The 45,909-nt window shown below is 41.1% G+C and carries 43 protein-coding genes, 1 tRNA gene and 2 pseudogenes; 16 read left to right on the top strand and 30 right to left on the bottom strand.

The genetic code is table 11. The features are described 5' to 3' along the window. Positions 1-95: 95 nt before the first annotated feature. The gene (locus HMPREF2794_RS27435; protein WP_081030748.1) at positions 96-353 is read left to right on the top strand and encodes an Arm DNA-binding domain-containing protein; all 258 of its coding nucleotides are present in this window, start codon (positions 96-98) and stop codon (positions 351-353) included. A gap of 9 nt (positions 354-362) precedes the next feature. Continuing rightward, positions 363-1,115, top strand: a complete 753-nt coding sequence (locus HMPREF2794_RS01340; RefSeq protein WP_055268825.1) for a class I SAM-dependent methyltransferase — start codon at positions 363-365, stop codon at positions 1,113-1,115. A 41-nt stretch (positions 1,116-1,156) separates the two neighbouring features. Here HMPREF2794_RS01340 and HMPREF2794_RS01335 read toward each other — a convergent pair whose 3' ends face one another. Next, positions 1,157-1,870 carry a tRNA1(Val) (adenine(37)-N6)-methyltransferase gene (locus tag HMPREF2794_RS01335; RefSeq protein ID WP_055268907.1) on the bottom strand — a complete coding sequence of 238 codons (714 nt, stop codon included), beginning with the start codon at positions 1,868-1,870 and terminating at the stop codon, positions 1,157-1,159. Positions 1,871-2,084: 214 nt separating this feature from the next. On the opposite strand from HMPREF2794_RS01335, the gene lon reads away from it, so the two are divergent. The 3 genes from lon to HMPREF2794_RS01320 are packed head-to-tail and all read left to right on the top strand — an operon-like array spanning position 2,085 to position 6,778. After that, positions 2,085-4,550, top strand: a complete 2,466-nt coding sequence (lon, locus tag HMPREF2794_RS01330; RefSeq protein ID WP_010538054.1) for an endopeptidase La — start codon at positions 2,085-2,087, stop codon at positions 4,548-4,550. After that, complete coding sequence (gene tgt / locus HMPREF2794_RS01325; protein ID WP_022300734.1) at positions 4,547-5,677, top strand: tRNA guanosine(34) transglycosylase Tgt; 1,131 nt, start codon at positions 4,547-4,549, stop codon at positions 5,675-5,677. The genes lon and tgt overlap by 4 nt, the downstream gene beginning before the upstream one ends. A gap of 3 nt (positions 5,678-5,680) precedes the next feature. Continuing rightward, positions 5,681-6,778 carry an LptF/LptG family permease gene (locus HMPREF2794_RS01320; protein ID WP_010538056.1) on the top strand — a complete coding sequence of 366 codons (1,098 nt, stop codon included), beginning with the start codon at positions 5,681-5,683 and terminating at the stop codon, positions 6,776-6,778. Between the two features lie 180 nt (positions 6,779-6,958). Here the strand turns inward: HMPREF2794_RS01320 and HMPREF2794_RS01315 are convergent, their stop codons facing one another. Beyond that, positions 6,959-7,465, bottom strand: a complete 507-nt coding sequence (locus HMPREF2794_RS01315) for a redoxin domain-containing protein (RefSeq protein ID WP_055268824.1) — start codon at positions 7,463-7,465, stop codon at positions 6,959-6,961. 268 nt (positions 7,466-7,733) lie between these two features. Between HMPREF2794_RS01315 and serB the strand changes: the two genes are divergently transcribed. After that, complete coding sequence (gene serB / locus HMPREF2794_RS01310; protein ID WP_010538058.1) at positions 7,734-8,963, top strand: phosphoserine phosphatase SerB; 1,230 nt, start codon at positions 7,734-7,736, stop codon at positions 8,961-8,963. A 47-nt stretch (positions 8,964-9,010) separates the two neighbouring features. Further along, a complete protein-coding gene (locus tag HMPREF2794_RS01305) occupies positions 9,011-10,279 on the top strand; it encodes a DEAD/DEAH box helicase (RefSeq protein ID WP_010538059.1) in 1,269 nt (422 codons plus the stop codon). Positions 10,280-10,291: 12 nt separating this feature from the next. Here HMPREF2794_RS01305 and HMPREF2794_RS01300 read toward each other — a convergent pair whose 3' ends face one another. From HMPREF2794_RS01300 to rfbC, 3 genes are read right to left on the bottom strand one after another with little or no spacing between them, the layout of a single operon-like run. Next, positions 10,292-11,089, bottom strand: coding sequence for a DUF4738 domain-containing protein (locus HMPREF2794_RS01300; RefSeq protein ID WP_022300906.1), 798 nt, complete (start codon positions 11,087-11,089; stop codon positions 10,292-10,294). A gap of 37 nt (positions 11,090-11,126) precedes the next feature. Continuing rightward, complete coding sequence (locus HMPREF2794_RS01295) at positions 11,127-12,440, bottom strand: UDP-glucose dehydrogenase family protein (RefSeq protein WP_010538061.1); 1,314 nt, start codon at positions 12,438-12,440, stop codon at positions 11,127-11,129. A gap of 19 nt (positions 12,441-12,459) precedes the next feature. Beyond that, a complete protein-coding gene (gene rfbC, locus HMPREF2794_RS01290) occupies positions 12,460-13,008 on the bottom strand; it encodes a dTDP-4-dehydrorhamnose 3,5-epimerase (protein ID WP_010538062.1) in 549 nt (182 codons plus the stop codon). Positions 13,009-13,097: 89 nt separating this feature from the next. On the opposite strand from rfbC, the gene HMPREF2794_RS01285 reads away from it, so the two are divergent. Together HMPREF2794_RS01285 and HMPREF2794_RS01280 are read left to right on the top strand one after the other, a co-directional pair. Further along, positions 13,098-14,174 (top strand): HU domain-containing protein, encoded by a 1,077-nt coding sequence (locus tag HMPREF2794_RS01285; RefSeq protein ID WP_010538063.1) that lies wholly within the window; start codon positions 13,098-13,100, stop codon positions 14,172-14,174. A gap of 15 nt (positions 14,175-14,189) precedes the next feature. Then, positions 14,190-14,723, top strand: a complete 534-nt coding sequence (locus tag HMPREF2794_RS01280; protein ID WP_008765683.1) for an FHA domain-containing protein — start codon at positions 14,190-14,192, stop codon at positions 14,721-14,723. 80 nt (positions 14,724-14,803) lie between these two features. Here HMPREF2794_RS01280 and HMPREF2794_RS01275 read toward each other — a convergent pair whose 3' ends face one another. Continuing rightward, positions 14,804-16,243: a tagaturonate reductase gene (locus tag HMPREF2794_RS01275; RefSeq protein WP_055268823.1), complete on the bottom strand. Its 1,440-nt coding sequence runs from the start codon at positions 16,241-16,243 to the stop codon at positions 14,804-14,806. A 26-nt stretch (positions 16,244-16,269) separates the two neighbouring features. Then, positions 16,270-17,337, bottom strand: coding sequence for a LacI family DNA-binding transcriptional regulator (locus HMPREF2794_RS01270; RefSeq protein ID WP_055268822.1), 1,068 nt, complete (start codon positions 17,335-17,337; stop codon positions 16,270-16,272). Positions 17,338-17,536: 199 nt separating this feature from the next. Here HMPREF2794_RS01270 and uxaC point away from each other — a divergent pair, with 199 nt between their 5' ends. Continuing rightward, on the top strand, positions 17,537-18,943 hold the full coding sequence (gene uxaC, locus HMPREF2794_RS01265; RefSeq protein ID WP_010538066.1) for a glucuronate isomerase: 1,407 nt from the start codon (positions 17,537-17,539) through the stop codon (positions 18,941-18,943). A gap of 1,029 nt (positions 18,944-19,972) precedes the next feature. Here the strand turns inward: uxaC and HMPREF2794_RS01260 are convergent. The 3 genes from HMPREF2794_RS01260 to HMPREF2794_RS01250 form a co-directional block, all read right to left on the bottom strand. Next, positions 19,973-20,045, bottom strand: a tRNA-Lys gene (locus HMPREF2794_RS01260). An 89-nt stretch (positions 20,046-20,134) separates the two neighbouring features. Continuing rightward, positions 20,135-20,938, bottom strand: a complete 804-nt coding sequence (locus tag HMPREF2794_RS01255) for an MBL fold metallo-hydrolase (protein ID WP_010538067.1) — start codon at positions 20,936-20,938, stop codon at positions 20,135-20,137. A gap of 83 nt (positions 20,939-21,021) precedes the next feature. After that, entirely contained in the window at positions 21,022-22,410 is a 1,389-nt protein-coding gene (locus HMPREF2794_RS01250; RefSeq protein WP_010538068.1) for a peptide MFS transporter, read from the bottom strand. A gap of 103 nt (positions 22,411-22,513) precedes the next feature. Here HMPREF2794_RS01250 and HMPREF2794_RS01245 point away from each other — a divergent pair, with 103 nt between their 5' ends. After that, positions 22,514-22,933 (top strand): BT0820 family HAD-type phosphatase, encoded by a 420-nt coding sequence (locus HMPREF2794_RS01245; protein WP_010538069.1) that lies wholly within the window; start codon positions 22,514-22,516, stop codon positions 22,931-22,933. 114 nt (positions 22,934-23,047) lie between these two features. Here the strand turns inward: HMPREF2794_RS01245 and HMPREF2794_RS01240 are convergent, their stop codons facing one another. After that, complete coding sequence (locus HMPREF2794_RS01240) at positions 23,048-23,296, bottom strand: DUF6965 family protein (protein WP_070750675.1); 249 nt, start codon at positions 23,294-23,296, stop codon at positions 23,048-23,050. A 239-nt stretch (positions 23,297-23,535) separates the two neighbouring features. Here HMPREF2794_RS01240 and HMPREF2794_RS01235 point away from each other — a divergent pair, with 239 nt between their 5' ends. The 3 genes from HMPREF2794_RS01235 (at position 23,536) to HMPREF2794_RS01225 (ending at position 25,232) form a co-directional block, all read left to right on the top strand. Next, positions 23,536-23,970: a copper resistance protein NlpE gene (locus HMPREF2794_RS01235; protein ID WP_010538071.1), complete on the top strand. Its 435-nt coding sequence runs from the start codon at positions 23,536-23,538 to the stop codon at positions 23,968-23,970. A 166-nt stretch (positions 23,971-24,136) separates the two neighbouring features. After that, positions 24,137-24,574: a DoxX family protein gene (locus tag HMPREF2794_RS01230; RefSeq protein ID WP_010538072.1), complete on the top strand. Its 438-nt coding sequence runs from the start codon at positions 24,137-24,139 to the stop codon at positions 24,572-24,574. 106 nt (positions 24,575-24,680) lie between these two features. After that, a complete protein-coding gene (locus HMPREF2794_RS01225; RefSeq protein ID WP_010538073.1) occupies positions 24,681-25,232 on the top strand; it encodes a DUF3332 domain-containing protein in 552 nt (183 codons plus the stop codon). Positions 25,233-25,313: 81 nt separating this feature from the next. Here HMPREF2794_RS01225 and HMPREF2794_RS01220 read toward each other — a convergent pair whose 3' ends face one another. The 3 genes from HMPREF2794_RS01220 to HMPREF2794_RS01210 form a co-directional block, all read right to left on the bottom strand. Further along, a complete protein-coding gene (locus HMPREF2794_RS01220; protein WP_070750673.1) occupies positions 25,314-27,632 on the bottom strand; it encodes a translocation and assembly module lipoprotein TamL in 2,319 nt (772 codons plus the stop codon). 213 nt (positions 27,633-27,845) lie between these two features. Next, complete coding sequence (locus HMPREF2794_RS01215) at positions 27,846-29,171, bottom strand: M56 family metallopeptidase (RefSeq protein WP_070750671.1); 1,326 nt, start codon at positions 29,169-29,171, stop codon at positions 27,846-27,848. A gap of 12 nt (positions 29,172-29,183) precedes the next feature. Then, entirely contained in the window at positions 29,184-29,546 is a 363-nt protein-coding gene (locus tag HMPREF2794_RS01210) for a BlaI/MecI/CopY family transcriptional regulator (RefSeq protein ID WP_010538077.1), read from the bottom strand. A 191-nt stretch (positions 29,547-29,737) separates the two neighbouring features. Here HMPREF2794_RS01210 and HMPREF2794_RS01205 point away from each other — a divergent pair, with 191 nt between their 5' ends. Continuing rightward, the gene (locus HMPREF2794_RS01205) at positions 29,738-30,496 is read left to right on the top strand and encodes a TrmH family RNA methyltransferase (protein WP_010538078.1); all 759 of its coding nucleotides are present in this window, start codon (positions 29,738-29,740) and stop codon (positions 30,494-30,496) included. On the opposite strand, the gene HMPREF2794_RS01200 is transcribed toward HMPREF2794_RS01205, so the two are convergent. From HMPREF2794_RS01200 to ileS, 5 genes are all read right to left on the bottom strand, one after another. Then, entirely contained in the window at positions 30,447-30,824 is a 378-nt protein-coding gene (locus HMPREF2794_RS01200; protein WP_022300774.1) for a hypothetical protein, read from the bottom strand. The two genes, HMPREF2794_RS01205 and HMPREF2794_RS01200, sit on opposite strands and share 50 nt — an antisense overlap. A 4-nt stretch (positions 30,825-30,828) precedes the next feature. After that, positions 30,829-31,908 (bottom strand): DUF4296 domain-containing protein, encoded by a 1,080-nt coding sequence (locus tag HMPREF2794_RS01195; protein ID WP_070750669.1) that lies wholly within the window; start codon positions 31,906-31,908, stop codon positions 30,829-30,831. Beyond that, positions 31,898-32,554: a lipoprotein signal peptidase gene (locus HMPREF2794_RS01190; protein WP_022300772.1), complete on the bottom strand. Its 657-nt coding sequence runs from the start codon at positions 32,552-32,554 to the stop codon at positions 31,898-31,900. The genes HMPREF2794_RS01195 and HMPREF2794_RS01190 overlap by 11 nt, the downstream gene beginning before the upstream one ends. A 97-nt stretch (positions 32,555-32,651) precedes the next feature. Beyond that, positions 32,652-33,032, bottom strand: coding sequence for a TraR/DksA family transcriptional regulator (locus tag HMPREF2794_RS01185; RefSeq protein WP_010538081.1), 381 nt, complete (start codon positions 33,030-33,032; stop codon positions 32,652-32,654). A gap of 36 nt (positions 33,033-33,068) precedes the next feature. Continuing rightward, positions 33,069-36,557 carry an isoleucine--tRNA ligase gene (ileS, locus tag HMPREF2794_RS01180; RefSeq protein ID WP_055268762.1) on the bottom strand — a complete coding sequence of 1,163 codons (3,489 nt, stop codon included), beginning with the start codon at positions 36,555-36,557 and terminating at the stop codon, positions 33,069-33,071. 211 nt (positions 36,558-36,768) lie between these two features. Here ileS and HMPREF2794_RS01175 point away from each other — a divergent pair, with 211 nt between their 5' ends. Continuing rightward, positions 36,769-37,821 carry a DUF2776 domain-containing protein gene (locus tag HMPREF2794_RS01175; protein ID WP_010538083.1) on the top strand — a complete coding sequence of 351 codons (1,053 nt, stop codon included), beginning with the start codon at positions 36,769-36,771 and terminating at the stop codon, positions 37,819-37,821. A gap of 111 nt (positions 37,822-37,932) precedes the next feature. Here the strand turns inward: HMPREF2794_RS01175 and HMPREF2794_RS01170 are convergent, their stop codons facing one another. From HMPREF2794_RS01170 to HMPREF2794_RS29780, 11 genes and pseudogenes are all read right to left on the bottom strand, one after another. Further along, positions 37,933-39,471 carry a carbon-nitrogen hydrolase family protein gene (locus HMPREF2794_RS01170; RefSeq protein WP_010538084.1) on the bottom strand — a complete coding sequence of 513 codons (1,539 nt, stop codon included), beginning with the start codon at positions 39,469-39,471 and terminating at the stop codon, positions 37,933-37,935. Positions 39,472-39,614: 143 nt separating this feature from the next. Further along, positions 39,615-40,672, bottom strand: a pseudogene (gene arsB / locus HMPREF2794_RS01165) (ACR3 family arsenite efflux transporter). Positions 40,673-40,684: 12 nt separating this feature from the next. Further along, a complete protein-coding gene (locus tag HMPREF2794_RS01160) occupies positions 40,685-41,113 on the bottom strand; it encodes an arsenate reductase ArsC (RefSeq protein ID WP_010538086.1) in 429 nt (142 codons plus the stop codon). 4 nt (positions 41,114-41,117) lie between these two features. Continuing rightward, a complete protein-coding gene (gene arsA / locus HMPREF2794_RS01155; RefSeq protein ID WP_010538087.1) occupies positions 41,118-42,830 on the bottom strand; it encodes an arsenical pump-driving ATPase in 1,713 nt (570 codons plus the stop codon). Positions 42,831-42,859: 29 nt separating this feature from the next. Continuing rightward, on the bottom strand, positions 42,860-43,186 hold the full coding sequence (gene arsD / locus HMPREF2794_RS01150) for an arsenite efflux transporter metallochaperone ArsD (protein WP_010538088.1): 327 nt from the start codon (positions 43,184-43,186) through the stop codon (positions 42,860-42,862). Positions 43,187-43,212: 26 nt separating this feature from the next. Further along, positions 43,213-43,920 (bottom strand): aromatic aminobenezylarsenical efflux permease ArsG family transporter, encoded by a 708-nt coding sequence (locus HMPREF2794_RS01145; protein WP_010538089.1) that lies wholly within the window; start codon positions 43,918-43,920, stop codon positions 43,213-43,215. 1 nt (position 43,921) lies between these two features. Next, positions 43,922-44,365: a nitrophenyl compound nitroreductase subunit ArsF family protein gene (locus tag HMPREF2794_RS01140; RefSeq protein ID WP_010538090.1), complete on the bottom strand. Its 444-nt coding sequence runs from the start codon at positions 44,363-44,365 to the stop codon at positions 43,922-43,924. A gap of 10 nt (positions 44,366-44,375) precedes the next feature. Next, complete coding sequence (locus HMPREF2794_RS01135; RefSeq protein ID WP_010538091.1) at positions 44,376-44,609, bottom strand: thioredoxin family protein; 234 nt, start codon at positions 44,607-44,609, stop codon at positions 44,376-44,378. A 77-nt stretch (positions 44,610-44,686) separates the two neighbouring features. Continuing rightward, a complete protein-coding gene (locus HMPREF2794_RS01130; RefSeq protein WP_010538092.1) occupies positions 44,687-45,013 on the bottom strand; it encodes an ArsR/SmtB family transcription factor in 327 nt (108 codons plus the stop codon). A 148-nt stretch (positions 45,014-45,161) separates the two neighbouring features. Beyond that, positions 45,162-45,443 (bottom strand): DUF3874 domain-containing protein, encoded by a 282-nt coding sequence (locus HMPREF2794_RS29785; RefSeq protein WP_256375827.1) that lies wholly within the window; start codon positions 45,441-45,443, stop codon positions 45,162-45,164. Next, positions 45,432-45,866: pseudogene (locus tag HMPREF2794_RS29780) on the bottom strand (VapE domain-containing protein); the annotation flags it as partial. The pseudogene HMPREF2794_RS29780 and the gene HMPREF2794_RS29785, both read right to left, overlap by 12 nt. Positions 45,867-45,909: the final 43 nt, after the last annotated feature.

The raw sequence follows: 45,909 nt of genomic DNA, 5'->3' as shown, positions 1-45,909 counted from the left end.
AAGACAATTTTCTATCAATTCAGACCGATTCAAGTTGTTTAATGCGATTTTAAACCTTTAAAAAACATCAAAACAGTACGACAACATTTAAAGCGATCGTTTTCCAAACTGGAAGACATATAAAACAAGATGGAACATCCAATATAAAAATTAGAATCTATCATAATAGAGAATCCCAGTATATAGCCACCAGCTACTATATCCAGCCCGAAAACATGGATGACTCCAAACGGATCCCGCCAAACGTAACAAACGGCGAAATGATAGAGTACGAAATAAATGCGTATATCCAAATGAATGACTATCTTTGCAAGATTAAGAGAATATTAATAATCAACCCGGTACGTAATTAAAATAATAAAATGAACAGCAATTATAAAGTTGGGGATCTAATTTATGATGCGAATATTTATGATGGAATGAATACTCACATAGATGATTTGCAATTTTACAAGCGGTGGATGCCCCAAAATAAAGATGCCCGTATACTTGAGCTTTGCTGTGGTACAGGCAGACTTACTATTCCAATAGCAGAAGACGGATATAATATTAGTGGAGTAGATTACACTTTTTCTATGCTTGAACAAGCGAAAGCGAAAGCTTCCGAAGCAGGATTAAAGATTGAGTTTATTGAAGCTGATATCAGAACTTTGGATTTGCAGAATAAATATGATCTCATATTTATTCCCTTTAACTCAATCCATCATTTATATCTAAATGAAGATCTGTTTAAGGCATTTAATACCGTTAAAAAACATCTCAAAACAGGAGGCCGGTTTCTACTAGATTGCTTTAATCCCAACATTCAATATATCGTTGAACATGAAAAAAAGCAAATAGAAGTTGCTGCATATACAACTAAGGACGGAAGGGAGATATTGATAAAGCAGCTAATGCGATATGAAAGAAAAACTCAGATCAATCGAATAGAATGGCATTATTTTATTAATGGTAAATTTGATTCAATTCAAAATCTGGATATGAGACTATTCTTCCCTCAAGAATTAGATACATACTTAGATTGGAATGGTTTTAAAATTATTCATAAGTTTGGAAGTTTTGAAGAAGAAGCATTTTATGACAGTTCGGAAAAGCAGATATTTGTGTGTCAATAAACTATTAATTAATATGGAATAGCACTTCCTATTTGAAGATTTCATTTCATATTTAAATAGTATTCCCGAGTCAGTGCTATATACTCTTCACTATATTGATGACGAGCAACTTCCGTTAATAATTCTTCAACAACGCACTCTTGATCATGAAAAGAAAAAGTAATTAGCGTTCGTTTGGGAGCACCTCCCGGTTTAGTTATCACATTAAGCGAACGAACTGCATGCAAACTATGTGCAGACGCTATCGTTCTTACTCTATCAGCTACATCTGTGGGTATTACAACTGTAAAAAGACCTTCTTCCGCCAACAAATCAGCTACTCTTTCCAATAACTTCTCATAGGTTAAGGAATTATTATGCCTCGCCATATTTCGTTGCTGATCCGGACAACTGAGAGAATCCACAAAGTAAGGAGGATTGGAAACTACAACATCAAACTTGTCCAAAGATTGATAGGACAAAAAATCTTGCTTCACCACCTCTATCCTATCCTTCCAAAGAGAGCGGGTCACATTTTCTTTAGCCTGTCGGGCAGCGGCTTCATCTATTTCCAGCGCAATAACTTTCGCATCCGGCAAACTACGTTGCGCTAGCATCAAAGCAACCAATCCTGTTCCAGTACCGATATCCAGAATTCGATGTGCATCCTGAACAGAAGCCCATGCACCTAAAAGCACCCCATCCGTACCGACCTTCATGGCACATTTGTCATGCCACACTGTAAACTGCTTAAACTGAAAGAAAGGATTCGCCATTTTATTAGCCATCTAAAACCTATTTTTTACTGATCTTTGCTGAAAACCGTCAAAAATAAATAATTATTATGGAATAAATCCATTACTGCCCGAAAATTTGGCATTGTTTTTGTGTTTTTATTCCACACTGTGCTTTATTATTAGAGAGAATCAATTAACTTTGCAAACGATTTATGCATATTATGTATGACATAAACTAAATTAAAACGAAAAGATGAAAGAAAGATACTTATTGGAGGAAGAAGTTGGTGAGAACGGCTTCTCGCTAATTACTGACTATGATGGCAATGACGAACATGCGTTTGATGTGAATATAAAATCCGGTGATATCCTTCCGGTTCTCCCCCTTCGTAATATGGTGTTGTTTCCCGGAGTATTCTTACCTATCACGGTAGGTAGAAAAGCCTCATTGAAGCTCGTTCGCGAAGCTGAAAAGAAACACAAAGATATTGCAGTGATTTGCCAAAGATCGGCACACACAGAAGACCCTAAACTGGAAGATTTACACAACATCGGAACTGTTGGACGAATTGTACGGGTATTGGAAATGCCTGATCAAACGACAACAGTCATCCTTCAGGGAATGAAACGTCTGCGCTTGAAAGAGATCGTAGATACACATCCTTATCTGAAGGGTGAGGTAGAACTTCTGGAAGAAGATATTCCAAACAAAGACGACAAAGAGTTTCAAGCCCTGGTAGAAACATGCAAGGACTTGACGATGCGCTATATCAAATCATCAGAAATGCATCAGGACTCGTCATTTGCCATAAAGAACATCAGCAATCCGATGTTCCTCATTAATTTTATTTGCGCCAACCTGCCATTCAAGAAAGACGAAAAAATGGATTTATTAAGTATCAACTCACTCAGAGAACGTACTTATCATCTATTGGAAATCTTGAATCGTGAAGTACAGTTGGCAGAAATTAAGGCATCTATCCAAATGCGTGCCCGTGAGGATATCGATCAGCAACAGCGCGAATATTTCCTCCAGCAACAGATTAAAACGATTCAGGACGAACTGGGCGGCAGCGGTCAGGAACAGGAAATTGAGGAGATGCGTCTAAAAGCTGTCAAGATGCACTGGAATGCAGAAGTCAGAGAGACTTTCCTGAAAGAATTGGCTAAACTGGAACGTACACATCCGCAATCACCGGACTTCAGCGTACAGCTTAACTATCTGCAAACCATGCTTAATCTGCCATGGGGAGTTTATACAACAGACAATCTGAATTTGAAGAATGCAGAAAAGACGTTGAACAAAGACCACTATGGACTGGAAAAAGTAAAAGAACGCATTTTGGAACACCTTGCTGTCTTAAAACTGAAAGGTGATATGAAGTCACCAATCATCTGTTTGTATGGCCCTCCGGGAGTCGGTAAAACATCCCTCGGAAAATCTATCGCATCGGCACTGAAACGGAAATATGTTCGTATGTCTTTGGGTGGCGTACACGATGAAGCAGAAATTCGCGGTCACCGCAAAACTTATATCGGTGCTATGCCCGGACGAATCATCAAGAGTCTGATTAAAGCAGGAGCCTCTAATCCTGTGTTCATATTAGACGAGATTGACAAGGTCAGTGCTGACCGTCAAGGCGATCCGTCATCAGCTTTATTGGAAGTGCTTGACCCGGAACAGAATACTTCATTCCACGATAACTTTCTGGATGTAGATTATGATCTTTCCAAAGTACTGTTTATTGCAACGGCCAACAATCTGAATACAATTCCCGGACCATTGCTCGACCGTATGGAGTTGATTGAAGTCAGCGGATATATCACGGAAGAAAAAGTAGAAATTGCCCGTAAGCACCTGTTACCAAAAGAGCTGGAAGCAAACGGCCTTAAAAAGACCGATATCAAGATTCCGAAAGATACCTTGGAAGCAATTATTGAATCATATACCCGTGAAAGCGGTGTTCGTGAACTGGAAAAGAAAATCGGCAAGATCCTTCGTAAATCAGCCCGCCAATATGCAACAGATGGTTATTTTGCAAAAACAGAAATTAAACCGGCTGATTTGTATGAATTCCTGGGAGCACCGGAATATACCCGCGACAAATATCAGGGGAATGAGTACGCAGGTGTAGTAACCGGATTGGCATGGACTGCTGTTGGCGGTGAAATACTCTTTGTAGAAACGAGTCTGAGCCGGGGTAAAGGTGCCCGACTTACATTAACAGGTAATTTGGGAGATGTGATGAAGGAATCAGCCATGCTGGCACTTGAATACATTAAGGCACATGCTTCTATCCTCAATTTGAACGAAGATATCTTCGATAACTGGAATATACATATCCATGTGCCCGAAGGTGCTATCCCCAAAGACGGACCGTCAGCAGGTATTACGATGGCTACTTCTTTAGCTTCTGCCTTGACCCAGCGAAAAGTGAAAGCTAATCTCGCTATGACTGGAGAAATTACTCTCCGTGGCAAAGTACTCCCTGTTGGTGGTATTAAAGAGAAGATTCTTGCCGCTAAACGTGCCGGAATCAAGGAAATCATCATGAGTGCCGAAAATAAAAAGAACATAGATGAAATTCAAGACATTTATTTAAAAGGATTGCAATTCCACTATGTTAATGACATAAAAGAAGTATTCGCAATCGCGCTGACAGACGAAAAAGTTGCGGATGCCATTGATTTATCTGTAAAGAAACCCAGCCAGGAATGACATTTGAGTTACAATATACAGACACTAAAAGTAATGCCCGTGCCGGTCTGATAACAACGGACCACGGGCAGATACAAACACCTATTTTCATGCCTGTGGGAACATTGGGCACTGTGAAAGGAGTTCATCTCACAGAACTGAAAGAAGATATTCAGGCACAGATCATTCTGGGCAACACCTATCATTTATACTTGCGTCCGGGATTGGACGTAATTGAAAAAGCAGGTGGCCTGCATCGCTTCAATGGCTTCGATCGTCCGATGTTGACCGACAGTGGAGGATTTCAGGTATTCTCATTGGCAGGAATACGAAAACTTCGGGAAGAAGGAGCTGAATTTCGTTCACACATTGACGGAAGCAAGCACATCTTTACTCCGGAAAAGGTGATGGATATAGAACGTACGATTGGTGCTGATATCATGATGGCTTTTGACGAATGTCCTCCGGGAGATTCGGACTATGCCTATGCCAAAAAGTCATTAGGACTGACACACAGATGGCTCGATCGTTGTATACAGCGTTTCAACGAAACCGAACCGAAATATGGCTATCACCAGTCTCTCTTCCCTATCGTGCAAGGATGTGTTTATCAAGATCTGCGCAAACAATCCGCAGAGTTTGTCGCCTCCAAAGGAGCGGATGGAAATGCAATCGGTGGCTTAGCCGTAGGCGAACCGGTAGATAAAATGTACGAAATGATAGAGGTTGTCAACGAAATTCTTCCTAAAGACAAGCCCCGGTATCTGATGGGAGTCGGTACTCCTGTCAATATCCTTGAAGGTATTGAGCGCGGAGTGGATATGTTCGATTGTGTGATGCCTACCCGAAACGGACGAAATGGCATGTTGTTTACCAAAGACGGCATTATTAACATGCGAAACAAAAAATGGGAAACAGACTTCTCTCCTATCGAAGCAGACGGAGCTTCCGCTGTAGACACACTATATAGCAAAGCATATTTACGTCACCTTTTCCATGCACAAGAGCTGCTGGCAATGCAAATTGCTTCCATACACAATCTGGCATTTTACCTGTGGCTGGCAGGAGAAGCCCGGAAGCATATCATTGCCGGAGATTTCTCTACCTGGAAGCCGATGATGGTGAAAAGAGTGTCAACAAGATTATAAAGAATGAAAAGCAATCGATTTATAAAACGGCTGGATTGGTATATCATCAAGAAGTTCTTGGGGACATACGTATTTGCCATCGCATTGATTATTTCAATTGCGGTGGTATTCGACTTCAACGAGAAGATGGACAAGCTAATGGAGCATGAAGCTCCTTGGGACAAGATCATCTTTGAATACTACATGAACTTCATCCCCTACTTCTCCAATCTGTTCAGTCCGCTGTTCGTATTCATCGCCGTAATCTTTTTCACCTCCAAGCTGGCAGAGAACTCTGAAATTATAGCCATGTTCTCCACCGGTATGAGTTTTAAAAGAATGATGCGCCCTTATATGATCTCTGCCGCCATCATTGCTGTAGCGACGTTCATGATGAGCTCATTCGTCATTCCCAAAGGCAGTGTTACCCGCCTGAATTTTGAGGATAAATACATCAAGCCGAAGAAAGTAAACTCAGTCCGAAATGTACAGCTGGAAGTGGACAGTGGCGTCATAGCCTATATAGATAATTACAATGACGGGATGAAAACCGGCAATCGTTTTTCATTGGATAAGTTTGTTGACAAAAAACTTGTTTCCCATTTAACGGCGCGTCGAATCACTTACGATACAACAACGGTCAATAAATGGACTATTCATGACTATATGGTACGCGAACTGGACGGACTAAAAGAGAAAATCACTAAAGGAGACCGAATTGATTCTATTATAAATATGGACCCGTCAGACTTCCTGATTATGAAGAACCAGCAGGAAATGCTGACCAGTCCGGAATTGAGCGAATACATTGAAAAACAGAAACGGCGGGGATTTGCCAATATCAAAGAGTTTGAGATAGAATATCACAAACGAATTGCAATGTCATTCGCATCGTTCATTCTGACAATCATCGGTGTTTCCCTTTCGTCGCGAAAAACCAAGGGCGGCATGGGGCTTCATCTGGGCATCGGTTTAGGACTAAGTTTCTCCTATATCCTTTTCCAGACGATCACTTCAACCTTTGCCATCAACGGTAATGTACCTCCTGCAATCGCAGTCTGGATTCCGAATATTCTCTATGCGGGCATCGCATTCTATCTGTACCAGAAAGCACCTAAATAAAGAAATAGCATTCAGAGATTACACAATAGATATAAAATAGAAGTTCCGCCTATCCTTGCCAAAGGCAAGTGCAAGCGGAACTTTTTTGTTGTATCCATTTCCTCTTTTGTCTATTCTCCATTTTAGTCACCAAACGGTGATCCGGAAAATCCCTCTTTCTCCTTACTTTTTTCGAGACTGTCAACCAATCTCACTTACATAAGCAGAAAGATCTGCAGCAGAGATGTTTTTGGCTATAATCACACCATTTCCATCCAATAAATAGTTTGTGAACCCCCGATTCAAACGGTACTTTTTAAATAATCCGGAGTCCTCGCCTTCTGTTTCCACGAAACAAGTGGGCGTAACTATTTGGTCCTTACGAATGGTTTCTTTAAAGATTGACTGGTATTCGTCAAACGAAACTGAAACCATTTCCACATTACGGGAAGAACGAAGCACATTGCTCAAACTTACGTTTTGCATCCGGGATTGCGCGTCATAACTTGCCCAAAAACTAAGCAACACATATTTACCTTTCAAATCACCCAACTTAAAAGCCGGTTGCTCATTCGACGCAGATTCGATTTTAAAATCAGGGGCTACGTCACCCTCACTCAAACCTCCGGTAGGTTTGTCTTTCTCAACGAAAGCGGTCAAGGAACAAATCAGTAATACAACAAAAATCCATTTTACATAAGAATTCATGTAATTCGGTTTTAGTTAATACTATCCGGGACTGTCCTTTAAACAGTGGTTTCTTCCCGAAACGTTGTCTTTTCAGGCATCAGGCGAAGAGGAATCCGCTGATTATCAGTGCCTTTAATTTTGAAACCGGGTGCAAAGGTAAGTAATTATTAAACTAACTTCCAAAAAAACAAGCAATTTTCTTACTTTTTGGGTGTAACTTTTTATGTTATTTAGCATAAAAACGAACTTTTTTCCCTACTTTTGCAGCGTTAAAGTCTATTTTCTTATGCAACCATCAAATACTGAATTGATTCTGATTCGAGTCACCGGCGAAGATCGTCCGGGACTTACCGCTTCCGTGACTGAAATACTTGCCAAGTACGACGCTACTATCCTCGATATCGGGCAGGCAGACATTCATAATACATTATCATTAGGTATTCTCTTCAGAAGCGAAGAAAGACATTCCGGGTTCATTATGAAAGAGTTGCTGTTTAAAGCATCTTCATTGGGAGTTACCATTCGTTTCGAACCAATAGGTACCGATCAGTATGAGAACTGGGTAGGAATGCAGGGGAAAAACCGCTATATCCTGACGGTATTGGGCCGTAAACTTTCTGCCCGCCAGATTTCTGCTGCCACCCGCGTATTAGCAGAACAAGGCTTGAACATTGATGCTATCAAGCGTCTGACGGGCCGTATCCCTTTGGATGAAGATAAAACAGATACCCGGACCCGTGCTTGCATCGAGTTCTCCGTACGCGGTACTCCCAAAGACCGTATCGCTATGCAGGAACGGCTCATGCAACTGGCAAGCGAACAGGAAATGGACTTTTCTTTCCAACAGGATAATATGTACCGGCGTATGCGCCGTCTGATCTGCTTCGATATGGACTCCACTCTGATTGAAACAGAAGTAATTGACGAGCTGGCTATCCGGGCAGGCGTAGGTGATGAAGTAAAAGCAATCACAGAAAGCGCTATGCGTGGAGAAATAGATTTTACCGAAAGTTTCACCCGTCGTGTCGCCCTATTAAAGGGACTGGACGAATCTGTCATGCAGGAAATAGCTGAAAGCCTTCCTATTACGGAAGGCGTAGACCGCCTGATGTATGTACTGAAAAAGTATGGATACAAAATTGCTATCCTCTCCGGAGGTTTTACTTATTTCGGTCAGTACCTGCAAAAGAAATACGGCATAGACTACGTATATGCAAACGAACTGGAAATAATAGACGGCAAATTAACCGGACGTTATTTGGGAGATGTAGTGGATGGCAAACGGAAAGCCGAACTCCTCCGTCTGATTGCTCAGGTAGAAAAAGTAGATATAGCCCAGACGATAGCCGTTGGAGATGGTGCCAATGACCTCCCTATGCTGGGAATCGCCGGACTGGGAATTGCATTCCATGCCAAGCCCAAAGTAGTGGCAAATGCCAAACAATCCATCAATACGATCGGCCTTGACGGAGTGCTCTATTTCCTGGGATTCAAAGATTCTTATTTGAATATGTAATTGAGACCAAAAATTATTTTATCTTTGTCGACAAATAAAAAGAAGTGATGAAGTTTTCCGAACTAGAACTAAATGCAAATGTGCTTGATGCACTTGACGCCATGCGATTTGACGAGTGCACGCCTATACAGGAGCAAGCAATTCCAATCATACTAGAGGGTAAAGATTTGATAGCAGTTGCACAGACAGGCACTGGTAAAACAGCGGCATTCCTGCTGCCTATATTGAATAAATTATCTGAAGGAGGACATCCTGAAGATGCTATCAACTGTGTCATCATGTCTCCTACCCGTGAATTGGCGCAGCAAATTGACCAGCAGATGGAAGGCTTCTCCTACTTTATGCCCGCATCGAGCGTTGCCGTATACGGCGGAAATGACGGCATTCTTTTCGAACAACAGAAAAAAGGACTTACACTTGGCGCAGATGTAGTAATTGCTACTCCCGGACGACTGATAGCCCATTTAAGCCTTGGATATGTAGACCTCTCCAAGGTTTCTTATTTTATATTGGACGAAGCAGACCGTATGCTTGATATGGGATTTTATGAAGATATCATGCAAATCGTAAAATACTTGCCGAAAGAACGACAGACAATCATGTTCTCGGCAACTATGCCTGCCAAAATACAGCAACTGGCAAAAACCATCCTGAACAATCCGGCAGAAATCAAACTTGCCGTTTCAAGGCCGGCAGACAAAATCATTCAGGCAGCCTACGTATGTTACGAGAACCAGAAATTGGGTATCATACGCAGTCTCTTCACTGACGAAGTGCCCGAACGTGTTATTATCTTCGCTTCCTCCAAAATCAAAGTCAAAGAAGTAACAAAGGCCTTGAAAATGATGAAGCTGAATGTAGGAGAAATGCATTCCGATCTTGAACAAGCGCAACGCGAGGTTGTCATGCACGAATTCAAGGCAGGAAGAATCAATATTCTGGTAGCTACGGATATTGTTGCCCGTGGTATCGACATCGACGACATCCGTCTGGTTATCAATTTTGATGTACCGCATGACAGCGAAGACTATGTACACCGCATCGGACGTACGGCACGTGCCAATAATGACGGAGTAGCCCTTACTTTTGTCAGTGAGAAAGAACAAAGTAACTTCAAATCCATCGAGAACTTCCTTGAAAAAGAAATATATAAAATTCCCGTTCCTGCCGAATTAGGAGAAGCTCCGGAATATAAACCCCGTTCCTACAATAATAAGAGAGGTGATAACTCTAAAAGAAGAAACTTCGGAGGAAAAAGGAATAACAACAATGGAAGAAAAAACAATAACCGTCCCTCTTCTCCCGTAAGAAGCTAAAAAACACTCGTTTTATTTAGTCGGTGTAATAGCCAGTTCACCACTAAAACTGACGGTTAAATTTGCTATACTGTAAATAGAACTTTCCGGAATGGATAAAACAGCCTGATAAAGGAAACCATTCCGGTCTACCTTTACAAACTTAGTATCTGACAAAATTGCCTGCATCAGAAAATCCGCAGGAACTACACTTTCAAACATCTGTTTGGTTATATCACTGGCAAACAAGCTTTTCTTACCTTCATATACGCAAATGTGCATCACATTATCGTAGTACACATTATCCATGCTAATGCCATCTTCGGTATATATAGTTTTGACAACCCTCATTTTAGAAGGATTGATATACACATAAGCACGATAACGGTTGCCATTATAGTTTACAACACTATCACGTTTCGTCACCTCCGTATATGTAGGGATAATCATTTCCTGACCGACAAATGCCAGCGAATCATTAGGATCTTCCGACTTATGCAATCTGATCATATTATCTGTAATCGAGTGAAACCAGAAAATATGTTCCCCCTGCTTATCAATCTTATAATAAGTAGTATCATTGCCATAAGTATAAAGAGTATCCCGTATGATTTTAAATGTAATAGGAGCGCTCTGTGCATCTGCATAATAGATAGTGTCCCCTTCTATACGCATCAACGGGCTCTCAGTCTCATCATCCAGCCAGATTCCTTGCAGCAGTTCTTTCGCACTCAAATCCTCCTCTTGCCTGGAGGAAGAGTGCGGGTTCTTACTACTATTGCATGCTGCGAGCAAGATCGCTACTAACGATATCGCTACAAATTTTGTCATTCGTCTAAATTTTGTGTATAAAGATACTCTAATTATCTTATTTACCAATACATGAATAAATAAATCCGAGCTCTTCCATTTCTTTTTTATCATAGATATTGCGTCCGTCCAACACAATCTGCTGATTCATAGTCTTTTTGACCACAGCCCAAGAAGGCAGACGAAATTCCTTCCATTCGGTGATTAGCATCAAAACATCGGCATCAAGCACTGCATCATACATATCACGGGCGTAATATATAACATCACCGATACGGCGTTTACATTCATCCATTGCAGCAGGATCGTATGCACGTACCTGACAGCCTGCCTTCAGAAGTTTATCAATTAAGACCAATCCCGGGGCCTCACGCATATCATCCGTTTCCGGCTTAAATGCCAATCCCCACAAAGCAATGGTCTTACCTTTCAGTTCACCATTAAACTGCTTCATCAACTTATCAAACAACACGCTTTTCTGCGCCTCATTTACTTCTTCCACTGCACGAAGTACACGCATCGTATATCCATTTTGCTCGGCAGTCTTTATCAGCGCCTTCACGTCTTTAGGGAAGCAGGAACCGCCATATCCGATACCCGGATACAAAAACTTACGTCCGATACGGGTATCAGAACCAATACCGCTACGCACCATATTCACATCGGCACCTACCAATTCGCACAAGTTTGCGATGTCATTCATAAAACTGATACGGGTAGCCAACATTGAGTTAGCTGCATATTTCGTCATCTCAGCTGATGGAATATCCATGAAAATAACACGGAAGTTGTTCAATAAAAACGGCTTATACAGTTTCGACATCAACTTCTCCGCACGGGCAGACTCTACTCCCACTACCACACGGTCCGGACTCATAAAGTCACTGATGGCATTTCCTTCTTTCAGAAATTCAGGATTGGAAGCCACATCAAATTCAATGGTAACCCCTCTTTTATCCAGTTCTTCCTGGATGGCAGCACGAACTCTGCGCGCAGTACCCACAGGAACCGTGCTTTTCGTCACCACCAACTTATACTGATTCATATGACGACCGATTGTACGGGCAACTTCCAGTACATAGCTCAAATCAGCACTACCATCTTCGTCCGGAGGTGTACCGACAGCACTGAATATGACTTCCACATCATTGAGACAACTCTCCAGTGAAGTCGTAAATTTCAGTCTTTTTGCCTTTACATTGCGAAGCACCATTTCTTCCAGTCCATTCTCATAGATTGGAATCACTCCCTTCTGCAAAGATTCTATTTTTTCGCTATTCGTATCTACACAAGTTACGTTTACACCAATTTCAGCAAAACATGTTCCGGTAACCAAACCAACATAACCGGTTCCGACAATCGCTATTTTCATATCTATCGTTTGTTAGAGTTTATTCAAAATATACAGCATCTCTGAAAGCCATCCCCTCTTTATCCTTGGGCGACAAAAGCAGTTGCGATTCCCCAAGCATCCAGTCGATAGCCAACGTTTCATCATTATATAATATAGACGCTTCCGCTTGCGGAGCATATTTATTGTCTACCTTATACATAAACACAGCTTCTTCGCTCAACACCACAAAGCCATGAGCAAAACCACGGGGAATAAAAAACTGCCTTTTATTTTCTTCACTGAGCAACGCGCTGACATGTTTTCCAAAAGTCGGTGACGACCGGCGCAAATCGACTGCCACATCCAGCACCTCTCCTTTCAGAACACGGACCAGCTTAGCCTGACTGTATTCTCCTTTCTGATAGTGCAGTCCTCTCAACACACCAAAAGACGATTTTGATTCATTATCCTGCACAAAGTTTACCGGACCGATTTCCGCCTCAAACTCATCTTTCTTAAAGGCTTCCATAAAGTAGCCCCGCTCATCAGAATAAACGTTGGGTTCTATCAGCCACACCCCATCTATTTCTGTCTGTATATAGTTCATCGCTAGTAGTAATAAGTAAAACAGTGCAAAAGTAGTGATTTTTTCGAAGTTTTCTGGGATATATTCAATTAATCTCTTAATTTTGCACTATGATTGAATTAGCACAACACATAGAGGCTCTGTTGTTAGAGAACGATTGCGTAATCGTTCCTAATTTTGGCGGATTCGTAGCTCACTACGCTCCTGCAACCTATGTAAAAGAAGAAAATCTTTTTTTACCTCCCACACGTATCATCGGTTTCAATTCTCAATTAAAACTGAACGACGGTGTGTTGGTACAGTCCTATATGTCTGCGCATGATACCAGCTTTGCCGATGCCACCCGCATGGTAGAAAAAGAAGTGGACGCATTGATCGGGCTTCTTCACGAAGAAGGAAAAGCCCATCTGGAAAATGTGGGTGAAATTCACTATAACATTTACGGGAATTACGAATTCACTCCTTATGACCATAAGATAACCACTCCTTCTTTATATGGACTGGATTCTTTTGAAATGCGGGAGCTCTCTACACTACAACGGAAAGAAAGAGTATTAGTACCAGCCAATCTGACGAAAGAAAAGAAAACATACGAGATCAGCATCAGCCGTACCCTTCTTCGTAATGCTGCGGCAATGATTGCCGTTATCGTTATGTTCTTTGCTTTCTCGACTCCTGTAGAGAACACGTATGTAGAAAAAAACAATTATGCCCAACTGTTACCCGGTGAGCTTTTTGAGCAAATCGAAAAACAATCGGTCGCAGTAACCCCTGTCTCCGTAGTGGCCAAGCATAATCCCCAAAATGCAGCAACTTCTCAGACGAAGAAAGTTAGCGTAGATAAACCTAGAACTTCAAAACCTATCGCCGTAAAAGAAATCAAGGTTGCTAAACAGGAAACAGCACCGGCTACACCGGCAGTGGCAACTCCGGCAACACCTTCGGTTCAACCGCAAGCCAGCCATCCCTTCCATATTATTGTAGCAGGGGGAATTGGTTTGAAAGATGCTGAAGCAATGGCAGAACAATTAAAGGCAAAAGGATTTGCCGAAGCGAAAGCCTTAAACAGTGACGGCAAGATACGTGTCAGCATCCGTTCCTTTGAAAATCGCGAAGAAGCTACCAGACAATTGCTGGAACTTAGAAAAAACGAAACTTATAAGAATGCCTGGTTACTGGCAAAATAAATCCCCTTTTAAAGCATGAAACGAGTTCTTTGTCCTAAATGTGAGAATTACCTTTTTTTTGATGAAACTAAATACAGCGAAGGCCAATCGCTTGTATTCGAATGCGAACATTGCGGCAAACAATTCAGCATCCGCCTGGGAAAGAGTAAAGTAAAAGCCCTGAGAAAGGAAGAGAATCTGGAAGAAGAAGCTGAAGCTCATAAAGAAGAATTCGGATATATTACGGTGATTGAAAACGTGTTTGGTTTCAAGCAAGTGCTTCCGCTGCAAGAAGGCGACAATGTAATAGGCCGCCGTTGCGTAGGCACCGTTATCAATACACCGATTGAAAGCGGCGATATGAGTATGGACAGAAGACACTGCATCATCAATGTAAAGCGCAACAAGCAAGGAAAGCTTGTCTACACCTTACGGGATGCCCCCAGCCTTACAGGTACCTTTCTTATGAACGAAATTCTGGGAGATAAAGACCGTGTCCGTATGGAAGACGGAGCAATCGTAACCATCGGAGCCACTACATTTATTCTTCACACTGCTGAAGCCGAATAATTAAGCTATCTCACCCCGATAAAATAAAATAGCGTCACCGTTCAAGCAACAGTGACGCTATTATTATATGATATGACTAATTAAAGAATCCCCTTTACTGTTTCAAGCATACCTTTTTCCTGAATAGAGTCCAGATCAGCCTTCACAGCTTCTGTCAGTCCCGGAACCTGATTCAGATCTTCACCCCAGATAAACTCTGCAGCCAGCACACCTTCCGCAACCTTCTTCGTGCAAGCGGTAGCCCAGAGTTCCTTCAACAGGTTCATGATTTCAGGAGCATCATTTGGCACAATTTCAGCACCATCCGCACGCACACCACCTTTATAATAAGTGATAATAGCAGCCAATCCAAGTACCAATCCTTTCGGAAGTTCGCCTTTGCGTTCCAGATAAGTCTTCAATCCCGGAAGATCACGAGTCTCATATTTCGGGAATGAGTTCAGCATAATGCTTGTTACCGCATGATCGACGAATGGATTGTTGAAACGTTCCAATACATCCTCTGCAAACTTCTTCACTTCATCTTTCGGAAGATTCAATGTTTCCATCAGTTCATCAAACATCACTTTGTGGATGTACTTGCCGATTACTTCATGCTGACAAGCATCACGTACAATATTCACACCCGACAAGTACGCTACCGGAGAAAGAACAGTATGAGGGCCATTGAGCAATGTTACTTTGCGTTCGTGATAAGGAGCTTCCGACGGTACGAACAATACATTCAGTCCTGCCTTATCAGCCGGGAATTCTTTAGCCACTTCCTGCGGAGCTTCAATTACCCACAAATGGAAGATTTCAGCCTGTACAACAAGGTTATCGTCATACTGTATCTTTTCTTTGATAGCATCGATATCCTTGCGGGGGAATCCCGGAACGATACGGTCTACCAGCGTTGCATATACTCCGCAAGCTTCTTCAAACCAAGTTTTGAATTCATTGCCAAGATTCCACAGGTCGATATACTGATAGATCGTTTCCTTCAGCTTGTGACCATTCAGGAAAATAAGTTCGCAAGGGAAGATTATCAATCCCTTGGTCTTGTCGCCATTAAACGTTTTGAAACGGTGATACAACAGCTGAGTCAGTTTGCCGGGATAAGATGAAGCAGGAGCATCATCAAGTTTACAAGACGGATCAAAAGCAATTCCGGCTTCTGTAGTATTCGAAATAACAAAGCGCATTTCCGGTTGCTCAGCCAGCTTCATGAATTCGTCATTCTGCGTATAAGGGTTCAATGCACGACTGATTACATCAATCATTGTCAGGCTGTTAACCACTTCTCCTTTATCCAGTCCTTGAAGGTTGACATGATACAGATCATCCTGTGCGTTCAGCATATCGACCATTCCTTTATCAATGGGTTGAACCACTACCACACTGCTGTTGAAGTCAGTCTTCTCGTTCATGTTATAAATAATCCAATCTACGAATGCGCGTAAAAAGTTACCTTCACCAAATTGGATAATACGCTCCGGACGCTGTACTTTAGGAGCTGTTTCTTTGTTTAATGCTTTCATGTTAGTTGTAATTTATAAAGTTGATATTATACAAATTCGAAATAAAAATCAATATTTTCTTTGATCATAATGTCGATAGGCATGTATTTCACCGGATCGACAGACTTCTTAAAAACGACGTGATCGCACAGAGCTTTCACTCCACAATATCCTTGCAGTCCCGGACGTTGCCCGATCAGATAATGCACATCACCGGATTTCAGCAGTTCCACATTCGCTTTCAAAAGGTCATACCCTATCAGCCCCTTCATGCTTCGTCCCGAAGTGCGGAGATATTCGCCTAACTGGTACACTCTGGAATTGAATACCACCCCAAGCGTAGCTTTCGGATGCAGCCGGAAAAATTCATCCAATGTCTTCCGGTTGTTTTCCTGATTGGACTTGTTCAGCACAACTTCATGGATCACCAGCTTTTCATACTCTTCGGTGATATAGCTCATAAATCCTGCCAAACGCCGTTGCATCTGTATTTCTGCCGGACTATTCTTATTATTACTCAAGAACAAAACCAGCTCCTGTCCTTCTCCGGCCTGGTAGTTGCGCATCAATATCTTCGCGGCAATGTATCCGCTTTTGTAGGAATCTTGCCCGATATAAGTCAGCGCATTCGCTTCCTCCATATTAAAGTCAACAAAGGCATAAGCTATTTTCTTAGTTTGCAGATAGTCCGTCAAAGCCAGTGTTTCAGTTCTGAAATTGGGAGCGATCAGTACGGCATCGACATTGCTTTCTTCAACCCTGCGGCACACTTCCTGATAACTCTCCTTATCACCTTGACGGTAACAAAGATAATCCACGCTCACATTAAAAGGACGCAACTCCTGACGTGCCCGCTCGATGCCACTCACTACCGAATGCCAGTAGTCATGTTCTATATAATAAGGTATCAGGCAGATAAAGGAATATTTCTTCTTGGCAGCCAGTCCGATAGCAAATACATTAGGCTGGTAATGGATTTCGTCCAATACCTTTTGTACTTTAGCTTTGCTTTGGGGAGATACGTCGCCGCGATTGTGCAGCACTCTGTCAACCGTGCCAGCGGAAACACCCGCCATACGGGCAATGTCTTTGATGGTATAGTTCTGGTCCTCCATAGTGCTAAAACTTAAATATTATAAATAATCGCTGCAAATATACGAATTATTTTGTTACTCCAAGTAAATTTTCTACTTTTGTGTTCGATAACGGTTAATAAAACTAAAACGAAGATTTACACCTATTAGCTTTAAAATCAATACTATATAGGTATAAATGCAGAAAGTAATAATTTTATATACTAAAAACACAGTAACAATGAAGAACTTCATGGATGAAAACTTCTTGCTGCAGACAGAAACTGCGCAGAAGTTGTATCACGAGCATGCGGCTAAAATGCCGATTATTGACTACCACTGTCATTTAATTCCTCAAATGGTAGCTGACGACTACAAGTTTAAGTCACTGACTGAAATCTGGCTGGGCGGCGACCATTACAAATGGCGTGCGATGCGTACCAATGGCGTAGACGAACGCTACTGTACAGGAAAAGATACCACAGACTGGGAAAAGTTCGAAAAATGGGCTGAAACAGTTCCTTATACTTTCCGCAACCCATTGTATCATTGGACACATCTGGAATTGAAGACAGCTTTCGGCATCGACAAGATTTTAAGCCCGAAAACTGCACGCGAGATTTATGACGAATGCAACGAGAAGCTGGCCCAACCGGAATATTCGGCCCGCGGAATGATGCGTCGCTATCACGTAGAGGTAGTATGTACTACTGACGACCCGATTGATTCTCTGGAATATCATATACAGACACGCGAAAGCGGTTTTGAAATCAAGATGTTGCCAACCTGGCGTCCTGACAAGGCAATGGCGGTAGAAGTTCCTGCCGACTTCCGTGCTTATGTAGAAAAGCTATCAGCAGTGAGTGGTGTGACAATCTCCAATTTTGATGATATGATTGCCGCCCTTCGCAAGCGTCACGACTTCTTTGCCGAACAAGGTTGCCGTTTGTCCGACCACGGTATTGAAGAGTTCTATGCAGAAGATTATACCGATGCAGAAATCAAAGCCATATTTAATAAGGTATATGGCGGAACTGAATTGACCAAAGAAGAAATTCTGAAATTCAAGTCTGCGATGCTGGTGATCTTCGGAGAAATGGACTGGGAAAAAGGCTGGACTCAGCAATTCCACTACGGTGCTATCCGCAATAACAATACGAAGATGTTCAAATTGCTGGGCCCTGATACAGGCTTCGACTCTATCGGCGAATTTACAACAGCCAAAGCGATGTCTAAATTCCTCGACCGTCTGAACGTTAACGGTAAGTTGACTAAGACAATCCTCTACAACCTGAATCCTTGCGCCAACGAAGTGATTGCCACTATGCTGGGCAACTTCCAGGATGGTTCGATAGCCGGCAAGATTCAGTTCGGTTCCGGATGGTGGTTCCTCGATCAAAAGGACGGTATGGAAAAACAAATGAACGCTTTATCCGTACTAGGGCTTTTGAGCCGTTTCGTAGGTATGCTAACCGATTCCCGCTCATTCCTTTCTTACCCACGTCACGAATACTTCCGCCGTACCTTGTGTAATTTGGTAGGACGTGATGTAGAGAACGGAGAAATTCCGGTATCTGAGATGGACCGCGTAAATCAGATGATTGAAGATATCAGTTATAACAATGCTAAGAACTTCTTCAAGTTCTAACATAAGAATCACTTTATAACAAATACCGCTGCCCAAGTTTAATACTCCGGACAGCGGTATTTTTGTTTGATCTCCATTTTTCTCTCTTATCGTTTCAAACACACTATTCTATTGTCACTTATCACTTTCTACGGTCAATCAACTATAAATCAATAAGATTGAAGTGACAATAAGTGGTGATAATAAGGTGATAATAGGATTTATACAAATTCATTTATCACGCTGCATTATGGCCATTAATCTTTTACCATATTGATTATCAGCACATAAGCAGAGAACAGACTCATTTGTTTCCCCAACACAAAAAACACCATTCCCGACTTAATAATTGCTTTTTGCATCGTTTTATTCTCCATAATCCCCACTAATCACCCTCTTCTTTTGCGATTAGCAAGAGATTTTTCCCATGAGCCCTTTAAAGTAATCCTCCGACGCCCGTCGAAACATATTAAGATAGCAGGTATTACAGCTAAAGCCAGTATATTTAATGCACTGACAAAGCCCGATTAATCAATTCTGTCAGATATATGCTTTCGTCTCACGTACGTGAAGCATTCGGACTACGTACATGATCCCGTCGGTTCACGTATGTAAGCCGATGGGACCATGTACATGAAACCTGTCTTTATTACTATTAAAAGGCATTAATCTAACGTACAGAAGAGATTAATAAACGGAACATTGATTATTAAATCAAGCAGGTGATTCTTATAAGGCCGGCTGGTGATTCCGGGTCAGTTCGAAACCCCGGTTGTTTTCAGATTATTTTTTTGTACGGAAATAAGCCAAATTAAAAGTAGGCAGTATCTTTATTGGGGCCGACTAAAAAGTCGTTAGTATCTTAAATCTCCTCCTTCGGGAAGGAGGGGAATTTGAGTTACTATCGATTTATGAGATTTATTCATTCCGGTATAGTATGGAGCTCAAACAGGGTTTTCGGACTAACCCATTCTCTCCCCCATACAAGTGACAAGTCGAATTATAATAAAAAAAGGAGAACCTTTTTAAGATTCTCCTTCTATGCTTTTGTACACCCTCAGGGATTCGAACCCTGGACCCACTGATTAAGAGTCAGTTGCTCTACCAACTGAGCTAAGAGTGCTTATTTCCTCGTTTGCGGTTGCAAAAGTAGGTCTTTTATTTCATTTGTCCAAACAATAATGCAGCTTTTTTACTATCTTTTTTTCATGGTTATTCGAACACATAAAGCTCTGAAGGCGTATTTCGCTTTAAAGCAAGCAGTTGCACATCTTTACCTACAATTACTCCTTTGTTCTTTAATTTCCATTCTACCGTTTTATAGGCCAACTCCGGATGATTATTGTCTTTGCTTAGATGGCACAACCAGATATAACGTAAATGTTCAGTGATATTTTCTGCCAGAAACTCAGCAGTGGCAGAATTGCTCATATGCCCGGTTCTACTCATAATCCGTTCTTTCAGATATTGAGGGTAAGGTCCCATTTTAAGCATCTCTTCATCATAATTCGCTTCCAGAATCAGATAATTCGCTTTACTGATATAATTTGCCGCTGTCGGAGTGATCTCCCCAAGGTCAGTTAAAAAAGAAAAGACTTTGCCGTCTATTTCTATGCAATACCCTACGTTGTCCGTCCCGTCGTGAGGAACCTCAAAAGATTCGATGCGGAAGTCCTCGAGCATCATAGGCACTTGCTTCTCCAGATAACGAACCGATGTGCTGAGCTTTTCCGTCATACAGTAACTACGATTAATTCCCTCATGAATACGGGCTGTGGTATAAACAGGTATATTCATCTTTTCCCCTAAATGCCCTACTGCCTTGATATGGTCTGCATGATCGTGTGTTACAAATACAGCACGTACACTTTCCATCAGAATATTGAAATCTTTCAGTGTTTTCTTGATGGTACGGATGCCAATACCGGCATCTATTAGTATTCCATAGGTATCAGTACCCAGATAATAGCAGTTCCCACTGCTGCCACTCGCCAGGCTTATAAATCTTACTTTCATGTTTTATCTTTCTTTATTAAAATGCAAAATGCCGTCAACTTTTACAGCAAAGTGACGGCAAATATACATAAAAAAGAAGATAATTAGCGAGAAGATTTGGTCTTTTTGTCGATGGATTCGGTGATTTTTGCGAATAATAGCAAAGCTACAGCAGCAATCAACCCGATAGCAGCAAAATAATACCAGATATAATGCGCATTCGCACTGGCTGCCTCCCATGCGGCACGAGTTTCAAACAAGGCAGGGTCCGGACAATATTTGGTCAGCAGAATACCGGCCAGCCCGAAACCGAATATGGAAGAAAGAAACGAGTGCAGATGACTGAACCCTAAATACATTCCTTCCTCCCCTTTGGGAGCCTGCAAAGAAAAATATTCCAAGTATCGCGGCGAAATAAAACACTCGGCAAGGGCCTGCACAACGATACCGGCTACCATCATCAAAGTAATATTGCTCATTCCCGAGATTATATCATTTCCCAGTATGTTTCCGCAAGCCATCAACAAGGCAGAAACAGGAATCAGAAACATACCCACATTCATCGAAGTAATAGCGCTGCGCTTTGCCATCAAACGGGTGATAAAACTGACACAGCACACCACTACAAAAGGGTTCACATTGGCAATCCAGCCCGGTTTGGCAGTCTCGCCAGCCAGACGGATGACGTACTTCGGCATAGTAGCATAAAGTTGCTGCTGCACCATCCAGAAACCTGTCACTATTAAAATAAGGACTAACAAACGCCAGTTGGTCACAATCCGCATGAAGCCCTGTCCTATCTCACGCAGACTTTTTCCTTCACCTGCCGTATGGGTCGATTTATAAAGCAGGATAACTGCCAGCAGGGCAATCACCGTCATCGCTCCGGAGAAATAATTAATGTAAATATAGGCTTGTTCGCCGATCACATTTCTCAAAGGATCGATAATTGTCTTGCCCGTAAAAGCTCCCACATTGACCATCATATAAAAAATAGAATAACCGCGGGCACGGGTCGCTTCCGTTGTCTCCTTAGCTACGGATGCAGAAATTATTGACTTGATAAAAGAACCTCCTATCATCAGAATAAACAAGATAGGAACAATGATCCACCGGGAAGAGCTATCCGGCAAACCGTTGAACTGAGTCGTGACGCCATAGCTCACCAATCCTGCCGCCTCCAGCAATGTGGGGAATACACCCAGCCCCAAATAGCCAATAGACAACAGAGAAAAAGCAATAATCATCGATTTCCGAAAACCGATCTTATCTGCATAAGCGCCCGAAAATATAGGAAGCAGATACAATCCTCCGGAGAAAAGGCCGGAAATCATACTTGCTTCGAAATCATTAAAACCTAAAATACTGGATAGATAAATAGTGAGAACGATAAAAACAGCATAATATGCCATACGTTCAAACAGTTCGACTGTGTTGCTTACCCAAAATGCTCTTGTAAAGCCTTTGGCAGCACGCTGAGGGGAATTGTTCATGTAATCTGTTTTTTTTATTAAAATGTTAATTCGACGCAAAGATACGTTTTTTTAGCTTACAGTCCGTATCTTTGTCCTAAATTACGTATTCTAAATATATCATATGACTATAGCTGTTGATTTTGACGGAACGATTGTAGAGCATCGTTATCCACGTATTGGTGAAGAAATTCCATTTGCTGTTGAAACGCTGAAATTGTTACAACAAGAAAAACACCGTTTAATCTTGTGGAGTGTACGCGAAGGAGAACTCCTGGAGGAAGCCGTAGAATGGTGCAGGGCACGGGGACTGGAATTTTATGCAGCCAATAAAGACTATCCCGAAGAAGAAAGGGATCATCAGGGTTTTTCCCGAAAACTGAAAGCCGACTTGTTCATTGACGACCGGAATGTCGGCGGCATTCCCGACTGGGGAATTATCTATGAAATGATAAAGGAGAAAAAGACTTTTGCCGATATATACAGCCAGCAGAGAGAAGAAAATAGCAGTCAGAAGAAAAAGAGGAAATGGTTGCCGTTTTAAGCTCTGGCACCAGACATCAGACTTACCTCTAACTTATAATATTCATAATGCACTCTGAACAATCGCGATCGGAGTGCATTTCTTTTATCAAAGGGAGCCCGGAATTCACATTCATTATTCCTCTTTACCTTCCCACTTTTCTCTGTATTCCCACAGTTGCTCAATGGTGGGATAAAAGGTCGGATTTTCCCAGTTTCTGGAAATCATCGAAATCAAAGATTCCAAATAAAGTTTGCCATCAATGATTGAAGTACAACTGTTCAACTGATACTTTTCTGTCGGGTAACTTTTAGTTTCAAGCATCTTTTTCGCCCAGCCCAACAGTTCCTGGACCGATTCTTCATCATAAGTATGTTGTGCCATATTTCTATATTTTCCCACAAAGATAAAGATAAAAACCGAGAAAATACAGAGTCGGGCAGGCACTTTTAGAATTCCACCTTATATAAGGTAACCAACAATCGCAAGTTTTATCCAAGTTCACCAGGGAAAAAATAGTTTTTCCGCTCATAAAATTAAGCAGCCCAATTCTTTTTATTACTTATTATTTATATCTTTGTTGACTCTAAATTCAATTAGATGAACTATAAAAAGTAACAATCATGAAGAAAATTATCATTCTGGCATGTTCCTGCTTTCTTCTGGCAGCGTGCGGAAACAGTGCAAAAACAAACAAGAGTACAAGTGCAGACAGTACAGCAACCCAAACAGTCGATATACATAATGCCGAAACATCTCTTGATTATGAAGGAACGTATAAAGGAGTCTTCCCTGCCGCCGACTGCCCGGGCATCGAAACAACTCTGACACTAAATGCCGACAAGACATTTGCCCTTCATTCCGTATACATCGACCGGGACAGCTCATTTGACGAGAAAGGCACTTATACACTGGAAGGCAACATCTTGACTTTAAAAGAAGAAGGTGGAGAAACATCTTATTATAAAGTGGAAGAAAACAAAGTTCGTCTACTAAATGATGACAAACAAGAAATAACAGGAGCACTTGCCGAACATTACATACTAAACAAAGAATAAGCAAGAATCCTGCAACAGCCAATCTGACTACCGGAAATAAAGTGGTAAATCTGCCTTTTTATTTCCGGTATCTTTTTTTGTTCCTAAGTTTTATCGTTTTCAGAGAACAATTTCAATATTTTTTATGTTTATATAAATAAAAACAAACTTATAAAAAGAACGACTTATGATTTATAATTTTTTATTCCCCACAAAGCCGAATACGACCAAGGTATCTTTGTTTTTATTGGCAGTCCGCATTATATTCGGAATATTATTAATGAACCACGGTATACAGAAATGGAGCAATTTTCAAGAGCTGTCAACGGCCTTTCCCGACCCAATCGGTCTGGGCAGTTCCATATCTCTCGGATTAGCCATCTTTGGAGAACTGGTATGTTCGATGGGCTTCATCTTTGGTTTTCTATATCGGCTGGCAATGATCCCGATGATCTTTACTATGGTAGTGGCCTTTTTTGTCATTCATGCCAATGATGTATTTGCAGTGAAAGAATTGGCTTTCATTTACTTAGTAGTATTTGTATTAATGTACATTGCCGGGCCCGGTAAATTTTCCATAGATTATTTCATCGGAAGCAAGTTGGCACACAACAAACGTAAATAACATAAAAACAAGAAATAATAACCTTGATTAATTTAAAAATATTATATTTGCATTCATTAGAAAGAGAATTTATCAATATTTTTATTAATCAAAAAGTAAAGTAAACATGAAAAAAGGCAAACTGACATTAGTAGCAGCTATACTTAGTGGTAGCTTATTATTCAGTTCCTGTGTTGGATCATTCGGCTTATTCAACCGCTTAAGTTCCTGGAATCAGGGAGTCGGAACCAAATTTGTAAATGAACTCGTATTTTTAGCTTTCAACATCGTTCCGGTTTATGGCGTAGCATATCTGGCTGATGCTTTAGTAATCAACTCTATTGAATTCTGGAGCGGTTCCAACCCGATGGCCAATGTGGGTGACGTAAAGAAGGTAAAAGGAGAGAACGGTAACTACATGGTTAAAACGCTTGAAAATGGTTACTCAATCACAAAAGAAGGCGAAACAGCTTCTATGGACTTGATTTACAACAAAGAAGCTAACACATGGAATGTGGTTGCAAACGGTGAAAGTTCTGAACTGATAAAGATGAACAATGACGGTACTGCTGACCTGTTCTTGCCGAACGGTGAAAAAATGAACGTTACATTAGACGCTCAGGGCATGATGGCTGCCCGTCAGGCTACTATGAGCAACCTGATGTTTGCAGCTCGTTAAAAGCATAACAAGATAAAAACGAAAGGAGATGAAACTGGTCATACAGGTTTCATCTCCTTTTTTCGTTTGTCTCCTCCCAGATCAGAAAGGATATCCTACTGCAAAATGGAAAGCAAAATCACGGCTGAACTTAGGATGAATAATCGGATAACGGTCTTTACCACTCTCATACACCGGATTAAGGGCTTTCATACCTCCGTCAAAGCGGAGAATGAAAAAGTCCAGATCAAGACGGAGTCCTAATCCGTACGCCACTGCTATTTGCTTATAGAATTTATCAAACTTAAAGACTCCCCCTGGCTGATTGTCATAATCACGGATCGTCCATATATTACCGGCGTCCACAAAGATAGCTCCCTGGAACTTCCAGAATAATTTGCTTCGGTATTCAATGCTGGCATCCAGTTTGATATCACCGGACTGATCCAGCAAATTGGTATTTTTAGTTCTTACAAAAGAGCCCGGTCCCAAATCACGTACCGTCCATCCGCGAACACTGTTAGCACCACCGGAAAAGTATTGTTTCTCAAACGGAATAGTCTTCGCATTCCCGTAAGGAACAGCGATTCCCAAACCGACATGAAAAGCAAATGAATTGCGATGATCGATTCGTATATTTTTGGAGAAGTCAAATTCTCCCTTCACATACTGCGCATAAGGAATTCCCAGAATAGCATACTCCCCATCATTATTCTTACGGATATTGGTTGCCTTGGACAAAGCATACATAATATTTCCTGCCGATTCGAAATTAAAACGGATAGAATATGAATTAGAAGCAATCGTATTATTGACGATAGCACCACCTATACTATTATAATGGTAGCTATATCCCATATTAATAATCAACCGGTCCTGATAATTATACTGAAGAATATGGCTCTGACCTTTATTGATAAAGTCTTCCTTAAACTTCTCCGATATTCTCGGCAAATAAAGGAAACCAATATTAATCAGATCAATGCGATGTTGTATCTTCTGGCGTTGAGTCCATTTGTAGCTCCATGAAGCCGACGCCATCGTACGCAGGAATTCGGGACGCATCTGATAATTATATTGCAATCCGAACTCCGTAGTAGCTCTGATCTTCCGCTTATAGTCCGAAGAGAGGAAAGGAAACAGAAAATTAGGGAAATTGATACTTGTCTCCACTCCGTATTCTGTATAATTATTATTGGAATAGCCTGCCTGAAGTCCCGAGATTACCTCGTAAGCACCACGAAACTTTATCATGAAAGTCTCCGAACCGCGAAACAAGTTCCTGTTTTGAAAAGAAACGGAAGCTGCTGCCCCCGGGTCACCGGCAGAGTTGGTACCTTCCAACTCGAAAGCTACCGATTTGTGTTTACTCTTAGTCAGCATCACATAGCAGTCAAGCTTCGCCGTATCTCCTACCTGATTTTCTATAAAACGAATATTGGTATACTTCAAGGCAGACAGACGCCCGAAATTGGAATAGGTCTGCTGTACATCCTGTTCATTGAATAAATCACCAGAAGCAAAACGCAGATTATCAGTAAGCATCTTCGGACGCAGGTAGAGTTTATCTTTATAGTAGATAGGATAGCCTTTAAAATGAAGAGAGTCATTGATGTCCATGCTGTTCAACGCTGAAGACTGCAGTACATCATAATCCGTAATAAAGTTAATCTTATCTATCCAATATTGCTGATGTGCTTTCACCGAATCGTTCACATGAGCTCTGTACGCATGTAAATGCAAGGTCAGGTCTACCTGATAAGTACCCCGAACCGTATCTGCCGTATAACCGACATAATCCTTATTGAATTTATAATAACCATTACGGAGCAGCTTGTCGGTAATTCGCTGACGCTCTGCATCCAGCACATTCACATCAAATATCATCCCTTCTTTCAGCAGACTTTTGGCGGAATCCTGTTTCAGAAACTCTGCAATCTTAGGGTCATGAATGTCATACTTCAACGAACTGACAATATAAGGATCTCTTGCCGTCACCTCATAGTATAACTTGATCTTCTTCTTTTTTATCTTAGTCGAACGCTTCACGGTAGCAGCCATATAGCCCATATTGCGCATTGCCTTCGTGATTTCATCCTGCGAACGCTGCGCTTCAGTCTCACTGTATATCACAGGAGCATCCCCTATTCTTCTCAGAAACTTATTTCCCCATTTGGTAGAATCCCGTCCCGAAAGGTTGTAAACATAGAGCTGCGTCTTGATCAGACTGAACCATTTCGCATTAGGATTTTGACGCACATACATTCGTAAGGAAGAGGGACGGACATTTTTCTGATCTGTATGAATCTTGACTTCATCCAACAAATAAGAACCATCCGGCACATACTTAGTGGCAGTGCACGAAGCGAACGACAGAAGGGTAATGACAAAAGTAAGTAAATAAAGAAATCCTTTCCTCATACGGTATCTCTATAAAAGCGGAAGCAATATATAGGGACAAAGATAGAGCATATTTCTCGTTCGAGGAAATTATCAAAACAATAATTAATGCGATAAAAGTTCTTTTCACCACGAATTACAGAAATTTGCAAGGTCCGTTTTACTAATACCTACATTCTCAATCGTAATCCTTGCAGTTGCTTCTATAAATCGTGGTGAACAGAACCTTTGTCTTTATGGAAGTCTGAATGCTATAGGAATTGTATACTTGACAGATACAGCCTCACCCTTCTGCATTCCCGGTTTCCATTGAGGCATCGAATTAACTACACGGAGAGCTTCTTTATCCAACTCCGGATCAACACTGCGCACAACTTTCGCATCAGAAACACTACCGTCCTTGTTGACTACAAACTGTATAACAACACGACCTTGAATTTTATTCTCTTCCGCCTTAGTCGGATACTTTATATTACGACTTAAGAAACTTAACAATTCTTTCTGCCCTCCGGGATAATCCGGCATTGTTTCCACTACGCTATAAATAGAGTCGGTTTTCTCCTGAGGTAATGTAGCTTCCGCTTGAGGTTCCGCCTTTTTTTCCGGTTCCACTGCCACTACCGTATCTGCTTTTTCTGTATCAGACTGGGCCTTATCCGTTTTCTTATTTGCACAATTACTGAATAATAACAGTAATGCAACCACTGGTATAAACATCAGATACTTACCTACCATGATGTTATGAGTTCTTTTTCTGTTTAACATTTTTATTCGTTTTTTTAAAGGTAATACACTAAAGTTGTTATAGAAATTTGCTGCAGCCAATGAAGTATGTTTAATTCCCAACAAATGATATTGATATGATTTCTTATCATAGCCGGACATCACCACTTGTTTGTCCGCCAGATATTCATGGTTCATACGTATCTCGCTGCGTATCAGCCAAGAGAACGGATTAAACCAACATAATAAGATAATCAGTTGGGCCAGTATAATATCCAATGAATGAAACTCGCGAACATGTGTCTGTTCATGTATCAATATCTCATTTAGCTCTTTGTCCGGGTATTGTATCGTACCTATAAATATCCAATGGAAAAAAGAACAGGGCTCTCCTATCTCGTCCGACCGACAAACAGAGACTCCTTTTAGAGAACAGCGCTGAGAACGAGCTACAGAACGGCATATTTTACAGACTTCAAACAGACTGCGCAGTAACAACATGGCAAATCCCAGTCCATAAATAATCCACAGCCATGTACCGGCCTGCCAGTTTGCCACTCCAACTTCTGTTGAAGCAGCAGGTAAAGTAGCAGTGACCAGCACTTCGGGCAATAGTTTGTTGTAAACGGTCGTAATCGTTTCTCCCAATGCATGTTCGTTCCACCCCGCCCACTCCGAAAAATCAATGAATGGATAAATCAGCAAAGTGGCACATATCAGCAACAGCATACCCCGTCTCAACCTAAAAAACGTATCTTTGCTGAAAGAGAATTTATAGAATGCATATAATACGATCAAAGCTACATTTACTTTAATCAAATAAATTGAAGGTTCCATACCTATCTTGATTTATGATTCTTCATCTTCAATAATGTTGATCAAATCCTCGAGTTCTTTTTTACTGATTTTACGGTCACGGACAAAAAAGGAAACCATTTCTTTATACGAACCCGTAAAATAGTTGCTCACTACTCCATTCATGAAGCTACGTTTGTAATCACTTTCTTTCACCAATACATGATACTGAATAGAGTTTCCTAACTTAAAAGGAGATAAAAACTTCTTCTTCTCCAAGTTACGGACCACAGAGGCAACGCTTGTGTATGGCGGCTTGGGCTCCGGCATTTCATTCAGTATCTCACGGATAAAACTCGGTCCCATTTTCCAAAAGTAAATCATCACTTCTTCCTCTTGTTGTGTCAATCTTTCCATCTTACTTTCTTTTATATTGATTATCAATCTACTAATTTTAAGCAAATCTACTAAAATTAAGTAGAGTATCAGTTTTTATTCACACAAATATTGTTAATATGGAAAAGATTTATTTTCAAAAAACTCATTCAACAGCCGATTAATTAGAAATATATTTATAGCTTTGCGGTAAATAAAGAAGTAAAAGAATAATGCTGAGCAAAAATAAAATAAAGTATATCCATTCGCTGGAACAAAAGAAGACACGTAAAGAAGAACAGGTATTCCTTGCCGAAGGTCCTAAATTAGTAGGCGATTTACTGGGGCATTTTCCCTGCCGTTTTCTGGCTGCCACTTCTTTCTGGCTACAAGAGCACCCCGGTATTCAGGCAAGTGAAATAGCAGAAGTCTCTCAAGAAGAACTATCACGTGCCAGTTTGCTGAAAACACCACAGCAGGTACTTGCCATTTTGGAGCAACCACAATATACTTTAAATCCGGAATTTGTCCGCCAGTCTCTTTGTCTGGCACTGGATGATGTTCAGGACCCGGGGAATCTGGGTACAATTATCCGGTTGGCAGACTGGTTTGGCATTGAGCATATTATTTGTTCGCAGAATACGGTAGACGTGTACAACCCTAAAACGATACAAGCCACCATGGGAGGAATCGCCCGTGTGAAGGTTCATTATACTTCTCTCCCCGAATTTATTCGTTCACTCGGAGATACTCCCGTATTCGGTACTTTTCTGGATGGAAAGAACATGTACGAACAGCCATTGTCCGCCAACGGGCTGATTGTAATGGGAAATGAAGGTAACGGAATAGGAAAAGAAGTGGAAGCGCTCATCAATCGGAAACTCTATATTCCCAATTATCCACAAGGAAAAGAAACTTCGGAGTCTCTCAATGTAGCCATCGCTACCGCAGTAATCTGTGCCGAGTTCCGGCGACAGGCTGCATGGAAGTAAAATCAAAAGGATAAAATAAATAAGGAAACAGAACTTCTCCCCTCTCTTCAGACACTGCAAGGAACTCTTTAGGACATGAGGAAGTTTGATCCGAAACTACAGGAAGATTAAATTGAAACACTGGGATGTTTTTTTCAAACATCCCAGTGTTTTTTATTTCACTTCCAGGGAACAATGCGATCAGTCCGGGCATCCATTCAACAGACTCGATTTCTTCCGTCAACGGGAAAATATGGCAGACACGTCCGTCATCAGCAATCTCAACCACCTGCTGTCTGATAAAGCCAACTTCAGGCAAAAGTAAATAATGAGCAGCAAAACGTTTCATAAGATTAGCGGGGAGATGATTGACGTCTTTGCTGATTTTTACGCTGATTCATTTGCCGTTCCCTTCTTTGCTCAATCTTTTCCTGCTGGATATGTTGCTCTACTTCAATTTGTTCCGGTTTCTTTTCAGGAGTCACCGTACGACGGCGGTTCATTTCTTCCGGAGAGATACGTTGACTATCTTTCAGTTCATCGACTTTCTTCAAAGAGTCTTTCGAAATCTCAGTATCTTTTTGGGCAGAAATCTTTTTCAAAGAATCTGTTTTCAAAGCTTCCAGCTGATTAATCGAATCACGTTCGGCTACAGAAAGTGAGTCCGCACAATGATAGCGGGTTAATATAAAGCGGTCAGCCAACAATGCTCCGGCTTTCTCTCCTTGTACGGGATAATAGATAAAACCCTTTATTTCCTTCATCGCACCCAATGTATCTGCAAACAAACGTATCTGATGCACACCCGGATCGGTGACTGTTTCCAGACGATTTAATGTATCTTCTTCATAAATAACCTGCATAGCCATCGTGACAGTTCTCAGAGAATCTGCAAGCATCGGCTCAAGGAAACGATAACGAACTTCCCAAACCAATGTATCACGATCTTTATAGTTAGTATCGGCAGGCAGCACAAACGCATATTGATCATTCATCACCTCACCTGTCAGACGCACGAAACGCTTCCAAGGCCAGACATCAATGCTGTCGCCCGGATCTGACATCTTCGGTTTATTGTCACGCAAAGCTATCAGATGATTTATTTCATTCTGCTGGGCTTTCAGACGTTTGCTTACTCTTTCATAAATTTTCGATAATACTTCCGTGTTGCGTGTGTACCACACCAAAGACGAATCGAATACGGCTTCCGTTGTACCATATTTCTTGAAAACGGCATCGAGATACAAAGCTTTCTTATAATTCTCATTATAAGGCAGATTATCTCCCATCGACTTTGCCAGATGATAATCATACAGCAAATTCTCCATCTTCGATTCTGAGATTACATCGTCAGGTCTTTTGACTTTACAACCTGCTACTGCAAGCGCGAACATGCAAATACAACACAGATGAAACCGAAACCTACTCTTCATGATTAACGCTTTCCTTTTTATTTTTATCTAGTGAATGGTAAGATTCGTTCAGATATTTGCTATAGAAAAGTAGCAATGCGATAATACCGCAACTGATGGCAGCGTCCGCAAAATTAAAAATCGGACTGAAGAATATAAAATGTTCTCCACCTACGAAAGGCATCCATGTCGGCCAGTTTGTGTCAATTATCGGAAAATAAAACATATCCACCACCTTACCATAGAACCAGGTAGAATATCCACCTCCTTCGGGCATAAAGCTGGCAATCTGCGAATGAGTACTTTCATTGAAAAAAACACCATAGAATACACTGTCTATAATATTACCCAAAGCGCCGGTCAGGATAAGGGCCACGCAGACGATATATCCGGTTTTGAAACCTTTCTTTATAATCTTATAGAGATAGTAGCCTATCAGCCCTACTGCTACAATACGGAAAGTTGTCAGAAATAGCTTTCCGAAAATTTCCATACCGAAAGCCATACCATTGTTTTCGGTGAAATAGATATAAAACCAGTCTGTCACACGTATACTTTCGTGCCAATACATATGAGTCTTAATCCAGATTTTAATGATCTGGTCAATAATCAGTACGGAAAAGATAACAAGCAGGGCAATTCTACCCTTCGTGAATAGTTTCTTCATTTGTTCATCATAAATTAAACATAACGAGCTACAAGTTGCCGTGCGTAAACATTGCGCAGCTACTTGTAGCTCGTCATCCGTAGCTTGTAGCTATCTATTATTTTTTACCACTGTTCTTAGCCTCGATGCTCAAAGTAGCATGAGGAACAGCACGCAGGCGTTCTGCCGGAATCAACTTTCCAGTCTCACGGCAAATGCCATACGTTTTATTCTCAATACGTACCAAAGCTGCCTGCAATCCCTGGATAAACTTCAGCTGACGTTGTGCCAGACGGGTTGTTTCCTCCTTAGAAAGCGTATTGGCTCCTTCTTCCAACACTTTATATGTAGGAGATGTGTCGTCGGTATCATTACCATCCAAGCCCATCAGGCTCATCTTCAACTGCTCGTAATCACGTTGAGCCAACTCCAGCTTCTCCATAATAATGGCACGGAATTCCTCGAGTTCCGCATCCGAATATCTAGTCTTTTCTGCCATAACTTTACTAGTTTAAAAGGTTAATCAATATTAGTATTAGTCTTTTATCACACTGACAAATAATGAGAAATCGTCAAAATTAAGTTCTGTACCGTCTTTCACTTCATCTGCCAAATCAAGGGATGTTCCTAAAACTTGGTTACAAATATAAGTATTATATTCATTCACCGCATCATCTGTTTGCGTATTTTTGGAGATTGTGATCTTTATTTTGTCCGTTATCTCGAAACCGCTGGACTTACGTATATTCTGAATACGATTCACCAGTTCACGGGCAATACCCTCACGACGCAACTCCTCGGTCACAGTAACTTCAAGAGCTACAGTCAGTTTTCCTTCATTGGCAACCAGCCATCCCGGAATATCCTCACTGATGATTTCGACATCCGAAGTTTCAATCACAGCCTCTGCTCCATCCAGATTCAATGTGTACTTTCCGTTCTTTTCGAGTTCAGCTATCGCTTCCTGAGTCATTTCTGCCACAGCAGCGGCCACAGCCTTCATCTGCTTGCCGAATTTCGGGCCTAATTTCTTAAAGTCACATTTTACCTTCTTCACCAATACGCCGGCAGCTCCATCTACAAACTTGATGTCTTTTACATTCACCTCGTTCATGATCAATGCTTTCACAGCTTCGATATGAGCCTTCTGTTCTTCATCCGCTACCGGAATCATGATACACTGCAGTGGCTGACGAACCTTGATGTTCACTTTACGACGTAGCGCCAACACCATTGAAGTTACGTCCTGTGCCATTTGCATACGGGCTTCCAGTTCCTTATCGATCATTTCTTCCTGATACTTCGGGAATTCAGCCAAGTGGACAGAGACTACATTGTCACGTCCTGTAGCAGTGATCAAATCCGTATACAGACGATCAGCATAGAATGGAGAAATAGGAGCCATCAGCTTCGCAACTGTTTCAAGGCAGGTATACAATGTCTGATAAGCAGACAACTTATCCTGAGTAAATTCACCACCCCAGAAGCGTTTACGGTTCAGACGAACATACCAGTTGGACAGATTATCATTGACAAAGTCGGAGATCAAACGTCCTGCTTTAGTCGGTTCGTACTCATTATAGCATGTATCTACTTCTTTTATTAATGTGTTCAATACAGACAAAATCCAACGGTCGATTTCCGGACGCTCCTCCATCGGAACATCTGCTTCTTTATATTCAAATCCGTCTACATTGGCATACAGTGCAAAGAACGAATATGTATTATATAAAGTACCGAAGAACTTGCGACGAACTTCTTCGATTCCGTCAATATCGAATTTCAGATTATCCCATGGAGATGAGTTAGTAATCATATACCAACGCAACGGGTCGGAACCATACTTCTCAATCGTAGTGAACGGATCGACAGCATTGTTAAGACGCTTAGACATCTTATTACCATTCTTGTCAAGCACCAGACCATTGGAGATCACAGCTTTGTATGACACACTATCAAATATCATCGTAGCGATAGCGTGCAAGGTAAAGAACCATCCGCGTGTCTGGTCTACTCCTTCCGCGATGAAGTCCGCCGGATATACTTCACGATTATCCAGGATATCTTTGTTCTCGAACGGATAATGAATCTGTGCATAAGGCATAGCACCGGAATCAAACCAAACGTCAATCAAGTCTGATTCACGCTTCATCGGTTTACCGTCTTCCGATACCAGAATGATATCATCTACATACGGACGATGGAGGTCTATCTTATCATAATTTCCTTCGGTATATTCACCCGGTACAAAACCTTTATCCTTGTACGGATTAGATTTCATAAACCCGGCAGCTACCGATTTCTCTATTTCATTATAAAGTTCTTCTACAGATTCGATACATATTTCACCCGTTCCATCTTCCGTACGCCAGATAGGCAGTGGAGTCCCCCAATAACGGGAACGGCTTAAGTTCCAGTCATTCAGATTTTCCAGCCATTTGCCGAAACGTCCTGTTCCGGTAGATTCCGGTTTCCAGTTGATCGTCTTGTTCAGTTCCATCATACGCTCTTTACAAGCTGTAGAACGGATAAACCAGCTGTCCAACGGGTAATAAAGTACCGGTTTGTCTGTACGCCAACAATGAGGATAGTTGTGCACATGCTTTTCGATTTTGAAAGCCTGATTGTTTGCTTTCATCATCATACAAAGAGCAATATCCAGAGACTCGGCGGCCTGCGCAGCTTTCTCGTCAAACTTGCCATCCACCATAAACTGCGGATCATAGGCATTTTTCACCCATGCACCCTGGTATTCTTTATACTTGTCTACGTCTACACATTCCTTCACAAAGGTTTCATCCAGTTCATCCAACAGATAGAACTTACCTGTAAGGTCTACCATCGGACGGGTTTCACCTTTCTTATTGATCATGAATAAGGACGGGATTCCTGCCGCACGTGCCACATTCGCATCGTCTGCACCAAAGGTCGGTGCGATGTGAACGATACCTGTACCATCTTCTGTCGTAACATAGTCACCCAATATCACACGGAAAGCTTTATCACTTGCTTTCCAGTCACCGCTTTCCGTCACTTCAACCGGTTTCACCCAAGGAATCAGTTGCTCATATTCCATACCTACCAGGTCCGGACCTTTGTATTCGGCTATTACTTTATACGGAACAAGCTTATCTCCGGGCTTATAATCTTCTAATTTCAGATCAGCAGCTTTCGCATTGAAATGAGTATTCAACAATGCTTTTGCCAGCACAACCGTGATAGGCTCTCCGGTATAAGCATTATAAGACTGCACGGCAACATAGTCAATCTTCGGACCTACACAAAGCGCAGTGTTTGAAGGTAATGTCCACGGAGTAGTTGTCCACGCAAGAAAGTAAGGAGTCCCCCACTCTGTCATTTCCGGTTTCGGGTTCTTCATCTTAAACTGGGCTACCATCGTCGTATCTTTTACGTCACGATAGCACCCCGGCTGATTCAGCTCATGAGAGCTCAAACCAGTTCCGGCAGCCGGTGAATATGGCTGAATGGTATATCCTTTATATAGCAAGCCTTTTTTGTGCAGCTGCTTCAGCAACCACCACAATGTTTCAATATAACGATTATCATAGGTGATATAAGGATGCTTCATGTCCACCCAATATCCCATCTGGTGAGTCAAGTCTTCCCATTCTTTGGTATACTTCATCACATCCTTACGGCAAGCAGCGTTGTAATCTGCCACAGAGATTTTTTTACCAATATCCTCTTTTGTTATACCCAATGCTTTCTCTACACTTAGTTCCACAGGCAATCCGTGCGTATCCCATCCGGCTTTACGCTTTACCTGATAACCTTTCATTGTTTTGTAACGGCAAAAAATGTCCTTAATAGTACGTGCCATTACATGGTGAATACCCGGCATACCATTAGCCGAGGGAGGTCCTTCGAAAAACACAAACGAAGGACAGCCATCACGTTCTGTCATACTCTTGGCGAAAACCTGGTTTTCGTCCCACTTCTTCAGTACATCTTTGTTCACCTGTGAAAGGTCAAACTGCGAATATTCAGTAAATCTCTTACCCATAGCTATATCTACGATTTTACTATTTACAATTTACAATTTGAGGGGTATCCCCGTTTTTAAGGGTGCAAATTTACAAAAACATTTGTTTAGTTGAGCAAAAAGCAAAGACTTTTAATCGGAATCATGTGAAGTTAGCGATTATAAATGGCTATTAACCTAAACAAAACGGATACCTCCTTGTTTTAGTGGGAAAATAAAAAGCACTTAAGTTATGAATTACGGTATTAGTATTTTATTCAGAGCAATCCCTTTGGCGATGGCGGTCTTTTGCTTCGGATACGGAGCATTCATTTATGGTTATGGTGATGCGGGGAACCGTTTGGTAGCGGGCCCTGTCGTTTTTTCACTAGGTATGATATGTATTGCGCTGTTTTGTACGGCTGCTACTATTATCCGGCAAATCATACACACCTATAATGAAGCTACCAAATACGTATTGCCAGTTGTGGGATATCTGGCAGCTGTCATAACGATTATCGGAGGTATCTGCATTTTCAATGGTGCTACCACTACTTCATCTTTCGTTGCAGGCCATGTTATCACCGGTGTAGGTTTTATCACAGCATGTGTAGCTACTGCCGCTACTTCTTCCACTCGATTTTCTTTGATCCCGGCAAATGCAAAAGCGACCGGAAACGAAGTTCCTGAGGGAGCTTTTTCTATTGGTCAGAGACGGGCACTGGTCATTCTCGCGATCGTCATTTCTTGTATTGCATGGATATGGGCATTTGTCTTGTTAAGTAACAGTCACTCTCATCCCGCTTATTTTGTAGCAGGACATGTAATGGTGGGACTCGCATGTATTTGTACCAGTCTGATTGCATTGGTAGCAACCATAGCCCGTCAAGTTAGAAATGATTATTCGGAAAAAGAACGTAACAAATGGCCGAAACTGGTTTTATTAATGGGATCGATCTCTTTTGTGTGGGGCATATTTGTCATTTTGGCTGACTCGGGAAGCGCAAACGGTACGACCGGATACATCATGCTCGGGCTGGGTCTGGTATGTTACAGTATTTCCAGCAAAGTGATTCTGCTCGCCAAGATATGGAGACGGGAATTCAAACTGGCCAACCGAATCCCTATGATTCCGGTATTGACGGCATTGGCATGTCTGTTTCTGGCAGCCTTCGTGTTCGAACTTGCTACCGTACATGCCGATTACTTTATTCCGGCACGGGTTTTAGTAGGGCTGGGAGCTATTTGCTTCACGCTGTTTTCTATCGTCAGCATCCTTGAAAGCGGTACTTCCGGAAAGGGTTGAGAAACATCCCCTTTATTGGTTTTAAGCCAAAGACCTCTTGGTTTAAAAGAAACGCATCGTTGGTTTTAAACCAACGGGGTCTTGGTTTAAAACCAACCGAACTGCCTCTTTTTACTTCTTCAACCGCACTTCATATACATCATTTCTACGATCCTTCAGATTACGCACGCTACCATAGGTATGGAGTGCATTCAATAAATCCAGATCTACATCCGAAACCAAAATCATTTCCGTATTCGGAGTCGCTTCCGCCCGTTTTCCATCCGTTGGAAAAGCAAAATCGCATGGGGTGAATACTCCTGACTGTGCATACTGGATATCCATATTATGTACACGGGGAAGATTTCCTACACTACCTGCAATAACTACAAAACATTCATTCTCAATCGCACGCGCCTGGGCACAGACACGTACACGTGAATAAGCATTCTGCGTATCCGTCAGGAAAGGCACGAATAATATCTGCATCCCCTGATCCGCCATCAAACGGGAAAGTTCCGGAAATTCCACATCATAACAAATCAGCACTCCAATCTTTGCGCAATCCGTATCGAAAGTCTGTAACAGTCTACCGCCACTCAGTCCCCAGCTCTTGATTTCATCCGGAGTTACATGCATTTTCTCATACATTTCATACGTTCCGTCACGCCGGCAAAGGAAACCTACATTATATAGCAATCCATCCTCTTTCACGTATGGCATACTTCCGGTAATTATATTGATATTGTAACTGATAGCCAGATTTATAAAACGGTCTCTGATTTCATCGGTATATTTTGCTAATCCGCGAATAGCCTGTGATTCTCCTTTATCATTAAACTTCGACATCAAAGGTGCATTGAAATATTCCGGAAAAAGGACAAAGTCACTCTTATAATCGGATACGGCATCGACGAAGAATTCCACTTGTTCAAAAAGGTCGTCCAATGTCTTATAACTACGCATCTGCCATTGCACCAAGCCCACACGAACAGTTGTTTTCGGGTTGATATATTCCTGTGTAGGCGGCTGATAATAAATATTATCCCATTGCAACAGACAAGCGTAATGCTTGGATTCTTCATCATTCGGCAGGTAATTGGTCATTACCTTGCGAACATGAAAATCATTCGATAATTGAAAGGTAAGAACCGGATCATAAATTTCACGCTGGCGTACCCGTGCGATATATTCTTTCGGGCGCATCTTATCGGCATATTTATGATAATTCGGAATACGGCCACCGAACATGATAGCTTTCAAATTCAATGTTTCGCAGAGTTCCTTGCGATATTCATACATACGACGAGCCAGGCGCAAACCGCGGTATCCCGGATGAATAAACACCTCAATGCCATACAGGATATTTCCTTCCGGATTATGAGTATTGAATGTTTCCTTACCCGTAACTTGTGCATACGTATGGTCGTTCTTTACCTTGTCATAGTCAACGATAATAGAAAGAGCACAGCCTACGATCTTGTCGTCAACTACTGTAACGATCTGCCCTTCCGGAAAAATACTTATTAATTTCTTTATCTGGGCATGAGTCCAAAATACATCGCTACCGTCAGAATAAACACGGGTAAACGATTGGGATAACTGTGCATAGTCTTCAATTTGAAGATTACGTATCTGTACTTTATTAATTTTAATCGGATGTTGTTCCATAACAATACATGTTTTAAAAAAAGACAGTGCAAAGGTACAGCTAATACTTTAATAGTGTTTTTAAACCAATGAATATTTATCATTCTTAATTCAAAGTTTCCTATTCGATGCCTTCATTTCTTGTACGTACAGTCCGGAGTATTCTATTTACTCATACTTGATTTCATTGTAAACCAACTGCATGTATTATTTGCAACTCTCACTAACATCAGCATGACCGGAACTTCAACCAATACCCCTACCACTGTAACCAGTGCAGCACCGGATTGTAAACCGAAAAGCGATATAGCCACGGCCACCGATAATTCAAAAAATTGCTTGCACCAATCATTCCGGCAGGTGCAGCTATATTGTGAGGCAATTTCCACCACTTCGCCCAGCCATAGGCTACAAAGAATATCAGAACTGTTTGCAACACAAGCGGAACGGCAATCAATACAATGTGCAACGGATTGTTCAATATGGTTTCTCCTTGAAATGAGAACAGAATGATAAGTGTTAATAGTAACCCGCCAATCGTATAATTATCAAACTTACGAATAAATACAGTATTAAAATATTCTATCCCTTTTCGCCGAATAACCAGTATACGGGTCATTATTCCGGCAGAAAGAGGAATGACAACAAACAATACGACTGAAAGCAATAATGTATCCCACGGAATCGTAACGCCACCTACGTCCAATAAAAAAGCAACAATAGGAGCGAAAGCAACCAATATGATCAAATCATTTACTGCAACCTGTACCAATGTATAGGCAGCATCTCCTTTGGTCAGATAACTCCATACAAATACCATTGCTGTACAAGGTGCAGCACCTAATAAGACTGCCCCGGCTAAATATTCTTCGGCCAATTCGGCAGATATTAGAGACTTGAAAACAACGTAGAAGAATAGATAAGCTATTCCAAACATTGTAAAAGGCTTTATAAGCCAATTTGTAATACAAGTGATGATAATTCCTTTCGGACGCTTACCAACATTTTTAATACTCTGAAAATCTACTTTCAGCATCATGGGATATATCATTAACCAAATCAGGATGGCCACGGGTATAGACACGTTGGCATATTCAAATTTGCTCAATGTTTGCGGTATTGCCGGAAGATATTGTCCGATGGCCATCCCGATAACGATACACAAGGCTACCCAAATAGTCAGGTATCTTTCAAAAAATCCAATTCCTTGTTTCTTTTCCATAATGACTGCCTTTTATTTTAATTGCGGTTTTAACTCTTGCAGGTAAAAATCATAGAAACGCATTCTTATTTCATCCCGTACCCGAAGAAATTCACTATTTATAAACTCCGGTGTCCCGGTCACTTCTGATGGGTCGTCAAATCCAATATGCAATCTGTTTTTTACCTTGCCTGTAAACATAGGGCAGCTTTTATTTGCGCCACCACATACCGTTATCACATAGTCCCATTCGTGCTCTAAATACAGGCTTACGTTTTTAGGGGTATGGTTAGTAAGGTCTATTCCTGTTTCAGACATAACTTTTACCACCATCGGATTAACCTTTTCAGCAGGTTTTGTCCCTGCTGAAAAGACATCCATGTTTTTATCGAATGACTGTAAGAAACCGTGTGCCATTTGGCTACGGCAACTGTTACCAGTGCAAAGGATTAAAATCTTCATATTCTTATAAGTTTTTCCATTCAATCAGGACAGTATTGCCCTTTGACAATTCTTCTACTTTCTTAATCCAAGTCAATTCACTTTGTGCTTTTGCTTGCAAAAAAGAATTTTCTGTATTTGTCAATGACAAACAGGCATTTACTACCCACCATTTATTGTTAATCCCGGCACGTTGTAAATCCATTTGTAGGCGTTCTGCTTCAAATACAGGTGTTGCTTCGGGTAAAGTGACAATTACTACTTCCGTTTCCTGTGGATTACGCAAACGGGGTAATAAATTGGCTACTGCTCCGGTTACTTCTCCCTGTGTACGTTCTACTTCTTTGTGATAGCTTTGGGTAGCATCCAAAAGCAACAAAGTATGTCCTGTTGGTGCAGTATCAATCACTACGATTTCATTCTCCGCTTTGTCTACAATTTCAGCAAAAGCCTTGAATACGGCGATTTCTTGCGTACATGGTGAACGTAAATCTTCCTCTATATATTCCATATCTTCGGCAGTCATGGTTTCAGCAGCTTTGCTACGAACTTCATTCTTGTATTTTTCCAATACTTCCGCTTCGTCTATATGGCTTACTGTAATACCTGATTTGATGGCAAAATCATAGTTCAGGTGATTTGCCGGGTCAGTAGTGGTAAGATGAACCTTTGTACCGAGCTTTGTTAATTTCAAGGCTATTTCTGTGGCTAAGGTCGTTTTCCCTACGCCCCCCTTTCCCATTGTAAACACTACTCGTTTGCCGGAAGTATAGAGGTCATTAACCAATTCATCTATACTTTTGCTATCAGTTATCGGCTGATAACTAATTTCATTCGTAATACTATCACTGTATAGCATACGGCGGATATTGGCAATATTGGATAAATTGTAAGAACGCAAAGGAATGCTATACATGGGATATTCAGATAATGCAATAGGCATACTTTGTAACGCCTTTTGCTGCCTGTCATGCAGTTGTTGTGAAACATTGTCTGCTTCATCTAATTGCCGTAAAACACCATTTATCACCAATAGCTGATTTTTAATTCCCAATAGTTGTAATTCATGCGAAGAACGGGCAGCCTCTTTCAACGGTGCTATTTCAGGACGGCTTACCAATACTAACCGGGTTGCGCTTGTATCAGACAATGTATCCACCGCCTGTTTATAAATTCCTTTCCGTTCCTCCAAGCCTGATAACTGCCCTAAACAGGATGCACCATGTGTACTTTCACTAATGAATGTACTCCATGCAGATGGAAGCTGCAACATTCGCAATGTGTGTCCGGTAGGTGCTGTATCAAAAATAATATGATCATACTCCTTTGCTTCATTAACATCGGTAATAAAGTCCGAGAACTCATTAAAAGCAGCGATTTCTACTGTGCAGGAACCTGAAAGCTGTTCTTCCATATTCTGAATAACGCTTTCGGGTAATTTTCCCCTGAAAGGTGCGATTACACTTTCCCTGTATTCTGCTGCTGCCTGTTCAGGGTCAAGATTTACAACAGTCAGCCCCGGCACTTCTGAAATAGCTGTGCCATGTCCGTTTAAGGGTTGATCGAAAACATCTTGTAAGTTAGAAGCCGGATCTGTACTGATAAGAAGTATTTTCTTTCCCTTATCGGCCAAACCAACCGCCGTGGCACAAGCAATAGAAGTCTTTCCTACTCCACCTTTACCAGTAAAAAACAGGTATTTAGTTAGTTCTATATCGGATAAATTAAATGCTTTCATTTCTTTTTTAATACTAATCTGGTATACACTTATTTAGCGGGCATTAAATCTAAATTCACTCCCGTCCATTCACTCATTTGTTTAGTGGTAGGATAAACTTTAGAGACTGCAATTTCACCATCTACCAAAGTAATAGGTAAAGCTTCTGCACCATTCTTTTGAAGATATTCATTTACTGTTTTATTGCTCACATACACCTGTGGTTCATCCCGTAAATTGTGACGGGTAACAATAACACCCTGTCTTTTCAATGTTTCGACAACAACTGCAACCCTCATCAATTCAGGATTGATATTTGTTCCACACAAACCCGTAGGGCAACACATTGCCGGATCAAAAATTTCTATCTTTTTCATACTGTCTTTTATTTTAATTAAATTGTTCATAGATAAAAAACGACCGCATAATAGATTCCTATGACTATAAAGAGTATAGCAACAATTTTGCGGAACCATTTTTCAAAGATTTGTACACTGTTATAAAACCTACCTAATCCGGCAACACTATACGCCAATATCCAAGCAACAAGGATTACAGGTAACCCTGTAGCGATAGCATATATTACGGGTAAAAAATACCCGCCCGTTTCTACTGCTGCCAAGGGCATAAGTATACCGAAATAGAAAACTCCACTGGTGGGGCAAAAGGCAAGAGCAAACAAAATACCCAATAACAAAACTCCCCAACTACCTTTTGTTTTCTTCTTTAGCCCCTCTCCGCCAATATTAATTTTTGGTATATTTAGCTTTATAATATCGAGCATGAATATCCCTACAAGAATTAATACCGGAGCAATCAACATCTCACCGTATTTGCTTACTGCCTTTTGAACCATATACATACTTGCACCCTCACGAAGAACCGGAATAAGAATACCTCCAAGTACTGTATAAGTCACTATCCTGCCAAATGTATAAAGTAACCCATTTATGAATATACGGTGACGGTTTTCTATATCCTTACCAATAAAACCTATTGCCGTTATATTAGTAGCCAAAGGACACGGGCTGATTGCCGTTAAAATTCCTAAGATAAAGGCTGTTATAACAGGAACAGAACTATTGTCTAATAGTGATTGAAGAAAATCCATCCTATAACTGTTTTAGCAATTCATCAACTTTATTTTTAATTCCCTCTTTAAATTTGTCCGGTGATTTTCTTGCATTGGAAAAACTGAACTCCGTCATGTTGTTTACATTCTCTTTTCCATCTTTCCAACCATTCACAAACAATGACGACCAAGTAACCTCGTACTTGTCCGCAATTTGCTCGTTTTCCTTTTTTGAAATATCTATAACCTTATAGATAATCCTATCGCCTGCCTGCTCTTTGGAATAAAGGCTATCCAAAAGGGCTACCGTATTAGCTTCTATTGCCCGACAGGTGATACAGCGCTGCGCTCCATGAAAATAAAGCACTTCGATATGATCAGGCTGCTTTTCTTCCGTACTCTGTGCCTCCGTTTTTGCTTTTGCACCATTACCACAAGATATTAAGATAATGGTTGAGAATAGTAAATAAAAGAGTTTCTTCATAACTATCTTATTATTGAGGTATCAATTCTTTTACTTCTGCAAGTGATAATCTTTTTCCGGCAGATACGACTTTTCCGTCAACGACTAAAGCCGGAAGACTTAAAACATTATACTCCATGATTTTTAATAAATCTTCCTCTTTAATTAATACGACATCGCAACCCAATTCAGTAATTGCTTGTTTAGTTGTTTCATACAATGCCCTACAACCTGCACACCCGGTTCCCAATACTTTGATTTCCATTTTCTATTCTATATTAAAGTTTATTTTTAAATCGTAATTCGTAGAACTACGAACAATATTCTCAAAAAAAAGTGCTGTTATCCACAGCACGATGTTCCTGTACATTTACAATCTTCCCAAAATGCAGCAAATAATTTGCGGGCAAGTTCCCAATTTTCCTTGTTAATACAATATCGCACCTTGGGCGTTTCTATTTCTCCCTGAATTAATCCTGCATCTTTCAGCTCTTTCAAGTGCTGTGAAACGGTTGCTTTGGCAATAGGCAATTCTTCGTGAATATCTCCAAAGAAACAACTTTCCTGTTTAGTCAAGAAACTAAGAATAGCCATTCGTGCCGGATGTCCCATAGCTTTAGCAAAACGAGCTATCTGCTCCTGCTCTGCTGTATACTGCTTTTCTTTCACTTCAATATCTCCTTCTTATTTATTGTTCGCAAAACTACGAACAATGTTTTTAATCTGACAAATTAATTAGCTATTTTTTCAAGGAGTAAGCATAAAATGTATACATCAGCAAATCACTTTTTACAATAACCACCTGTATAATAACGTATTATAATGACACTTCTTTTTTCTCGGCCAAAAGATTAAACACATAATACCGATTTCCGAAAGACGTATGCTTTGCCATATATCCCATGGCTGAAAGTTTCAAGCCCAATTGACGTGCAGAGACCTCTTTCAAAGCTGCAGAATTGAATTTACGCATCACTTGAAATATTTCAGCTGTTGTCAGCCAGATACCTTTTTCCGTTTCCAAAGGATGACGGAAACAACAATGAAACACATCTTCTAGTAAGGATTGGCGATAATATGCCTTATTATGTTTCTGCAAAGCCTTTTCTTCTTCTTTGTTTAAATAATCCGGTGCACCGGATTTCAGTTCTTCTTTCAGCTGCGCATATATTTGCTTATGCTCCAAAGGTTCTTCCGAAATAGGTTTTAACACCTCCACACACAGAAAGCGACGGCTTCCTGTGGAGTCAATCAATACCTGATAGACATTTGTTGTGGCTATAAAAGAAGCAAGACGGGACTCATTCACCCATCCCAGTCGCTTGCCACGAAAAACGGGAACATTCACCATTTGAAGAAGATTCTTTAATGTAGCCTGTTGACTCTCTTTAATCTTATCGAATTCATCTAAATTAATCAATCCGTTTTTCACGAGCTTCTTCTCCGGCGAACTGCCAGCTGCCAAATTCAGGTTATCAACAAAATAATGCCGCAATGAGTCGGGCATCAGCAATCGGCAAAAAGTACTTTTAACCCGTTGGCGGAATTAAATCAGCGCATATTTA

The sequence above is a fragment of the Bacteroides sp. HMSC067B03 genome (assembly GCF_001811315.1).
GTDB lineage: Bacteria > Bacteroidota > Bacteroidia > Bacteroidales > Bacteroidaceae > Bacteroides > Bacteroides faecis.
This window is presented reverse-complemented; position numbering and strand designations above follow the sequence as displayed.

Bases quoted from the DNA above. Each gene is read 5' to 3' on its own strand.
- HMPREF2794_RS01220 (WP_070750673.1), bottom strand. From the start codon at position 27,632: ATGAGGAAAGGATTTCTTTATTTACTTACTTTTGTCATTACCCTTCTG.
- HMPREF2794_RS01235 (WP_010538071.1), top strand. From the start codon at position 23,536: ATGAAGAAAATTATCATTCTGGCATGTTCCTGCTTTCTTCTGGCAGCG.
- HMPREF2794_RS01210 (WP_010538077.1), bottom strand. From the start codon at position 29,546: ATGGAAAGATTGACACAACAAGAGGAAGAAGTGATGATTTACTTTTGG.
- HMPREF2794_RS01160 (WP_010538086.1), bottom strand. From the start codon at position 41,113: ATGAAGATTTTAATCCTTTGCACTGGTAACAGTTGCCGTAGCCAAATG.
- HMPREF2794_RS01340 (WP_055268825.1), top strand. From the start codon at position 363: ATGAACAGCAATTATAAAGTTGGGGATCTAATTTATGATGCGAATATT.
- HMPREF2794_RS01280 (WP_008765683.1), top strand. From the start codon at position 14,190: ATGAAACGAGTTCTTTGTCCTAAATGTGAGAATTACCTTTTTTTTGAT.
- HMPREF2794_RS01335 (WP_055268907.1), bottom strand. From the start codon at position 1,870: ATGGCGAATCCTTTCTTTCAGTTTAAGCAGTTTACAGTGTGGCATGAC.
- uxaC (WP_010538066.1), top strand. From the start codon at position 17,537: ATGAAGAACTTCATGGATGAAAACTTCTTGCTGCAGACAGAAACTGCG.
- arsA (WP_010538087.1), bottom strand. From the start codon at position 42,830: ATGAAAGCATTTAATTTATCCGATATAGAACTAACTAAATACCTGTTT.
- arsD (WP_010538088.1), bottom strand. From the start codon at position 43,186: ATGAAAAAGATAGAAATTTTTGATCCGGCAATGTGTTGCCCTACGGGT.
- HMPREF2794_RS01135 (WP_010538091.1), bottom strand. From the start codon at position 44,609: ATGGAAATCAAAGTATTGGGAACCGGGTGTGCAGGTTGTAGGGCATTG.
- HMPREF2794_RS01185 (WP_010538081.1), bottom strand. From the start codon at position 33,032: ATGGCAGAAAAGACTAGATATTCGGATGCGGAACTCGAGGAATTCCGT.
- HMPREF2794_RS01305 (WP_010538059.1), top strand. From the start codon at position 9,011: ATGAAGTTTTCCGAACTAGAACTAAATGCAAATGTGCTTGATGCACTT.
- HMPREF2794_RS01215 (WP_070750671.1), bottom strand. From the start codon at position 29,171: ATGGAACCTTCAATTTATTTGATTAAAGTAAATGTAGCTTTGATCGTA.
- HMPREF2794_RS01255 (WP_010538067.1), bottom strand. From the start codon at position 20,938: ATGAAAGTAAGATTTATAAGCCTGGCGAGTGGCAGCAGTGGGAACTGC.
- lon (WP_010538054.1), top strand. From the start codon at position 2,085: ATGAAAGAAAGATACTTATTGGAGGAAGAAGTTGGTGAGAACGGCTTC.
- HMPREF2794_RS01315 (WP_055268824.1), bottom strand. From the start codon at position 7,465: ATGAATTCTTATGTAAAATGGATTTTTGTTGTATTACTGATTTGTTCC.
- HMPREF2794_RS01270 (WP_055268822.1), bottom strand. From the start codon at position 17,337: ATGGAGGACCAGAACTATACCATCAAAGACATTGCCCGTATGGCGGGT.
- HMPREF2794_RS01300 (WP_022300906.1), bottom strand. From the start codon at position 11,089: ATGACAAAATTTGTAGCGATATCGTTAGTAGCGATCTTGCTCGCAGCA.
- HMPREF2794_RS01275 (WP_055268823.1), bottom strand. From the start codon at position 16,243: ATGAAAGCATTAAACAAAGAAACAGCTCCTAAAGTACAGCGTCCGGAG.
- HMPREF2794_RS01250 (WP_010538068.1), bottom strand. From the start codon at position 22,410: ATGAACAATTCCCCTCAGCGTGCTGCCAAAGGCTTTACAAGAGCATTT.
- HMPREF2794_RS01195 (WP_070750669.1), bottom strand. From the start codon at position 31,908: ATGAAGAGTAGGTTTCGGTTTCATCTGTGTTGTATTTGCATGTTCGCG.
- ileS (WP_055268762.1), bottom strand. From the start codon at position 36,557: ATGGGTAAGAGATTTACTGAATATTCGCAGTTTGACCTTTCACAGGTG.
- HMPREF2794_RS01140 (WP_010538090.1), bottom strand. From the start codon at position 44,365: ATGAAGAAACTCTTTTATTTACTATTCTCAACCATTATCTTAATATCT.
- HMPREF2794_RS01170 (WP_010538084.1), bottom strand. From the start codon at position 39,471: ATGGAACAACATCCGATTAAAATTAATAAAGTACAGATACGTAATCTT.
- HMPREF2794_RS01230 (WP_010538072.1), top strand. From the start codon at position 24,137: ATGATTTATAATTTTTTATTCCCCACAAAGCCGAATACGACCAAGGTA.
- tgt (WP_022300734.1), top strand. From the start codon at position 4,547: ATGACATTTGAGTTACAATATACAGACACTAAAAGTAATGCCCGTGCC.
- HMPREF2794_RS01245 (WP_010538069.1), top strand. From the start codon at position 22,514: ATGACTATAGCTGTTGATTTTGACGGAACGATTGTAGAGCATCGTTAT.
- HMPREF2794_RS01295 (WP_010538061.1), bottom strand. From the start codon at position 12,440: ATGAAAATAGCGATTGTCGGAACCGGTTATGTTGGTTTGGTTACCGGA.
- HMPREF2794_RS01145 (WP_010538089.1), bottom strand. From the start codon at position 43,920: ATGGATTTTCTTCAATCACTATTAGACAATAGTTCTGTTCCTGTTATA.
- rfbC (WP_010538062.1), bottom strand. From the start codon at position 13,008: ATGAACTATATACAGACAGAAATAGATGGGGTGTGGCTGATAGAACCC.
- HMPREF2794_RS01205 (WP_010538078.1), top strand. From the start codon at position 29,738: ATGCTGAGCAAAAATAAAATAAAGTATATCCATTCGCTGGAACAAAAG.
- HMPREF2794_RS01190 (WP_022300772.1), bottom strand. From the start codon at position 32,554: ATGAAGAAACTATTCACGAAGGGTAGAATTGCCCTGCTTGTTATCTTT.
- HMPREF2794_RS01200 (WP_022300774.1), bottom strand. From the start codon at position 30,824: ATGAAACGTTTTGCTGCTCATTATTTACTTTTGCCTGAAGTTGGCTTT.
- HMPREF2794_RS01240 (WP_070750675.1), bottom strand. From the start codon at position 23,296: ATGGCACAACATACTTATGATGAAGAATCGGTCCAGGAACTGTTGGGC.
- HMPREF2794_RS01285 (WP_010538063.1), top strand. From the start codon at position 13,098: ATGATTGAATTAGCACAACACATAGAGGCTCTGTTGTTAGAGAACGAT.
- serB (WP_010538058.1), top strand. From the start codon at position 7,734: ATGCAACCATCAAATACTGAATTGATTCTGATTCGAGTCACCGGCGAA.
- HMPREF2794_RS01225 (WP_010538073.1), top strand. From the start codon at position 24,681: ATGAAAAAAGGCAAACTGACATTAGTAGCAGCTATACTTAGTGGTAGC.
- HMPREF2794_RS01320 (WP_010538056.1), top strand. From the start codon at position 5,681: ATGAAAAGCAATCGATTTATAAAACGGCTGGATTGGTATATCATCAAG.
- HMPREF2794_RS01175 (WP_010538083.1), top strand. From the start codon at position 36,769: ATGAATTACGGTATTAGTATTTTATTCAGAGCAATCCCTTTGGCGATG.